General features: G+C 41.7%; 58 protein-coding genes and 1 pseudogene (2 of these 59 cut by a window edge). 37 read left to right on the top strand and 22 right to left on the bottom strand.

Annotated features, from left to right (window positions below; all coding sequences use genetic code 11):
* Both FD27_RS03730 and FD27_RS03725 read left to right on the top strand, forming a co-directional pair.
* On the top strand, positions 1-562 hold the 3' portion of the coding sequence (locus FD27_RS03730; protein ID WP_057749725.1) for a LysR family transcriptional regulator. It extends 332 nt beyond the left edge of the window; only the last 562 of its 894 coding nucleotides appear in the window; its start codon lies beyond the left edge, outside the window; the stop codon is at positions 560-562.
* A 52-nt stretch (positions 563-614) separates the two neighbouring features.
* The gene (locus tag FD27_RS03725; RefSeq protein ID WP_057749723.1) at positions 615-1091 is read left to right on the top strand and encodes a pyridoxamine 5'-phosphate oxidase family protein; all 477 of its coding nucleotides are present in this window, start codon (positions 615-617) and stop codon (positions 1089-1091) included.
* Between the two features lie 145 nt (positions 1092-1236).
* Here FD27_RS03725 and FD27_RS03720 read toward each other — a convergent pair whose 3' ends face one another.
* Positions 1237-2163: an AEC family transporter gene (locus FD27_RS03720; protein WP_057749719.1), complete on the bottom strand. Its 927-nt coding sequence runs from the start codon at positions 2161-2163 to the stop codon at positions 1237-1239.
* A gap of 101 nt (positions 2164-2264) precedes the next feature.
* Between FD27_RS03720 and FD27_RS03715 the strand changes: the two genes are divergently transcribed.
* A complete protein-coding gene (locus tag FD27_RS03715; RefSeq protein WP_235803007.1) occupies positions 2265-2963 on the top strand; it encodes a dihydrofolate reductase family protein in 699 nt (232 codons plus the stop codon).
* A 117-nt stretch (positions 2964-3080) separates the two neighbouring features.
* Here the strand turns inward: FD27_RS03715 and FD27_RS03710 are convergent, their stop codons facing one another.
* Positions 3081-4217 carry a 5-methyltetrahydropteroyltriglutamate--homocysteine S-methyltransferase gene (locus tag FD27_RS03710; RefSeq protein WP_057749716.1) on the bottom strand — a complete coding sequence of 379 codons (1137 nt, stop codon included), beginning with the start codon at positions 4215-4217 and terminating at the stop codon, positions 3081-3083.
* A 730-nt stretch (positions 4218-4947) separates the two neighbouring features.
* On the opposite strand from FD27_RS03710, the gene fabZ (FD27_RS03705) reads away from it, so the two are divergent.
* The 14 genes from fabZ (FD27_RS03705) (at position 4948) to FD27_RS03640 (ending at position 15518) form a co-directional block, all read left to right on the top strand.
* Positions 4948-5394, top strand: coding sequence for a 3-hydroxyacyl-ACP dehydratase FabZ (fabZ, locus tag FD27_RS03705; protein WP_057749712.1), 447 nt, complete (start codon positions 4948-4950; stop codon positions 5392-5394).
* A 74-nt stretch (positions 5395-5468) separates the two neighbouring features.
* Positions 5469-5909, top strand: a complete 441-nt coding sequence (locus FD27_RS03700) for a MarR family winged helix-turn-helix transcriptional regulator (protein ID WP_057749709.1) — start codon at positions 5469-5471, stop codon at positions 5907-5909.
* A 21-nt stretch (positions 5910-5930) separates the two neighbouring features.
* On the top strand, positions 5931-6899 hold the full coding sequence (locus tag FD27_RS03695) for a beta-ketoacyl-ACP synthase III (RefSeq protein WP_057749706.1): 969 nt from the start codon (positions 5931-5933) through the stop codon (positions 6897-6899).
* Positions 6900-6924: 25 nt separating this feature from the next.
* Complete coding sequence (gene acpP / locus FD27_RS03690; protein ID WP_057749703.1) at positions 6925-7173, top strand: acyl carrier protein; 249 nt, start codon at positions 6925-6927, stop codon at positions 7171-7173.
* Between the two features lie 2 nt (positions 7174-7175).
* Positions 7176-8108: an ACP S-malonyltransferase gene (locus FD27_RS03685; RefSeq protein WP_057749701.1), complete on the top strand. Its 933-nt coding sequence runs from the start codon at positions 7176-7178 to the stop codon at positions 8106-8108.
* Positions 8099-8830, top strand: a complete 732-nt coding sequence (gene fabG, locus FD27_RS03680) for a 3-oxoacyl-ACP reductase FabG (protein ID WP_057749699.1) — start codon at positions 8099-8101, stop codon at positions 8828-8830. Before FD27_RS03685 ends, fabG begins: the two co-directional genes overlap by 10 nt.
* Before the next feature lie 12 nt (positions 8831-8842).
* Complete coding sequence (gene fabF, locus FD27_RS03675; protein ID WP_057749696.1) at positions 8843-10081, top strand: beta-ketoacyl-ACP synthase II; 1239 nt, start codon at positions 8843-8845, stop codon at positions 10079-10081.
* On the top strand, positions 10082-10513 hold the full coding sequence (locus tag FD27_RS03670) for an acetyl-CoA carboxylase biotin carboxyl carrier protein (RefSeq protein WP_181578083.1): 432 nt from the start codon (positions 10082-10084) through the stop codon (positions 10511-10513).
* Between the two features lie 2 nt (positions 10514-10515).
* Positions 10516-10950: a 3-hydroxyacyl-ACP dehydratase FabZ gene (fabZ, locus tag FD27_RS03665; RefSeq protein WP_057749693.1), complete on the top strand. Its 435-nt coding sequence runs from the start codon at positions 10516-10518 to the stop codon at positions 10948-10950.
* 12 nt (positions 10951-10962) lie between these two features.
* On the top strand, positions 10963-12351 hold the full coding sequence (gene accC, locus FD27_RS03660) for an acetyl-CoA carboxylase biotin carboxylase subunit (RefSeq protein ID WP_057749690.1): 1389 nt from the start codon (positions 10963-10965) through the stop codon (positions 12349-12351).
* Positions 12332-13168, top strand: a complete 837-nt coding sequence (gene accD, locus FD27_RS03655; RefSeq protein WP_057749687.1) for an acetyl-CoA carboxylase, carboxyltransferase subunit beta — start codon at positions 12332-12334, stop codon at positions 13166-13168. Before accC ends, accD begins: the two co-directional genes overlap by 20 nt.
* Positions 13169-13172: 4 nt before the next feature.
* Positions 13173-13943, top strand: coding sequence for an acetyl-CoA carboxylase carboxyltransferase subunit alpha (gene accA / locus FD27_RS03650; RefSeq protein ID WP_151495809.1), 771 nt, complete (start codon positions 13173-13175; stop codon positions 13941-13943).
* Positions 13921-14724: an enoyl-ACP reductase FabI gene (gene fabI / locus FD27_RS03645; protein ID WP_057749681.1), complete on the top strand. Its 804-nt coding sequence runs from the start codon at positions 13921-13923 to the stop codon at positions 14722-14724. Before accA ends, fabI begins: the two co-directional genes overlap by 23 nt.
* Positions 14724-15518: a biotin--[acetyl-CoA-carboxylase] ligase gene (locus FD27_RS03640; RefSeq protein ID WP_057749678.1), complete on the top strand. Its 795-nt coding sequence runs from the start codon at positions 14724-14726 to the stop codon at positions 15516-15518. The genes fabI and FD27_RS03640 overlap by 1 nt, the downstream gene beginning before the upstream one ends.
* Before the next feature lie 35 nt (positions 15519-15553).
* Here FD27_RS03640 and FD27_RS03635 read toward each other — a convergent pair whose 3' ends face one another.
* From FD27_RS03635 to FD27_RS03610, 6 genes are all read right to left on the bottom strand, one after another.
* Entirely contained in the window at positions 15554-16984 is a 1431-nt protein-coding gene (locus FD27_RS03635) for a C69 family dipeptidase (protein WP_057749675.1), read from the bottom strand.
* A 119-nt stretch (positions 16985-17103) separates the two neighbouring features.
* A complete protein-coding gene (locus tag FD27_RS03630) occupies positions 17104-18465 on the bottom strand; it encodes an APC family permease (RefSeq protein WP_057749672.1) in 1362 nt (453 codons plus the stop codon).
* 22 nt (positions 18466-18487) lie between these two features.
* Positions 18488-19816, bottom strand: coding sequence for an APC family permease (locus FD27_RS03625; protein ID WP_057749669.1), 1329 nt, complete (start codon positions 19814-19816; stop codon positions 18488-18490).
* A gap of 157 nt (positions 19817-19973) precedes the next feature.
* Entirely contained in the window at positions 19974-21779 is a 1806-nt protein-coding gene (thrS, locus tag FD27_RS03620; protein WP_057749667.1) for a threonine--tRNA ligase, read from the bottom strand.
* Positions 21780-22122: 343 nt separating this feature from the next.
* The gene (locus tag FD27_RS03615; protein ID WP_057749664.1) at positions 22123-22686 is read right to left on the bottom strand and encodes a hypothetical protein; all 564 of its coding nucleotides are present in this window, start codon (positions 22684-22686) and stop codon (positions 22123-22125) included.
* Between the two features lie 375 nt (positions 22687-23061).
* Positions 23062-24669, bottom strand: coding sequence for an Nramp family divalent metal transporter (locus FD27_RS03610; RefSeq protein WP_191979138.1), 1608 nt, complete (start codon positions 24667-24669; stop codon positions 23062-23064).
* A 276-nt stretch (positions 24670-24945) separates the two neighbouring features.
* On the opposite strand from FD27_RS03610, the gene FD27_RS03605 reads away from it, so the two are divergent.
* The 6 genes from FD27_RS03605 (at position 24946) to FD27_RS03580 (ending at position 30832) form a co-directional block, all read left to right on the top strand.
* The gene (locus FD27_RS03605) at positions 24946-25959 is read left to right on the top strand and encodes a zinc-dependent alcohol dehydrogenase family protein (protein WP_057749658.1); all 1014 of its coding nucleotides are present in this window, start codon (positions 24946-24948) and stop codon (positions 25957-25959) included.
* A 129-nt stretch (positions 25960-26088) separates the two neighbouring features.
* A complete protein-coding gene (locus FD27_RS03600) occupies positions 26089-26604 on the top strand; it encodes a TetR/AcrR family transcriptional regulator (RefSeq protein ID WP_057749655.1) in 516 nt (171 codons plus the stop codon).
* A gap of 2 nt (positions 26605-26606) precedes the next feature.
* Positions 26607-27665: an ABC transporter permease gene (locus FD27_RS03595; protein ID WP_057749651.1), complete on the top strand. Its 1059-nt coding sequence runs from the start codon at positions 26607-26609 to the stop codon at positions 27663-27665.
* A 13-nt stretch (positions 27666-27678) separates the two neighbouring features.
* On the top strand, positions 27679-28353 hold the full coding sequence (locus FD27_RS03590) for an ABC transporter ATP-binding protein (RefSeq protein WP_057749648.1): 675 nt from the start codon (positions 27679-27681) through the stop codon (positions 28351-28353).
* A 109-nt stretch (positions 28354-28462) separates the two neighbouring features.
* On the top strand, positions 28463-30442 hold the full coding sequence (locus FD27_RS03585) for an ABC transporter ATP-binding protein/permease (RefSeq protein ID WP_057749645.1): 1980 nt from the start codon (positions 28463-28465) through the stop codon (positions 30440-30442).
* A gap of 156 nt (positions 30443-30598) precedes the next feature.
* Positions 30599-30832 (top strand): hypothetical protein, encoded by a 234-nt coding sequence (locus tag FD27_RS03580; protein ID WP_057749642.1) that lies wholly within the window; start codon positions 30599-30601, stop codon positions 30830-30832.
* Between the two features lie 156 nt (positions 30833-30988).
* Here the strand turns inward: FD27_RS03580 and FD27_RS03575 are convergent, their stop codons facing one another.
* Together FD27_RS03575 and FD27_RS03570 are read right to left on the bottom strand one after the other, a co-directional pair.
* A complete protein-coding gene (locus FD27_RS03575; protein ID WP_057750200.1) occupies positions 30989-31285 on the bottom strand; it encodes an ArsR/SmtB family transcription factor in 297 nt (98 codons plus the stop codon).
* 144 nt (positions 31286-31429) lie between these two features.
* Positions 31430-33421 (bottom strand): LysM peptidoglycan-binding domain-containing protein, encoded by a 1992-nt coding sequence (locus tag FD27_RS03570; protein WP_413230741.1) that lies wholly within the window; start codon positions 33419-33421, stop codon positions 31430-31432.
* Positions 33422-33797: 376 nt separating this feature from the next.
* Between FD27_RS03570 and FD27_RS03565 the strand changes: the two genes are divergently transcribed.
* The gene (locus tag FD27_RS03565) at positions 33798-34733 is read left to right on the top strand and encodes a LacI family DNA-binding transcriptional regulator (protein ID WP_057749637.1); all 936 of its coding nucleotides are present in this window, start codon (positions 33798-33800) and stop codon (positions 34731-34733) included.
* 87 nt (positions 34734-34820) lie between these two features.
* Here FD27_RS03565 and FD27_RS03560 read toward each other — a convergent pair whose 3' ends face one another.
* Positions 34821-35012, bottom strand: a complete 192-nt coding sequence (locus tag FD27_RS03560) for an LBP_cg2779 family protein (protein WP_057749634.1) — start codon at positions 35010-35012, stop codon at positions 34821-34823.
* Between the two features lie 221 nt (positions 35013-35233).
* Between FD27_RS03560 and FD27_RS03555 the strand changes: the two genes are divergently transcribed.
* The 3 genes from FD27_RS03555 (at position 35234) to hisS (ending at position 38530) form a co-directional block, all read left to right on the top strand.
* Positions 35234-35854 (top strand): LVIS_2131 family protein, encoded by a 621-nt coding sequence (locus FD27_RS03555; RefSeq protein WP_057749631.1) that lies wholly within the window; start codon positions 35234-35236, stop codon positions 35852-35854.
* Between the two features lie 74 nt (positions 35855-35928).
* Complete coding sequence (locus FD27_RS03550) at positions 35929-37104, top strand: MDR family MFS transporter (protein WP_057749628.1); 1176 nt, start codon at positions 35929-35931, stop codon at positions 37102-37104.
* Positions 37105-37252: 148 nt separating this feature from the next.
* Entirely contained in the window at positions 37253-38530 is a 1278-nt protein-coding gene (gene hisS / locus FD27_RS03545; RefSeq protein ID WP_057749625.1) for a histidine--tRNA ligase, read from the top strand.
* A gap of 64 nt (positions 38531-38594) precedes the next feature.
* Here the strand turns inward: hisS and FD27_RS03540 are convergent, their stop codons facing one another.
* Positions 38595-39236, bottom strand: a complete 642-nt coding sequence (locus FD27_RS03540) for an NAD(P)H-hydrate epimerase (RefSeq protein ID WP_057749622.1) — start codon at positions 39234-39236, stop codon at positions 38595-38597.
* A 187-nt stretch (positions 39237-39423) separates the two neighbouring features.
* Here FD27_RS03540 and FD27_RS03535 point away from each other — a divergent pair, with 187 nt between their 5' ends.
* Complete coding sequence (locus FD27_RS03535) at positions 39424-39744, top strand: DUF7671 family protein (RefSeq protein ID WP_057749620.1); 321 nt, start codon at positions 39424-39426, stop codon at positions 39742-39744.
* 48 nt (positions 39745-39792) lie between these two features.
* Here the strand turns inward: FD27_RS03535 and FD27_RS03530 are convergent, their stop codons facing one another.
* Positions 39793-40191 carry a DUF488 domain-containing protein gene (locus tag FD27_RS03530; RefSeq protein WP_057749617.1) on the bottom strand — a complete coding sequence of 133 codons (399 nt, stop codon included), beginning with the start codon at positions 40189-40191 and terminating at the stop codon, positions 39793-39795.
* A 61-nt stretch (positions 40192-40252) separates the two neighbouring features.
* Here FD27_RS03530 and FD27_RS03525 point away from each other — a divergent pair, with 61 nt between their 5' ends.
* From FD27_RS03525 to FD27_RS03500, 6 genes are all read left to right on the top strand, one after another.
* Positions 40253-40897 (top strand): DNA-3-methyladenine glycosylase, encoded by a 645-nt coding sequence (locus FD27_RS03525; protein WP_057749614.1) that lies wholly within the window; start codon positions 40253-40255, stop codon positions 40895-40897.
* Entirely contained in the window at positions 40897-42054 is a 1158-nt protein-coding gene (locus tag FD27_RS03520; protein ID WP_057749611.1) for an ATP-binding protein, read from the top strand. The genes FD27_RS03525 and FD27_RS03520 overlap by 1 nt, the downstream gene beginning before the upstream one ends.
* Positions 42055-42056: 2 nt before the next feature.
* A complete protein-coding gene (locus FD27_RS03515) occupies positions 42057-43331 on the top strand; it encodes a vWA domain-containing protein (protein ID WP_057749608.1) in 1275 nt (424 codons plus the stop codon).
* Position 43332: 1 nt separating this feature from the next.
* Positions 43333-43626, top strand: a complete 294-nt coding sequence (locus tag FD27_RS03510; protein WP_057749605.1) for a hypothetical protein — start codon at positions 43333-43335, stop codon at positions 43624-43626.
* A gap of 53 nt (positions 43627-43679) precedes the next feature.
* Positions 43680-45584, top strand: coding sequence for a M13 family metallopeptidase (locus FD27_RS03505; protein ID WP_057749603.1), 1905 nt, complete (start codon positions 43680-43682; stop codon positions 45582-45584).
* Positions 45585-45783: 199 nt separating this feature from the next.
* Positions 45784-46428: a helix-turn-helix domain-containing protein gene (locus FD27_RS03500; RefSeq protein WP_057749598.1), complete on the top strand. Its 645-nt coding sequence runs from the start codon at positions 45784-45786 to the stop codon at positions 46426-46428.
* 110 nt (positions 46429-46538) lie between these two features.
* Here FD27_RS03500 and FD27_RS03495 read toward each other — a convergent pair whose 3' ends face one another.
* Positions 46539-48041, bottom strand: coding sequence for a glycosyltransferase (locus FD27_RS03495; protein WP_057749595.1), 1503 nt, complete (start codon positions 48039-48041; stop codon positions 46539-46541).
* A gap of 232 nt (positions 48042-48273) precedes the next feature.
* Here FD27_RS03495 and FD27_RS03490 point away from each other — a divergent pair.
* Positions 48274-48782, top strand: a pseudogene (locus tag FD27_RS03490) (O-acetyl-ADP-ribose deacetylase).
* A 205-nt stretch (positions 48783-48987) separates the two neighbouring features.
* On the opposite strand, the gene FD27_RS03485 reads toward FD27_RS03490, so the two are convergent.
* The 6 genes from FD27_RS03485 to greA all read right to left on the bottom strand — a co-directional run bounded on the left by FD27_RS03485 (position 48988) and on the right by greA (position 55352).
* A complete protein-coding gene (locus tag FD27_RS03485; RefSeq protein WP_057749592.1) occupies positions 48988-50928 on the bottom strand; it encodes an ABC transporter permease in 1941 nt (646 codons plus the stop codon).
* A gap of 1 nt (position 50929) precedes the next feature.
* Positions 50930-51685, bottom strand: a complete 756-nt coding sequence (locus FD27_RS03480; protein WP_057749589.1) for an ABC transporter ATP-binding protein — start codon at positions 51683-51685, stop codon at positions 50930-50932.
* Positions 51686-52043: 358 nt separating this feature from the next.
* Positions 52044-53042 (bottom strand): sensor histidine kinase, encoded by a 999-nt coding sequence (locus FD27_RS03475; protein ID WP_057749586.1) that lies wholly within the window; start codon positions 53040-53042, stop codon positions 52044-52046.
* Positions 53032-53715 (bottom strand): response regulator transcription factor, encoded by a 684-nt coding sequence (locus tag FD27_RS03470; RefSeq protein ID WP_057749583.1) that lies wholly within the window; start codon positions 53713-53715, stop codon positions 53032-53034. Before FD27_RS03470 ends, FD27_RS03475 begins: the two co-directional genes overlap by 11 nt.
* 146 nt (positions 53716-53861) lie before the next feature.
* Positions 53862-54617 carry a nicotinamide riboside transporter PnuC gene (gene pnuC / locus FD27_RS03465; protein ID WP_057749580.1) on the bottom strand — a complete coding sequence of 252 codons (756 nt, stop codon included), beginning with the start codon at positions 54615-54617 and terminating at the stop codon, positions 53862-53864.
* A gap of 216 nt (positions 54618-54833) precedes the next feature.
* A complete protein-coding gene (gene greA, locus FD27_RS03460; protein ID WP_057749577.1) occupies positions 54834-55352 on the bottom strand; it encodes a transcription elongation factor GreA in 519 nt (172 codons plus the stop codon).
* Between the two features lie 101 nt (positions 55353-55453).
* Between greA and FD27_RS03455 the strand changes: the two genes are divergently transcribed.
* Complete coding sequence (locus tag FD27_RS03455) at positions 55454-56617, top strand: hypothetical protein (protein ID WP_057749574.1); 1164 nt, start codon at positions 55454-55456, stop codon at positions 56615-56617.
* Between the two features lie 22 nt (positions 56618-56639).
* The gene (locus FD27_RS03450) at positions 56640-56966 is read left to right on the top strand and encodes a hypothetical protein (RefSeq protein ID WP_057749572.1); all 327 of its coding nucleotides are present in this window, start codon (positions 56640-56642) and stop codon (positions 56964-56966) included.
* Positions 56967-57047: 81 nt separating this feature from the next.
* Here FD27_RS03450 and FD27_RS03445 read toward each other — a convergent pair whose 3' ends face one another.
* Positions 57048-57275, bottom strand: a complete 228-nt coding sequence (locus FD27_RS03445) for a hypothetical protein (RefSeq protein WP_057749569.1) — start codon at positions 57273-57275, stop codon at positions 57048-57050.
* A gap of 16 nt (positions 57276-57291) precedes the next feature.
* Positions 57292-57671 carry the 3' portion of a YbhB/YbcL family Raf kinase inhibitor-like protein gene (locus FD27_RS03440; RefSeq protein ID WP_057749566.1) on the bottom strand. It continues 127 nt past the right edge of the window, so only the last 380 of its 507 coding nucleotides appear in the window; the start codon falls outside the window, past its right edge; the stop codon is at positions 57292-57294.

The following is a 57671-nucleotide window of genomic DNA, read 5'->3' as shown; positions in this document are numbered from 1 at the left end:
AATCATGCAGGAATATCCAGAAGTAAAGGTGAATCTCGTAAGTGGTGATAGTGAATTGATTCGCCAACGGGTTAATAATGGTGTACTTGAATTTGGCATTTTAATGGGTCATGAGAATATGATTAATTACGCGACTTTAGAACTGCCTCATCCCAACCGGTGGGGTGTATTAATGCGATCTGATTCGCCACTTGCTCAGCAAACCGAAATTCGTCCTAGTGATTTAATTGGACACCCATTGATGGCTTCAGCACAAACTCGTCGCCAGGATACTTTTCGCCACTGGGCGGGGGAGCTATTAGGCCAATTTAAATTCGTGGGTAATTACAATTTGTTATATAATGCCGCTTTATTAGCACAAACTGGTGCTTGCCTAGTTTTGACATACCAAGACCTGATTAATACTAGTGCAAGTCAAAATTTAGCATTTCGGCCACTATCATCACAGGTGGTTGATAATAATACTTTGATCTGGTCCAAGGACAAACCATTATCGAACCTTTCCCAGTTATTTTTGCGGTTATTACAATCAGAAATTAAGAAGGAAAAGCTTGTAAATTAATGGGATTATGTTATATTTGTTGCAAATGCAACAAATATAAGAGGCGATTAGGATGAGTAAACAGGATACTGTTACTGATATTCCAACAATTAATCATGTATTGGACCAGTGTGAAACCATTCATTTAGGTTTACGTGATGGTGAACGAGTGTATGTAGTGCCGGTGCACTTTGCCTATGAGGAACATCAAGGCCATTACACCTTTTACTTCCATGGGGGACCTCACGGCCGGCGATATGAATTAGTCAAGAAAACTCATTACGCTGCTTTTGAATTAAATAGTGGGCAACAATTACGAGATGGTGGTAGTATTGCCTGTAACTGGTCTGCCAATTATGCCAGTGTGTTAGGCGAGGGACACGTTGACCTACTAGAAAGTAACCAAGACAAGTTGGCAGCCTTGAAATTAATGATGAAACAGTATACTGGCCGGACAGATTTTGAATTTCCTGAAGAACACTTACAATATGTGCAAGTTTATAAATTAACAGCAACGGAATTATCGTGTCGGGTGCACCGGAAGAAGTAAGTACCCCAGCCATATAAGCTCTACATAGCCTTGCATATGAAACTGGCAAATTAATTATTGGCTTATTCTAACGTTATTTCATAATAGTAGATAAAATAATCCTCCTATGCTAGACAATGAATCCAGCATAGGGGGATATTTACTATTACCAATTAGCAATTGCAAACACTAATGGGATTGTGATTAGACTAAGGATCGTTGAAATACTCATCAGGGTAACCGCTGGTTTCGGGTCCCCCTTGGCTTGGAGTGTAAAGAGAACAACTAACCCAGCGACTGGGCAAGCGGCTAAAATAACGGTGACGTTTATGGCTGTATTCGTAACACCGAGCAACTTAAGGGCAACGAGGTTCACAAGTGGGTATAGAACATTTCTTAGCAGTAGGGCCGTACTTGCTGGTATCCCGAGTTTTATATCCTTTAGTTGAATTCCAACGAGGTTAGAACCAATAATCATCATTGAAATAGGTGTGAACGCGGCACTCCCATATATTAGAAATTGACCGATGATAGGCGGAAAGTGGATTGAGCAACAGAATGTTACGAGACCGACAATAATGGCAATGATATTTGGGTTCAGAATGATCTTCCGAATTTTCTGGGCCCAACTTTCATTAGTACGGCGGTGGAAAAGACTAACACCGTGTGTCCATGACATTACATTAAAGCCAATTAACGACGCAACCGCATAGAACACACCAGCATCACCAAATAAGGCCTGGGCTAATGGAACGCCCATAAAGCCGTTATTCGAATAAATACTTCCGTAACTCACAATGTGCCGCATGTTGGGGTCCTTTACACTGCTGAAAATGACCTTAGTAAGAATAATGGTGACGAGGTAAGAAACAAAGATGGCCACCAGGGTCAGCAGAAAAGTATGCATCCGGGTACTCGAGAATGGTTGCTGAAAAGCTTTTAAAATAACCATTGGCGATAAGAAATAGAGGGCAATATTAGTAATATCGTTAATGGACTGAAGATGGAGAAAGCCAAATTTACGAATAATTGCTCCCAATAACATTAATAGAAAAATAATAACCACTTGAGTAATTAGTTGGCTAATGGACATGTAACTACTCCTTTGCACAAGATCAATACTTCTACAATAGCATTGATTACAAACGGAGTATAATCAAATTTGATAAACAAAGATAGTTGGAAAGGGTGGCAATGATGGACCGTGCACAAGTAATTATCCATATGTACCAGTCGATTGATGGCAAAATTGATGGGGAATGGGATGGCCTTCCCGGCGACCATGCTTCTGGTGTTTACTATGACGATCAATTATTCAAAATTAGTAATACTAACGCTAATGGTAGCAATACAATCGTGATGTACGCTGCTAAGGGGCATCCAGACCTGAGCCAGTTTTCTGGTGACGGAATTGAGTATACTGACTGGGTACCGCAGATTCATTCGATGACATGGGATGTTAGCTTTGATCGAAAAGGTCGTGCCGGTTGGGAAAAGAACTACTTTGACTACGCCGGTTACAAGAGCCGGGCAATTGAAGTGGTCACTAAACAGGCCAGTAAACCGTACTTAGCATTTCTGCGGTCCATGGAGATTCCTTATTTGGTATGTGGCCAACAAGAGATTAATTTTGAACAAGCCTTAGTCAAATTAAGAAGATACTTTGGAATTAAAAAGATGGTGTTAGGTGGCGGAGCTTTGATTAATGGGGCCTTCTTAAAAGCTGGCTTAGTGGATCAAATTTCGTTAGTCGTTGCTCCGTACATTTCTGGCAATACTGCCATGAAGGGTACCTTTGATACGCTTGGCCAATTTGTGAATCAACGGTTCCACCTCGAACGGACTGTACCGCTAGACGATGGTGGTGTGCAGTTGATTTTTGCAAAAGATTAAGCAATGAAATATCATACGTGAATACTAATAAAGACGTGACGGTAGGCAATATCGTCACGTCTTTTACTATATTAAAAGGATTTCACAGGAGGGAGTGTTTCATGTGGAACAAAGTTATTAACCCCAAACTTCTTCAGCAATTTCTTTGATGAATTTCAACTTATTCCACTGTTGTTCTTCAGTTAAGATGTTACCTTCTTCGGTTGAAGCAAAACCACATTGGGGACTTAGGCAGAGCTTATTGAGGGGATGGTATTTAGCAGCTTCCTTGAGACGGTCAATGATAATTTGCTTATCTTCCAATTCACCAGACTTGGAAGTGACTAGACCGACCACAACATACTTATCATCAGGAACCTTATCTAATGGTTCAAAGCCACCAGCACGGTCAGAATCGTATTCGAGGTAGAAGGCATTCACATTTTCACGGGCTAATAATGTGTCAGCAACTGGGCCGTAGCCACCAGCAGCTGCCCAAGTGGAATGATAATTACCACGGCAGACGTGGGTATTAACTACCAGGTCATCCGGTAAGTCGGCGATAGCTTCATTATTGACCTTCAGAAAACGTCGCTGGAGGGCTTCTAGTTGTGAAGTGTCTGCATTGGGATCCTTCTTCTTAAGATTGGCAAAATTATTAACGGAGATTCCCCAGGTACAGTCATCTAACTGGAGTGTTCGACAACCAGCAGCATATAAATCTTCAATTACTTGATGGTAGGCTTGTGCCACATCATGGTCTAAATCAGCCTGATTTGGATAGAATTGTTTAGCATTTGCTTGGTTTTCAGGACGAAGGAATTCTTCGAGAAATTGTGCTGGAGCAGGAATAGTTTGCTTCACTTGGGTACCATCACTGACATGGTCGCGGACGAACTTGAAGTAATTAACAAATGGGTGGTTCTCACCACTGACCTTGCCAGTTAATTGAACAGAGTCGTTACGGGTTTCTTCATCATGGAAGAAGTAACCATGCTTCAATTGAACATGTTTAGTTCCTTGCAATCCCCAGAAGAAATCAAGATGCCAATAGCTCCGACGGAATTCACCATCAGTAACGGCATGTAGGCCGAGTTGTTCTTCCTTATGAATTAAGTCAACAATACATTTATCTTCAACCTTAGTGAGGTCAGCTTGACTAATTTCACCCTTAGCAAATTTAGCTCGTGCATCCTTCAGCTCTTGTGGCCGCAGGAAGGAACCAACAATATCGTAGCGGAATGGAGAAACAGTGCGTTGTGTAAATTGAGTCATAAAACATCGATCCTTTCTTTCTGTGCGATAAGTTCAGGAGATGAAAGCAAATAAAAAATCCCTAGGAAAAGTTTTTCACTTTTCCTAGGGACGTCATTTCAAATATTGAAAATTAACGTGTTACCACCCTAATTCGATTAAGTCTCACAACTTAATCCTTAATAGGTACACCCGCGAACGAGTAAACCCAGGCGTTTTATCGGTCGCCACTCGTGAACCACTTACAGTCAAGAGCTCGCAGTTCATAATTGCTCCAAGACCATCTTCATTAGCATCTTTCACATCGCTTCCCATCTAACGCGACTCTCTGGGCTGACATCAACTAATTACTCATCTTTTCTCAGCAAATATTAATTTGTTGTTGCTAGTATATTAAAATCTTCTCATAAAAATGTCAAGAAGAAATTAAAAATTTTTAGCGGGGCTACCGAATTAGATAAATGATAAGTGATTGATTGTTAAATTTATGACCGGGAATGCTCAATTTTTGTTTGATAATGAAAATAAATTCAAATAATTGTTTTGGGGTAAATTTTGAAAAGATAAATGCATCTGAATGACTGGTACTAAAGCATTCTTAGACATTCTTTAGCCTATATAGACGAGTAATGTGTTCTTGCTAATATCCTAAAAATCATCCAATTTAGTTTGACTTTCAAAATAAATCTCAATATAATTTGATCATCGAATATTTTGATATTCGAAATAAATTTAAAGGAGGGTGACTGGTTTGGCTATAATGACTGCTCAGGAAATTATGGACTTAATACCTAATCGATATCCAATTTGTTATATCGATTATGTGGATCAATTGGATCCGGGTAAGGAGATCGTGGCAACTAAAAATGTCACAATTAATGAGTCATTCTTCCGTGGGCATTTCCCGGGTAACCCAGTAATGCCTGGGGTACTAATTATTGAAACATTAGCCCAAGCTGCTTCAATTTTAATTTTGAAGTCTCCTGAATTTTATAAGAAAACGGCTTACTTAGGAGCAATCCATAAGGGAAAGTTTCGGCAGGTCGTTCGCCCAGGCGATGTTCTCAAGCTTCACATCACAATGACAAAAAAGCGGCGACGCATGGGAATTGTTGATGCTGTAGCAACTGTTGATGGCAAAAAGGCATGCAGTGCGGAATTAGTATTTATCGTTGCTGATCGGGATGCAAAAATTTAATGGTGAGTTTCGACTATAATGTATTTTGATGAGTAAAAATTTCGATAATTAAATTAATAAGGAGTCAATGCATTATGGCTGACGAATACCAACAAATTAATAAATCGTTAATTCGAATCTACAGGGGAATCTTGTGGATCGAAGAAAAGAAGCTTCGAGAAAGTACTTTTAGTGATCTGACAATTAAAGAAATGCATGCAATTGACGCTATTTCAATGTATGATCACCAAACTGCTACCCAGGTTGCTAAAAAATTACACCTTTCCCCCGGTACAATGACGGCGACAGCCAATCGTCTCATTGCTAAAGGGTATGCTGAACGTTTCCATGATCAAGAAGATCGACGGGTAATTCGTTTAGGACTGACGCATAAGGGTCGGGTTCTCTACCGTGCTCATCGGGCCTTCCACAATATGATGGTTAAAAGCTTTTTGAAGAATATGGATGAAAATGAACAAAAGGTAATCCATAAAGCTCTTCGTAACTTGGAAGACTTTTTGGATGATCATTCTTAATAGACAGAGGAAAGAACAGTAATGGGAAAGTGGAAAATTGTATCAACTGCTAGCTACGTGCCTCCCTTAGTGATTACGAATGAACAATTAAGTAACCTAATGGATACAAATGATGAATGGATTAGAACGCGAACAGGTATTTCGACACGACATATTAGTCAAGGCCAGAATACATCTGATTTAGCAGTTCAAGTTGCCAAAAAGCTGTTAGCACAAGCGCATTGGACACCTGAATCGGTGGACTTAATTATTGTTGCTACAATGTCGCCAGATTCTTATACACCCTCAACAGCTGCAATTGTTCAAGGAAAACTTAAAGCTGCCCACGCTGTTGCGTTTGATGTTTCAGCTGCTTGTTCAGGTTTTGTATATGCCTTGTCAATCGCTGATGGCTTAATGAATAATCCTGCCATTAACCATGTCTTAGTAATTGGGAGCGAAGTGCTCTCTAAAATCGTTAACTGGCAGGATCGATCAACGGCCGTATTGTTTGGTGATGGTGCTGGTGGTGTAGCAGTGGCAAAAAGCACTGAAGCTCACCTGCTTGGGAGTCACCTATCAACGTTTGGTGACCTCAGTAACCAATTAGTAGCAGGGCAAACAACGGCTGGCCATGATTTTCCTAAACAGGTGACTGGCCTCACGTCTTTTCAAATGAATGGCCGTGAAGTTTACCGCTTTGCTACTCATGAAGTTCCAAATTCAATTCAAACAGCGTTAGCAGAAGCACGGATAAAGCCAACGCAAATTGACCACTTTTTGCTCCACCAAGCCAATGCAAGGATTATTAGTCAGGTAGCAAAAAGACTCGGTCAACCAATGGAAAAGTTTCCATTGAATATTGATCATTATGGGAACACTTCTGCAGCTAGTGAACCGTTACTCCTCGATGAATGTGTTCGTCAAGGAGTTGTGAAACGTGGTTCACTAATTGTATTAGCTGGTTTTGGCGGTGGCCTCACTGCTGGAACAATGATAATTAGATATTAATAAATATAGAAAGAGGAAAAATATTATGACTAAAGAAGAAATTTTTGACACTGTTAAAGCTGTAACTGCCGATGAACTAGATGTTTCACCTGACAAAATTAAAATGGACACGCAAATTCAAAGCGATTTAGATGCAGATAGTCTGGATGTCTTTGAAATTATGAATGAACTAGAAGATAAGTTTGACATCGAATTAGATGACGAAGATGCGCAAATTAAGACAATTAGTGATGTTGTTGACTTTGTTGATAAGCAAATGGCTGCTAAGAACTAACAATGAAATTCGGTATTCTTTTTAGCGGTCAAGGTTCACAAAAGCCCGGGATGGGAATTGATTTTCTAACGGACAAGGATTTTGCTAATACGATTCAGATGGCCAGTGAAGCAACTGGCTTAAATATTATCAAGATCCTTAAAAGTGAACATGACGAATTATCCGCCACTGCTAATGTACAACCGGCATTAGTGGCTGTTAGTTGTGGCATTTACCAAATGCTACAACGCGACTTACCTAAGCTGCCTGTTGGTGGCATGGTCGGACTTTCATTAGGTGAATATGCCGCAGTGATTAGTGCTCAAGCGGTCTCATTTAAGGCCGGCTTAAGTCTATTAGCTGATCGTGGTCGTTATATGCAAGCAGATGCAGATGCGGTTGCTAGTACAATGGCGGCTTTAATTGATCCAGACTTAGATGTGGTTAAGCAGGTTTTAAGTTCTCATTCAACGGTCACAATGGCTAACTATAATTCTCCTCGCCAAGTTGTTATTGGGGGGCCGGAAAAAGAAACCCAAACCGTTGCGCAAATTCTTAAAGAAAAGAATGCTGCAAAACGTGTTGTGGCGTTAAAAGTTAGCGGTGCTTTCCACACGGCCTTGTTTGATAATGCACAGCAAAAGATGCATCAACGGTTAAAGAAAGTTTCATTTACTGATCCCCAAGTACCAGTAATTAGTAATACGACAATTCAACCGTTTACTGCAGCTAACTTGGCACCTATTTTGGAACGTCAATTAGCTCAGCCAACTCACTTTGGTGAAGATTTGCTGTACTTAATTAATCATGAAGAAGTGGACGCTACGCTTGAAATTGGGCCTGGGAAAACGTTGAGTCGGTTTGCTCGGCAAGTTAACGGTAACTTGCAACGGGAACATATTTCATCAATGCGCGATTATCAAGCCTTTGTAAAGGAGCATCAACAATGGACTTAAAAGATAAAGTCGTCTTAGTTACCGGTAGTACGCGTGGTATTGGTCAAGCGACCGCCGTGGCTTTCCTGCAAGCAGGAAGTAAGGTTATCTTTCATGGACGTCATGCCTTAAGCTCAAAGGAACACCAGCAATTAGACGCATTACATGCGGATTATACTTTCTTAACTGCTGATTTATCTCAACCGGATGAAGTTCAGCAATTAGCAGATGATGCTTGGCAGGCTTATGGTCACGTCGATGTAGTCGTGAATAATGCGGGGATGAATGATGACAAGCTGTTGATCGCGATGAAACAAGCCGACTTTGACAGTGTCATCAACGTCAACCTTCGCGGACCATTCCTACTCACCAAAGCGTTATTAAAGAAAATGTACAAACAGCGGAGTGGCTGCTTCGTAAATATTGCTAGTGTCGTCGGTCTCCATGGCAACGCTGGTCAGGCTAATTATGCGGCAAGTAAGGCGGGCATAATTGGGTTGACTAAGACAGTTGCTCGTGAAGGAGCATTGCGGGGGATTAGATGCAATGCTGTGGCCCCTGGCATGATCGAAAGTGATATGACAGCCACATTATCAGAACGTAATCAAAAGAGAATACTTGATCAGATTCCGCTTAATCGATTGGGTAAAACCAATGAGGTTGCCCAAGCGGTCCTTTTTTTGGCCCAAAATGACTATATGACGGGACAAACAATTGTTGTTGATGGCGGAATGACCATTTAGAAGGTGAATAAAATGACTAGGGTTGTAATTACTGGAATGGGTGCGATTGCACCGAATGGTAATGGTTTAGATAAGTTTGTTAATAATACTTTAGCTGGCAAAGTCGGCATTAAGCCAATTTCCAAGTTTGATGCTAGTGAAACTGGAATTACCGTTGCCGGTGAAATTGATGATTTTGATCCTAAAGCAGTAGTTGGTAAAAAAGCCGCTCGGCGAATGGACTTGTATTCCCAGTACGCTATTCAAACGGCAGATGAAGCCATGAAAATGGCTGGGATTGATGAGGAGAACACTCACCCAGAAGACTTAGGTGTTATTTTTGGCTCTGGGATTGGTGGTTTAACGACCATTCAAGAACAAGTTATTAAAATGCATGACAAGGGCCCTCGCCGCGTGTCACCAATGTTTGTACCGATGGCTATTTCCAATATGGCCGCTGGTAATATTGCAATCCGGTTTAATGCCCAGAATATTTGTACTTCAATTACGACCGCTTGTGCCACTGGAACAAACTCAATTGGTGAAGCTTACCGTCAAATTAAAGAAGGCCGTGCTCAAGCAATGATTGCTGGGGGCTCTGAAGCATCAGTTAATGAGATCGGCATTGCCGGTTTTGCAGCCTTGAATGCTTTATCTACGACTCCAGATCCGTTGAAAGCTTCTTTACCTTTTGACAAGGACCGTAATGGTTTTGTTCTCGGTGAAGGTGCTGGGGCACTGGTTCTGGAAAGCCTCGAACATGCTCGTAAGCGCGGGGCCCGTATTATTGGTGAAGTTGTTGGGTATGGTGCTACTGGTGATGCTTATCACATTACTGCTCCTGACCCAACTGGCAAGGGTGCTGCGCGGGCAATGCAAGCAGCAATTGATGAAGCTGGGATTCAAGCTGATGATGTTGACTATATTAATGCTCATGGGACCGCTACTCACGCTAACGATAGCGGTGAATCCTTAGCAATTAACAAAGTCTTTGGTAAGGATAGTTCAGTCTTAGTTAGCTCGACAAAAGGGATGACAGGACATTTACTTGGTGCTGCAGGAGCAATTGAGGCAGTAATTACGGTGGCAGCATTAGCCAAGGGTAAATTACCGCAAAATGTTGGTTGTTTTAACCAAGATCCTGAATGCAATGTTCATCTGGTTAACGCTACAAATCAGGATGCGCCGACTGCTGATTACGCATTGAGTAATTCCTTCGGCTTCGGTGGCCACAACGCTGTGTTAGCTTTTCGAAAGTGGGTGAATGATTAATTGGATTTAAAAAATCTCAAGGATATTATGGCTGATTTTGAAAATTCATCAGTTCGTGAATTAAAAATTGAAGATGGTGATTTTCACCTTTACCTTAGTAAGAATAACCAGCCAACCACTAATGCTCAATTACCAACAACTAAACCTGCTATTCAACAAGACAATGGTAGTCAACAACAAGTAGTTAGTGATGCGCAAATTAAAGCACCGCTAGTTGGGACAGTTTATTTACAATCCAAGCCGCAACAACCACCATATGTCAAAGTTGGTAGTCACGTACACAAGGGTGACGTTGTTTGTGTGATTGAAGCAATGAAAATGATGACAGAAGTTAAGAGTGATGTTGATGGCGTCATTTCCGCTGTCAAAGTCGACAATGGAGAATTAGTTGAGTATCAACAACCACTATTCACTGTTAAGGAAGGAGATTAACCATGGCTAAAGTGGATTTGGATGCGACCGCAATCCAAAAGATTATTCCGCACCGTTACCCGATGTTGTTAATTGACCGGGTAGAAGAGCTCGTACCAGGCGAAATGGCAGTGGCACGACGGAACGTTACCATCCATGAAGAAGTATTTAATGGTCATTTCCCGAATAACCCAGTTTTACCAGGGGCATTAATTGTTGAGTCTTTAGCCCAAACTGGGGCAGTAGCCTTATTATCAGCTCCACAGTTTAAAGGAAAAACTGCTTATTTTGGTGGAATTAAAACTGCTGAATTTCGTAAAGTGGTCCGTCCTGGTGACACTTTACGATTAGAAGTACATTTGACCAAGATTCGTCATAACATCGGTGAAGGAAAAGCTGAAGCGACGGTTAATGGTCAACGGACTTGCTCTGCAGAGTTAACGTTTTTTATTGGTTAGGTGAGTGATAGGATGTTTTCCAAAGTACTAGTTGCTAATCGTGGGGAAATTGCTGTCCGGATTATTCGATCCCTTCATGAATTGGGGATTAAGTCAGTGGCAATTTACTCAGCAGCTGATCGCGAAAGTTTGCATGTCCAGTTAGCAGATGAAGCTGTCTGTGTTGGTGGTCCCCGCCCACAAGAATCATACTTAAATATGAAAAATATCCTTGCCGCTGCTGTTGGGACCGGCGCTCAGGCTATCCATCCGGGTTTTGGTTTTCTTTCAGAAAATAGTCAATTTGCTGAAATGTGCCAGGCCTGTGGGATTACGTTTATTGGTCCGCACTCGCAAACGATTGATTTAATGGGGAACAAGGAACATGCTCGTCAACAAATGAAGAAGCTTGGTGTTCCCGTTATTCCAGGTAGTGATGGTTACATTGATAACGTGGCGGATGCTAAACGAGTGGCTGCTAAAATCGGCTATCCAGTATTAATCAAAGCCGCTGCCGGTGGCGGTGGTAAAGGAATTCGGCGAATTAATAATGAAGATGAAATGACTGATTCTTTTAATGAAGCCCAAAGTGAAGCACGGCTAGCATTTAATGATGACCAGATGTATTTAGAAAAAATCATGGAAAACGTTAAGCACATTGAAGTGCAAATCTTTCGTGATGCCGCGGGTCATGCAGTTTACTTCCCAGAACGGGACTGCTCATTACAGATTAATAAACAAAAGGTTCTTGAAGAGAGTCCCTGCCAACTGATTACTAATGCGGAGCGTAAACAATTGGGTGAAATTGCCTTGCGCGCTGTAAATGGGATCCACTACCTAAACACGGGGACAATTGAGTTCCTAATGGACCAAAATCATCATTTTTATTTCATGGAAATGAATACGCGGATCCAGGTGGAACATACGGTCACTGAAATGGTAACAGGCATAGATTTAGTAAAAGCGCAATTAAAAGTGGCCGCTGGTGAAGATCTCCCCTTCAATCAGTCGGATATCCATATTAATGGTGCAGCGATTGAATGTCGGATTAATGCTGAAGATGCCGATCATAACTTCATGCCTTCAACAGGTAAAATTAAATACCTGTACTTGCCAGTAGGTAATTTAGGAATGCGGATTGATACCGCCCTTTATCAGGGAGCAACGGTGACACCTTTTTATGATGCCATGATTGCCAAAGTGATTGCCCTTGGTCATGACCGTGTTGAAGCAATTGAGAAGATCAAACGGTTGCTGAATGAAATGGTCATCGAAGGCGTTAAAACAAACCAGGCATTCCAATTAGCCATTTTGCAAGATCCAACCTTTATCACAGGCAATTTCACTACTAGTTATTTAGAAAAGACCTTTTTAAATAAGTGGAAGGAGGAACATACTCAGGATGAACTTGTACGATCATGATAATACGCTTACCGCTCATCACGTTAAAGCGGACCGTTATGCTGATGCCAAGGTTCCTGACGACCTCTGGACTAAGTGTCCTAAATGTGGTGAAACTATTTTAACGAAAGACTTGGACCAATACAGTACTTGTCCACATTGCCATTATGGCTTTCGTATTAGTGCCCGCCAACGATTGAAATGGTTGGTGGATCAATTTACTGAATTTGACACAGAACTCCAGACGAATGATCCACTTAATTTCCCGGGTTATAATGAGAAAATTGCGCATGCCCAAGAACGTGCTCAATTGAATGATTCTGTATTAACAGGGAAGGCCACGATTGGCGATGCCCAATTTGGTCTTGGCATCATGGACCCGACTTTTATCATGGGTTCTCTAGGGATGGTGACGGGAGAAAAGATTACCCGTTTATTTGAACGAGCTACTAAAGATAAACTACCAGTAGTTCTGTTTACCGCTTCTGGTGGTGCTCGGATGCAGGAAGGAATTATTTCCTTAATGCAAATGGCTAAAATTAGTAGTGCGGTTCAACACCACGCTCAGGCCGGCTTATTGTATGTTGTTGTCCTTACCGATCCTACTACGGGCGGGGTAACAGCTAGTTTTGCCATGCAGGGGGATATTACCTTAGCAGAACCGCATGCACTAGTTGGTTTTGCAGGCCGCCGGGTGATTGAACAAACCATGCACCAAAAGATTCCGGCTGATTTACAAGACGCGGAAACATTACTTAAACATGGCTTTGTGGATCGGATCATTCAACGGCAACAAGAAAAGCAGACTCTCCAGTGGTTATTGAAGTATGGGGGATGATCGTTTGACGAATAAAGCAATTCAAATTGTGACGGCTGCCCGTGATGACAATAAAATTACCGGCAAAGAAATTATCAGCTCCTTGCTAAATGATTATATGGAGTTGCATGGGGGCGGTATTGGTAGTGACGATCCCGCTATTATTGGTGGAATTGGCCTTTTTCATCAGCAACCAGTGACTGTGATTGCCACCGATAAGGGGACTGATATTGAGGACCGGGTTGCAAAACACTTTGGCTGCCCGACACCGGCTGGATATCGTAAATCACTGCACCTAATGAAACAGGCTGCTAAGTTTCATCGCCCGATATTCTGCTTTGTGAATACGCCAGGCGCTTATCCTGGACAATCGGCAGAGGAGAATGGTCAGGGTGCGGCAATTGCCCAGAATATTTTAGAAATGAGCCAATTGCCGACCCCTATCATTACCATCATCTTTGGTGAAGGTGGTAGTGGTGGGGCCTTAGCATTAGCCGGTGGGGACCAGGTTTGGATGTTAGAAAATAGTACGTATTCTATTTTGTCACCAGAAGGCTTTGCCACCATTCTTTGGAAAGATAATACCCGAGCAGATGAAGCTGCTCAAATAATGCAATTAACGCCTCGTGATTTACTCAAAAAACACGTCATTGAGGGAATCATTAAAGAGCCGTCTGATCACCAGCAGGTTGTTAAAAACATTGATCAGGTTTTACAACGTCAACTTGGTGATTTGCAGAAATTGTCAACGGATCAGTTATTGCAAAAGCGGCATGAACGTTACCGCAAATTCTAATGGAGGTTGGAAGAGATTGTCAGGAATTTTAGCAAATAAAAAGATCATTGTAATGGGTGTGGCCAATAAACGTTCTATTGCTTGGGGATGTGCACGGGTAATGGCACAACAAGGAGCAACTGTTATTTATACATATCAAAATGAACGGATGAAACGGAGCCTTAGTCGTCTCGTGAACGATGATTCAAGGATGTTTGAATGTGATGTTGCTCAAGATGACAGTATTCAAACGGCCTTTACAAGTATTAAGAGCCAATTTGGCCCAGTGGACGGGATTGTTCACGCAATTGCCTATGCTAAAAAGGAAGAATTAGGGGGCTCCATTTTAGGAGTTAGTCGGGACGGCTACGCACTAGCGCAAAACGTGTCTGCTTATTCTTTAATTGCGGTTGCTAAGTACGCTCATCAACTGGAATTGCTTAAAGATCCGGCCAGCATCGTGACCCTGACATACTTTGGTTCCGAACGGGCAATCCCTAACTATAACGTGATGGGAGTTGCTAAAGCTGCATTGGAATCTAGCGTGCGGTATTTAGCCCGTGATATGGGACCAGCTGGCGTGCGTGTTAACGCCATTTCAGCTGGTGCCTTAAAGACGCTGGCCGTTACTGGTATTAAGGGACATGGTGATTTATTGAAGATGTCTCAGGACCGGACAGTCGATGGAGTCAGTGTTGATTTAGATGAAATCGGTGGGACGTGTGCGTTCTTGATGAGTGACCTCTCGACAGGGGTTGTCGGTGACGTGATTTATGTTGATAAGGGTGTGCATTTAATTTAATGGCTAAAGATAATAAAAATGGCTTATCAGCAGAAATGATAAGCCATTTTTGTCCTCATTTTTCCGGGTCGGTAATTATTAAACCGGTTCTTCCCTCGACCCAAACTTTTGCAAAACAATACCTGGCCGACCACTCACTAGTAAATGAGTTGGTGGTTATTGCCAATCAGCAAAGTGCTGGTTATGGGAAACAGGGCCGCCATTTTTATTCACCAGCTGATTCAGGTTTGTATATGAGTATAGTTCTCCCTCATAAGTCATTAGGGGAGCTCCAAAAAAATGGCCTGTTTACGACTGGAATTGGGGTGGCCTTAGTTAATACGTTGCAGGATTTTTATCCCACATTATCTTTTCAGTTAAAATGGGTAAATGATGTTTACCTGCACAATAAAAAAATTGCCGGAATCCTGTGTGAGGCTTCATACCAGTTCCGTGAGCAGTCATACTGTTATATTGTTGGAATCGGTTTGAATATTAATACTGCAGTGTTCCCTAATGAATTAAAGCCTAAAGCTGGGGCGATTACTTCTGCAATGGTGGACCGGAATCGGTTGGTGGCACGGTTAATAACTAATATTCTTGACGTAAATGCTCATTATCAGGATGGTCGTTTTCTAAACCAATATCAACAGCAATCATTTCTTAAAGATCGTCATGTCAGGTTAAAAACCAATACCGGTAATTTAGAAGGTTTGGTGTGTGGAATTGATAAGCATGCCAGGTTAATCATTCAAACACCAGCTGGCGATTTTCATCACCTTTCTGGTGGTGAAGTAATTAAAGTCTACTATTAAAAAATTCCCGTCAAAAAAGACGGGAATTTTTTAATCTAAAGGTTTGGATACATCTTAAATGTTAAAGCTGAAAGTTCTGTTCCTTCAGTGATTAATTTAAACAATAGTTTCTTAGCTTTCTTGTTGTAATGGCGAGCGATTTTATGATTTTGACCAGTCAAATAAGTCGTTAGTTTAGTGCCTGTTAGGTTTTTAGCGTGATCATCGACTTGCGCAATTCTGCGTTGGGCCCATTCATTCAGGTCATCCTGATAGTCCAAATCAGCTTGCATGAAATCAGTATAGTGGGATTCTACGACCATTGCTAATGCTTCATTTAACCAGTAAGCACTCTTCAAATTCATCTTTTTCGGAAAATGACGGTAAGAGTAATCGGTATCATCAGCGTTAGCAAAAAATGGTACGTAGGCACAAAAAGACGGGACACCAAACTCAACCCACTGAATAGCCGCGTGTTTAGCATCAACATTATTACGCATCTGCAAGATGTGCGATTGTGCCGTTCGTGAAAGCGAGATTGCCCGATAAACATGCCGGTCATGGTCATTGCCATCACCAAGCGGGTCGTACTTAGTTTCATTGTAATGAGATTTTAGGAGGTACTGAATATCCTCAAGACTAATCTTTCGTTCTGGTTTACGGATAAATGGCATATCAGGGGATTCAGGAGTTTGATTGGCGCTAGCAATTGGGTTCAAATAACGTTGAGCAAACCAGACCCGGGGTGTGTTGTAATGGTGATCTTTTTGCGTATTGGTACCGAAGATATGGCGGAAATTCCATTGATCCTTGTCAGGATTGAGGCAGTGAAGATTAACAAATTCTTGAATATTAGGTGACCACATATAGTTATCATGGTCATCAAAGTCAATTTGCTCGATAGCGATCTGATTAGCGGCAACGGCATAGCAATCATCTGGAATCCGTACAGCAACCCATTGGTGACCAGTGGCGATTTCCATGTACCAAACTTCATTGTGGTCGCTAAATTGCACACCATTACCTTCTGCGGCACCATATTTAGCAACCAACTGACCTAATCTTGTAACTCCTTCTCGAGCTGAGTGAATGTAGGGTAGTACTAAAGTGGTCATCGAATCTTCTGCTAAGCCATTTTTAACGAAGGGGTCATAGGCTAAAACGCGGTCGTTAGCGTAGACACTTTCAGTAGCGCTCTCGCCAACATTTACTTCATTAAACCCGTCTTCTTCGTTAGGGCCAGCTGATTGGTCAACACTTGGAGTAGCCGTGTAACGCATTCCATTAGCTGGTAACGGCACTGTTAGCTTGTTGTAAGCAGAAACGTATGTTTCGTGGCGGTCATGAACGGCTGGTTGGACTAAAAATTGCTTCGGTTCAATCGCTTTTACCCGGTCTTCATTTCGTGAAATAAATGTCGACCCATCCAGTGAAGCGTCCTTGCCGACCATAATTGATGTACAAGCAGAATTTCTAAAACGTCCCATAAATTCAAATCCTTTCTTAGTGCGCTACTTTTATTCTACACCTTGTTTTTAAGCTATTAACATACCAAAAAGAAGAGTTCAATCACTCGTAAACACGAATGGTTAAACCCTTCTTTTGGTTATTCCTCTTTAGTAAAGTTGAATTCATCAGCATGCCGTAATGAGTAGAAGAAGTAAACTAACAAACCAAGAATTATCCACGCCAGGTAAGTCAACCAAGCAGTCAGTGAAATACTAACCAGTAGTACTAAACAAATTAAGATTGACATCATTGGAATAATCTTACCACCTGGAACTTTGAAGGGGCGCTTTAATTCTGGGTAACGGTAACGGAGAATTATAACGATTAATGAAATTAAGGCAAATACCATTAAGGAACCAATATTGGCAATAAGTGCCAAGTAGTGAAGGTCAAACTCACCAGCAAGAATAGCTGAGAAAATACCAACTAACCAAATGGCACGATTAGGACTTTTTGTATGCACATTAACTTTTGCGAGGCCTTGCGGTAAGAAAGCACTTCGACTCATTGACTTGAGGATATTTGACCCTGCGTAAATGAAGGCAAATACGACTGCCATTATTCCAAGGACGGCTCCTAAAGAAACGATTTCCGCAACAAAACGGTGGCCTTTAACGATCAGAACATAGGACATTGCTTCAGAAACGTTTAGTTTAGTGTAGGAAACAACACCAGTCATCACTAAACTAACTAACACATACAGGGCAGTTGAAATGACGAGGCACAAAATTATTGCCCGGGGAATATTTTTGTCAACATTTTTAGCATCTTCTGCTGACGTTGCTAGGGCATCAAAACCGAGAAATGAAAAGAAAACCGCTGATGCTCCGGTAAAAATTCCCTTATAACCATACGGAAGGAAGGGATGCCAATTTGTCGAGCGGATGTGGGGAAGACTGACGACAATAAACAGGACAATGATGAAAATTTTTACCCCTACCAAGAAGTTATTGATTAACTTGCTTTCACTGGTTCCCCGCGTCAAAATAATCGTCATTAATAAGATCATAAGGACAGCAGGCAGGTTGATCAAACCACCAGCAGCAGGAGTCATTAAAAAACGATGGGGTAAGTTAACACCGAGCACTTCTAAAAAAGATTGAACGTAACCGGTCCAACCATTAGCGACGGTAGCGGTGGTAGTTACGTAGACGCCAATTAATGTCCAGCCCGCGAGAAAAGCAACAAATTTCCCAATAGATACCCAAGCGTAAAAGAAGGCACTTCCCGAATTAGGTAGACTAGTAGTTAATTCTGAATAGCATAGACCGATCAAGCCACTGGCTAAGGCAGCAATTAAAAATGAAAAGATAATCGCTGGCCCGGAGTCTTTAGCGGCAACAATCCCGGTAAGGACGAGGATCCCAGTCCCAATAATGGCACCGATACCGAGAATAGCTAGGTCAAAGAGTCCCAGCGTTTTTTCGTGTTCTTGGACATTGTTAAGTTGATTTTTCATAACGTTAAAAATCCTTTCGCAGTTAGCCCTCATGAATACGATGATGGCTCTTTTGGTATAGGTAAATTGGAATACCAACGATTGTGACTAAAACTCCAATTATTGTAACAAATGGTTGGGTAATGATAGTAGTAATAATAATAAAAACGCCACCAGCAAGGGCAACGAGGGGAATAATTGGGTACCCAGGTACTTTATAGGGACGCTCTAAGTCTGGTTGGCGATTGCGCAGAATAATAACCGCACCAAAACAGAAGAGGTAGAAAAACCAGATCACAACTACCAACATATTGGTAACGAGGTCGTAGGAACCAGACAAAATCATCATAATTGCAATCATTAATTGAATGATGGCACCCACCCAAGGGACACCACCACGATTAAGCGCTCTGAAGGCTCTACTGAATGGGAGATAACCCATGTGGCCCATTACAAAGGGGACGCGAATTCCAGTCATTAGGAAGCCGTTCAGTGCCCCATACACGGATACCATAATTCCAATGGTAATAATCTTCCCACCAATGTTACCAAAAACGATTTTAGCCACCATTGCGGAAATATTGAGGTTATTAGCAACAACGTTCATAGGGGCAACATAGAGGAACGCTAAGCTGATTAACAAGTAAACGACCATTACCAGGCCCAGGCCAAGAGCAATGGCTTTTGGAAGATGGCGTTTAGGATTCTTCATTTCACCGGCTAATGTTCCTACATGAATCCAGCCGTCATAAGCGAACATCGTTGCTAATAGACCTGCACCAAGGGCTGTCCAGAAGTTGGTATGGGAATTCGTGTTAAGTGGCAGTAGCCGGAATTGCGGGTCACCAGGATGAAAGAATGCCAAGACGATAATAGCAATAATCGGCATTAATTTGATTACTAATGCTAATGAAGAAACGAGGCCACCAACTTTTGCGCTGACTAAGTTAAGACCTAGTACAGTCAGAGTGGTAATAATTCCAACTAGGGGGATCCACGAATCTGTTAAACCAAATAAGTCCACGAATTGAGTAGCAAAGGCGATGGCTGCAGCTGCCCACTGTGCAGGGAAATAGATCAATGATTGCGCCCATCCGGCAAGAAAAGCCCAAAAGTGGCCGTATGTTTTTTCAATGTATAGGGTCATTCCACCGGTTTGCGGATAAGCTGCTGCTAGTTCAGCAGTTGTTAGCCCAGCACAAATGGTAATAAGACCAGCAAGAAGCCAAGTGAAAGTGGCTAATCCAACGGAGCCGGTAGCTTTAGTGACCGCGGGGACCTTAAAGAAAATCCCTGAACCGATTACGGTTCCAGCAACCGTTGATAATGCTGCGAAGAACCCTAATGAATGAGCCTGATGATTTTCTGCCACTCTTTTCACTTCCTTCTGAATAAATATTTAAAGTAACTCCCTTATTATACGGATAATTGCCCTAAATGAACAGTTTAGAAAACAAGGAATTTAACTGATAGAATAGCAAAAGCCCACTGCTAACAATTGCTAGCAGTGGGCTTCATTAGTTTATTTATTAGTCTTTACGGGAGTAAGTTGCAATGTCATGAAGAATTTCGTCCATGAAGTCATCTTGGCTCATTTCGTTTTGTGCTTGTTCACCATACTTACGAACAGAGACACCATTACTCTTCATTTCATCGTCACCAACGACCAGGGTGTATGGAACTTTTTGGGTTTGTGCTTCACGAATCTTGTAACCCATCTTTTCGTTCCGGTGGTCAACAACAACCCGAATATTAGCAGCCTTCATCTTCTTAGCAAGTTCATCGGCGTATTTACCGTGAGCATCTTCGTTAACGGGGATAATGTGAACTTGTTCAGGTGCCAACCAGGTTGGGAATGCACCCTTGTAAATTTCAGTCAAGTAAGCAACGAACCGTTCCATGGTACCAACAACACCACGGTGGATCATGACAGGCATGTGTTCCTTACCATCCTTACCAACGTAAGTTAAGCCGAAGCGGTCAGGAAGCATGAAGTCCAACTGAATAGTAGACATCGTTTCATCGTTACCGAGGGCAGTCTTAGTTTGAATATCAAGCTTTGGACCATAGAAGGCAGCTTCACCTTCAGCTTCGTAGTAATCAAGGTTCAAGTCATCCATCGCAGCCTTTAACAGGGTTTGAGACTTTTCCCACATCTCATCGTTAGCGTAGTACTTCTTAGTGTTCTTAGGGTCACGAAGAGAAAGACGGAAGCTGTAGTCAGTAATGTCAAAGTCCTTGTAAACAGACATGATCAACTTCAAAATCTTAGCAAATTCAGTCCGAATTTGATCAAGGGCAACGAAGGTGTGGCCATCGTTTAAGGTCATTTCACGAACACGTTGCAAACCAGAAAGGGCACCAGACTTTTCATAACGGTGCATCATTCCTAATTCAGCAATCCGTAATGGTAGGTCACGGTAAGAACGAATGTGGTGCTTGTAAATTTGAATGTGACTAGGGCAGTTCATTGGCCGCAATTCAAGCATTTCACCATCACCCATGTCCATTGGTGGGAACATGTCGTCACGGTAGTGTTCCCAGTGACCTGAAGTCTTGTAGGCATCCAGGTTCATCAGAACAGGGGTGTAAACGTGCTTGTAGTCATCGGCTACTTCACGGTCAATGATGTAACGTTCGATGGTCCGCCGAATTGTAGCACCCTTAGGCATCCAGTATGGTAAACCAGCACCGACCTTTGGATCAACGAAGAAGAGGTCCAGTTGGTTACCGATAACTCGGTGGTCACGTTCCTTGGCTTCTTGACGCTTCTTCAAGTCTTCAGCTAAGTCGTCCTTCTTGTAGAAGACGGTTCCGTAGATCCGTTGCAGCATTGGGTTAGAGGACATTCCCTTCCAATAAGCACCAGCCACAGATAACAGCTTTAGATTCTTGATAACGTCACCGTAAACTAAGATATCGTCCTTAGCAACGGCCTTAACGTCACCGAGTTGGTACATTGCGACCTTGCCAGCCTTGGCATTTTCATTAATTAATTCAGTTGAGAACTTATCATTCTTAACTTCTGCTAAGGCGTCATCAACCGCAACTTCAACGAATTCAACCTTGGCATCATTCTTGGCCATACCCTTAATAACGTCTTCTAAGGCTGGTAATTCATCAGCGGAAACTTGTTGGTCATCCTTATCAGAATCAACGTGGAAGCCATCTTCATCAGCGGCAGCTTCACCCAAGCGGATGCCCTTGAATTCTTGCTTCAGAGCAGCCTTTAACATTAATGCGGATAATTTCCGTAAAGCTTGTAAACCTTCTTCAGAATCGCGGTCAATCTTCTTGACTGATCCATCTGGTGACATAACAGCAACTTGAGCCATAAACAATCTCTCCCTTTTTTGTAGTTAAACAAAAAACGTCCCTAACGCCTTTTATCAAAGCGTTAGGGACGTCAATTATTTCATAATCAGCGTGGTTCCACCCATGTTCAGGACGTACTAGTGCCGTCCTCTCTGTGGTGTGGTAACGGACACGACCCGCGCCACCTTATTTCGGTGGGTAAATATAAAGGTGGTACATCTACGGCCATCACTCAACAATGCTTCCAGCCTAGGCATTGACTCCCTGGTAGAGGACTTCCGTAGTGCATATCCTTTAATTGACTATGATTATAGCACTGGATTACGTGATGACAAGGGTAAATTTAAAATTTGCTAAGAAAAATTATTTGCCAGGGTTGGCAGTAGCAGCTGGATGATTAGCAGGAGCATTGCCTCCATTGTTGTTGCTACCGCCAGTGGTAGCTGGTTGACTGTTGCCAGTGTTGTGCTGGTCGCCGCCCTGGTTAGTGGATTGTTCTTGGCTACCACCATTATTTGTTGTTCCTTGGTTGCTGTTGGTTGTATGTTGGCTGCCACCATTGTTTGTCGTTCCTTGGCTGCCGCCACCAGTAGAGAAGGAGAAGGAATAGTCATCGTCATCATCATTTGACTTGGATGAACTATGGCTCTTCTTATGGTGCTTTTTGTGTGATGATTTACTGCTTGTCGAAACTTGATCGTTGTTATCAGTATTAACAGGGTTTTGTTGTTTAATCGCAAAAACAATGACAGTAACTGCCAGAATTGTTAACAGAACGATTAATAGGATTTTAAACAATCGATTGTTCATCCCACTCATCCGGGGACGACGAGGCTTTTTGCCACCGCCAAATGATGGCCGCCGTGAGTTATTATTTGAATCGTAAAGTTGAACCCGACTTGGACGTTGGTTGTTTGAATTATTCAACCTATTCACCTCTTACTTAGCGAATGAAATTTATTTACAGGTGTATATTATAACATTTTATGGTTAATGAATAGTCTATTATTGGTCATACAGAAAAGCCCATGATAGGGAATCGTGGGCTTTTGCTGTAACTTAAATCATTTAGGGAGGAAGGAGAAAGATACATTTTGTGAGGAGGAAGTTATCTTTCTATGGTTAATAATATACAGGTAATAAGTGAAGAAAATATGAATAAAAAATTGAAAGAAATTAAAACTAAATTATTGGTTTATGGATGCAGAAAGAGGCTTCTAGTGAGTGGTATTATTACCAGGCACTAGAAGCCTCTTGTATTTATTGATAATGATAGATGACTAAGACTAAGCCATTAAAGGATTAGTTTTGGCCTTCCTTCTTCATCTTTTCTTCTTCTTGTTCGAAGCCCTTACCTTCAGCAGCAAAGCGTTTATCACCACGGTACATTTCAATCCAAGTCCATGCTAAGAGAACCAGGATAACGACAATGGTGATGTAGGCGATAACATCTGAAGTAGTCTTGGACCAAACATCAAAACCTTCAAAGGTTGATGGCAAGTTGTACAGGTTCAAGAAGGTTAATAAGATAACTGAGAACCAACCGCAGAATTTAACCCATGCGCGGTTCTTGAATTCACCCATTTCCACTTCACTGTTGGTCATTAATAGCAATGGCAACATTGAGAACGGTAAGGCGAATGCTAAGAAGACCTGTGAGTTTTCCATTAACATGTTTAAAGCAGAGTGTTGTTGGATGGTTGTTTCACCAGAAGTCATAGCAACACAAGCTAGTACAGGGATAACAGAAATAATACGGGTAACCAGCCGCCGTGCCCAAAGAGGCATCTTCATGTGGACGAATCCTTCCATGATGACTTGACCGGTTAAAGTCCCAGTAATGGTTGAGTTTTGACCAGAAGCTAATAGGGCAATAGCAAATAATGTTGACAAGATACCAGATTTAGCAACGGCAATCAGAATAGGGTTAGACAACATTGAAGTATTGTTCAATGCGTCGTACAAACCGAAGAATGAACTATCCTTAACGGCACCGTACTTGAAGACAGCAACACCCATGATTAACAGCAAGGCGTTAACAACAAAGGCTAAGGACAACTGAATGTTAGAGTCCCAAGTAGTAAAGCGGACGGTTTGCCGAATACTGTCTAAATCATTGTGGTCGATTTCACGGGTTTGTGAAATTGCTGAGTGTAAGTATAGGTTGTGAGGCATAACGGTCGCACCAATAATCCCCAGGGATCCACTTAATGGAGTAATACCACCAATGTTAGGACTTTGAGCAATCGCCTTTGTAGATGGCAGTAAGCCAACAAAGGCAGCACTCCAGTTAGGATGTGACAATGCAACTTGGTATGTAAAGACAAACAGAATAACTAGAATCAAGCAAGCAACAATCGCTTCGATTTTCCGGAAACCAATCTTCGTTAATAATAGCAATACTAAAACATCTAGAACAGTAATGAAGACTGATGGGATCAAAGGAATATGGAACAGCAAGTTCAAGGCAATTGCGGCCCCAATAACTTCGGCGATATCGGTCGCCATGATGGCTAATTCAGTCATAATCCAAAGAATAACACCTAATGCTTTACCGGTCCGTGCCCGTGTTGCCTGAGCAAGGTCCATTTGACTCACAATTCCGAGTTTAGCTGCCATGTATTGAATAAGCATCGCAATCAAACTTGAAATCAAGATAGTAGTCATTAAGGTGTATTGGAAACTCTGTCCACCGGTAATTGAAGTTGCCCAGTTACCAGGATCCATGTATCCGACAGCGACTAATGCACCAGGTCCTGAATAAGCAAATAAAGTTCTCCAGAATCCTTTACCATGCGGAACTTTAACAGTACCGTTAATTTCTTCCAACGACTTGCCGTTAGCATATTCAATTAAATGATGCTTACGGTGTTGATTTTTTGTGTTATCCACGCCAAATCCACCTTTCATCTTAATTTTGTTACCTTTGCATGACAACAAAGGTTAACTTAATTGGATTACTTTGTTAGGCTAACATAAAAAATAAACTAGTTCAATGGTAAATTGCCCGATTGACGGCATTTCTCGATGCTAGAATGGCAATTATTTTACAAATTAAAACGTTTACAAAATTAATTTGAATAATTTTGATAAAAAGTTTTGGTAAATAATGATAAACGTTTGACATTTAGTAAATGACTTCGTTATACTGTGAGCAATTAAACAAATAAGTGAGGTTCATTATCCATGAAAGCTCTTGTATTAACAGGTATTAAGAAACTTGAAGTTAAGAATGTTGATGTTCCAGAAATCAAGCCGAATGAAGTGCTTGTCCACACCGCTTTTGCTGGTATTTGTGGGACTGATCACGCATTGTACGCTGGGCTGCCTGGTTCTGCCGATGCTGTTCCACCAATTGTTCTTGGTCATGAAAACTCAGGTGTTGTGGCTAAAGTTGGTTCTGAAGTTACAAACGTAAAAGTTGGTGATCGTGTTTCAGTTGACCCAAACATCTACTGTGGTGAATGTAAGTACTGTCGGACTTCTCGTCCAGAATTATGTGAACACTTAGATGCTGTTGGTGTTACTCGTGATGGTGGCTTTGAAGAATACTTTACTGCTCCTGCTAAGGTCGTTTATCCAATTCCTGATAGCTTATCACTTAAGGCTGCTGCGGTTACGGAACCACTGTCATGTGCTGTTCATGGGGTTGATCTTTTGGAACTACACCCATACCAAAAGGCATTAGTCATCGGTGACGGGTTCATGGGCCAGTTATTTGTCCAAACCTTATTATCCGAAGGGGTTGAAGAAGTTACGCTAAGTGGTTTATCTGACGACAAACTGAAGCTAAATCACGATCGCTTTGGTGCCAAAACTATCAACACTGCTAAGGGTGAAAAAATTCCAAATGATGCTTACGACATTGTTATTGAAGCAGTTGGTCGTCCAGAAACCCAGGAACAAGCAGTTGAAGCAGCTGCGCGCGGCGGTCAAGTATTAATGTTTGGTGTTGGTAACCCTGATAGCAAGTTCTCAATCAACAGTTACGAAGTCTTCCAAAAGCAACTGACCATTCAAGGAGCATTTATTAATCCTTATTGCTTCGAAGATGCGATTGCATTAATGGGCTCTGGTAAAGTTGACGTTTTACCACTGTTGTCTCACGAATTTGACTACCAAGATGTTGATGACTTTGTTAACGGACGGATCAAGGGTGTTTCAAAAGCCGTTGTGAAGGTTGCCGGCGAAAACGCTTAAGTTAACTGACTTTTAAGAGGCTGAGTTATGGCAGCCTCTTTTTTTGTTGTCTAGTTGACACGGTGTCACTTTAGCGGTATTCTATTTACACAGATTAAGGTGACACAGTGTCACTAAGGAGGAATAAAAATGCCATTGAAGACCTTTGATCATCTTCCAATAGAAAAAAAGACTCATATTCAACAAGCCTTGTTAACTGAATTTAGCAATCATAGTTTAGCGGATGCCCAAGTTGCTCGGATTGTGAAACAAGCACATATAGCACGAGGAGCATTTTACAAGTACTTCACCGACCTGACCGATGCCTACCGCTACATTTATCGCCAAGCCATGATGACCATTCACCAGCCCGTGACGGAGCAAGCTGGCTTACTAACCGCTGATGAATACCTAAATCAAGTTAAAACATTTATAACGTCAATTAATAATGGTCGTTATCGGGACCTGGTCCGGCTACATTTTCAAGCAAACGAAGGCCTCCTCACGCGGACAGCGGGACCACTGCCCCACAATGCTGATGAATGGGCGGTGATGACGCTGGTCCACGAGACAATCAGAGAGTGCCTGCTTAACCCAATGGATCAGGAACGCTCATTAAATTATTTAGCCCATGTGCTAAATCAATTACTACGAAAGGAGCAGTAATAATGTTTCTAGCATTAAAAGAAATCCAACACGAAAAATTACGGTATGGCCTGATTACCCTAATGTTCATCCTGATCAGCTACCTCATTATGATCTTAATGGGAATGATGTTAGGGTTAGCTCACGAAAATACCGCCGCCATTGATTCTTGGGGAACACAGACCGTTTTTCTAAGTAAAAATAGTAATGATAGTCTCAGTCAATCGCTCATCAGTCAGGAGAAACGGCCTAACTACCGTCCAGACCACATGGCAACAATTGGGGTTGCTCCAGCTGTTGCTAAGCAGGGAAAAGATAAGGAAAATGTTCAGTTTGTTGGTTTAAATCGTAATGAATTCATTTTCCGGGATAAACTGCAGTTGACTGCTGGTCGGAAGGCTCAAAACAATCGCGAAGTTGTTACTGACCAATCGCTTAAAAATAAGGGATTCAAAATCGGCGACCAGCTGCGACTGAACAGTCAGGGACCAAAACTTAAGATTGTCGGCTTTGTTAAAAATGCTCAGCTTAGCGTTGCCCCGGTGGTGTACGGCAGCTTGACAAGTTGGCGGCAACTCCGGAGTGTTCAGCCGAACATTGTCGGGTCAGCACTAATTTCTGACCAAGCAATGTCTACTGCTACAGCACCCAAATTGCAACACTATACCGTCAAGCAATTCGTTAATAAGTTGCCTGGATATAGTGCACAAAATACAACCTTTACATTTATGATTGGTTTTTTGATGATTATTTCCTTAGTAATCATTGCCGTTTTCCTATATATTTTGACGATTCAAAAACTGCCACACTTTGCGGTTTTGCGGGCTCAAGGAATTCCTGCTAAGAACCTGATCAGTTCAACGATCTACCAGTCACTATTACTTGTGGCTGTTGGGGCTGCTGGCGGTATCTTGTTGACATTACTAACCAAACAAGTATTACCAGAAGGCTTACCGATGGAGATTAACTGGCTAGCAATTGCCGGATTATCCCTAGCACTGCTAGTTTTAGGCATTATTGGTGCACTATTGCCAGTTCGCGTAATTGCTAAGATTGATCCAGTAGCCGCATTAAATCAATAAAGGAGGACTACCAATGGACGATGCAATGATCATTAAAGATGTTAATAAGTCGTATGGCCATGGTGTGGGCCGTGTTCATGTTCTAAAAGACGTCAGCTTTTCGGCTGCGTTGGGTGAATTAAACCTGGTACTCGGTCCTTCTGGATCTGGGAAAAGCACTTTTCTAACGATTGCTGGGGGCTTACAAACACCAGACACTGGCCAAGTAATTATTGATGGGCAAGATATCAATAAACTTAGTCATCAACAAAAGGAACACTTACGATTGGATAAGATTGGCTTTGTCTTGCAATCCTATAATCTTCTCCCGTATTTAACAGTTCAGGACCAATTCAAACTGGTTGACCGTGTTAAAAAGGCGGGGAACCTATCGGCAGGCCAATTAGATCAATTATTAGAGCAACTAGAAATTAAAAAGTTAGTAAACCAATATCCGTCCGAATTATCTGGTGGTCAAAACCAGCGGGTCGCTATTGCGCGAGCTTTGTATACCGATCCCCAAGTTGTATTGGCAGATGAGCCAACTGCCTCACTAGATAGTAACTTGGTGAAAGTTGTTGGTCAGCTATTCCAGGACCTAGCTAAGCAAAATAATAAAGCAGTCGTTGTTGTGACCCATGATCTGCGGTTAAAACAATTTGCTGACCGTATCTGGGACCTTAGTGATGGCAAACTAACCCAGGAATAATTTATTCCCCGGGAAATGATTTAATTTCTGTTAAGGAGACTCTCCTAATTATTAGCGAGGGGCTCCTTTTTGATATAATGAAAGTTATTAGGAAAAAAGGAGATCGCTAATGGCATTCCTCACATTAAAAAACATCAAAAAATCGTACTATGTTGATAAGGAAGCCTTCCCAGTACTGAAGGGAATTGACTTGTCGTTTGACCGCGGTGAGTTTGTTTCCATTTTGGGTGAATCTGGTGGTGGTAAATCAACGCTGATGAATATTATCGGGGGCCTTGATCGGCAGTTTGAAGGACAGGTAACCGTGGATGGTCAGGTGCTCGATCATTCTAAAGAACGACAATTAGACGATTACCGTCGTTCTACTGTCGGCTACATTTACCAGTCATATAACCTTATTTCTCATTTAACAGTTCTAGATAATGTTTTGGTGGCACTGGATATGACGACCCTTAGTCGCGAATCTCGTCGCCAACGGGCCTTGCAATTGCTTGATCAGGTTGGATTGAGCGATCAAGTTAATAAGCACCCTAATCATCTTTCTGGTGGCCAGAAACAGCGGGTCGCGATTGCACGGGCCCTGGCTTCAGATCCCCAGATGATTATTGCCGATGAGCCTACCGGGGCTTTAGACGCAGAAAATACCCAGGAAGTTTTATCTATTTTAGATGGCATTGCCCGCGATGGAAAGTTAGTCATTGCTGTTACGCACTCGCAAGAAGTTGCTAATCATGGGACACGAATTGTTCATTTAGCCGATGGCAAAATAGATGGGGATGTTAAACTAAAAGATCCTTATCCGTTGCCGCAAGATACAACAAATTTGCAAGCACGGCCGTTACCAGCTACTGCAGCTTACCGCACCTCTTTTAAACACTTAATGTATAACTTTTGGCGGAATTCTTTAATTATGTTAGGGACCGCGATTGGGATTTTTGCGGTGATTCTTTTTACTGGTTTAGGAAATGGGGTCAATGGGTATATCCAAGATCAAATTAATTCCATGGCCAATCCACGGGCAATTACGGTTTTTCGTAATCCGAGTGGTAAAAAGATGAGCCAAGAACAGCTCCAAGCCTCACTGCAAAATTTGTCCGCTGATCCAGAGTCGATGTTTATTAGCGATCATGATATTCAACGCTTGCGCAACTTATCTGATGTGGACCGGGTTGAGACGGGAGTAATGGTGCCAGGGTTCCGCTTATCATACCGAAATATGCAGCAAAGTGGCACGACAATGACCACTTGGAATCATTCCGTTACTACTAGTTCTATTAAACAGGGGCACCGGCCAGGTAATGGTGAAATTCTTTTAACTAAACAACAGGCCATTCAGCTGACTAGTGCTAAAAAATATAAATCAATTATCGGAAAAGTAGTTCATTTAAACTTTAACTGGATTGACAAGAATGGTAAGCCAGTCCAAATAAGCAGTGATGTTAAAGTCAGTGGGCTATCTGATGGTGCCAGTGCATCAACATCACTTAATCATGCGACAATGTTTAAATTACTTCGTGACAATGATGCTACTACAAGAGCGAATTATGTGGCCGTTTTCGCAAGTAATTTGAATAATGTTCAAACCGTTTCTAATAAGATTGATAACATGCGAGATAATAATAATCGTCGTATTTTAGGGACGGTTACGGTCGGGTCTGTATTGAAGACTCTCAATACTTACGTCCATCTTGCTTCGACGATCTTAGCGGCGATTGCTGGTATTTCATTACTAGTATCCGCCTTAATGATTATTGTTACTATGTACATGTCGGTATCTGAACGAACTAAGGAAATTGGTATTTTACGGGCGCTCGGGGAACGTAAGAAAGATATTCGGCGGTTATTTACATCTGAATCCATTTTAATTGGCTTTTTCTCAGCCATCCTGGCATTGGTTATTTCCTTTGTAGTCACTTTCAGTTTGAACCACGCCCTATATCATTTAATTAAGTATAATATTGTTCAAATTACAGCAGGAAATATTATTTTTGCATTTGTTATTGCGATCATTATTTCCTTTATTGCTGCCTTACTGCCGGCACGACGGGCTGCCAAGCTTAATCCGATTGACGCCTTAGCAGCAGATTAAATAATAATTAATCGGGCACAACTCTTCTTAGTTGTGTCCGATTTTATTTGTGCTAATAGGCAAACTCAATTGATTTGTTTAGTATTGTAGATTAACGATGCAAAATTGTTTTAGGTATACCAAAATTGAGTTATAATCATAATGGAGGTGTTGAAAGTGACAACTGTTTTTGTTAATGACAAGCAAGAAGACCAGACCATTCATTGTTCCGATGGCACTTCAGGGGTAATGATGGTCAAAGATAGTAGTGAAACACCAACATATGAATTTAAGTTCTATGCTCATACCCATCCAGGCTTTAGTCTTAATGCCGACGAATTCCATGATGGGGAAGAAGTCACATTGGATGATATTATGAGCAAGGATCAAGTTACGCTAAAGTTTGTTTAAATACATAATAATTAAAATTCAAAGGAAATACGCATACCTTGGAACCATAAATAGGCATCCAGTGTTCAACTATCTTAGACACTGGATGCCTATTTATATTTGTTGGCTACGTAAACATAAGGTCATTTATGATGTTGTGTTCACGAGCCCTAATTATTAACGGTGAACAATTTGTTCCGCATGGCTAATGACATCAGCAATTAATGTCATAACTTGCGAGTCTTCGAGGTGGTAGATAACTTCTTTCCCTTTACGTTTTTGTTGGACCAAGTTGAATTTCCGTAATAATTGTAACTGGTGTGAAACCCCCGATTGTTCCCATTGCATTCGGTTACTGATTTCACTAACTGTCATTGATTGTTGGATCAGTAGGTATAATAACTGCAGGCGTTTGGGATTACCTAATAGCTTAAACAGTTGACTGATTTTGTCCATATCTAGCTGATCGACCATTGGTGTTGTCACGAATGATCAAGCCCCCTCCCTAATCCTATGTTAATTATAGGACAAGAGAATGAAAATGATTGATAATTTATAAAATACGAAAAGACCGCTGATGGGTAAATCCCATCAACGGCCTATTTATTAGTAACTTGATTAGAGAACGATGCGTTGACCAACCATAATTTCATTAGGGTTACTAATGCCATTCTTTACAGCTAATGAACGCCAACTAAGTCCGTAGCGAGCAGCAATAGCAGATAATGTGTCCCCACTTTGGACGGTATATGCATTCCCGTAACTAGCATGATTAGTAGTGCGGTATGAATGGGTAGCTACACCATTCACATTTAATCGTTGACCAACCATAATCATGTTTGGATTAGAAATGTTGTTCAAGCGTGCCAGAGTTTCATAACTCATCCCATACCGTGCAGCAATGGTAGACAGTGTGTCCCCACTTTGGACAACGTATTGGCCACCATTGGAGCTGCTGGTAACTTGTCGACTAGCGTTATGAACTGTGACATGAGTAGTAGGACCAGCACTCAACCGGAGAACTTGACCAACCATGATCACGTTTGGATTAGAAATGTTGTTCAAGCGTGCTAAGGTTTCCCAACTCATTCCGTAACGAGCAGCAATAGCAGACAATGTATCACCGCTTTGAACAGTATAAGAACCAGCAGCCGAACTCGTGGAACTAGTAGTGTGGCTCGTTGCATTTGTGGTTGTGGAACTTGAACTACCACTTAAACGTAATGTTTGACCCACGTGAATTAAGTTCGGGTTAGCAATGTTATTCAGATGAGCTAATGTTTCATATGAAGTCCCGAACCGACTAGCGATGCCAGATAATGTGTCCCCACTTTGGACAGTGTAGGTACCACTAGCTTGAGTGTTGTTAGTTACAGGAGCACTTGGACGACTAGTACTTGCATTGGAACTAGCTTGACGAACAAGCAAGTGCTGACCGACGTAAATCCGGTTAACATTTTGAATGTCGTTCAAGTGAGCCAGCGTATTAACGTTTGTGCTGAAGCGGTTAGCGATACCGGACAAAGTATCCCCACTTTGGACGGTGTAGTAACCCGTTCCAGAGATGTTACCATTGTTCCCGTAAGATGATGACTGGCTGTAAGAGCTGTCGTTATTACCACCCTTGTTGGTAATAGTTTTACCAGAGAAGGCAACGGAGTCCAATTGGTTTAAACCGTAAGTCTGAACTAGCCGAATCAAAGCGTTAGCATAATTTGGATCGGTAGCGTAGCCATCAGCCCGTAACTTACGAGCGACAGAAGCGTAGTTAGTGTCACCCAGTAAGTTGTGGTAACGACTATTAACATAGAGAAAGTTACCGTGGTCTTCTACAGATTCGGAATTATTAGCATAAGCCCGGAATGCATCGTTGATGTAAACAGACCGCCCACCGTATACTTCACGAGTCCGCATCGTAACCGAACGACCATTGTACGAACCCTTGATACCAAATAAGTTATGGGCTTGTGTGGATAATGAGGACCTGCCCCAACCAGATTCAAGAATAGCTTGAGCAACGGTGATTGAAGGTAAAACCCCGTATTTGTTCCAACCGTTGATAGCACCAGGAGCAACACTTTCGATGAATTGCTGTGAATGAGCGTTGTTACTGAAGTGTAAAGAATTAAGGTTAACTTGTGGAGCAGCTGTCTTTTGGGCAGCAAATGCCGCGGTCGTAGTAGCAGTGGCCTTAGCAGTTGGCTTAACGACTAAGGTGTTTTGCTTGCTATCAGAAGTGACCTCAAGTTGGTGAGTAGCAGAACTAGCAGCAGACGTTGCAGAAGAAGCAACGTTAGCACTAGCGATCACCTGACTAGCTGCAGAAACCGCACTGGTAGAATCACTAGCAACGGCACTACTATTAACATTGGAATTGGCAGAAGAACTAGCAGTCGAAGAAGCAGCATTTGAAGACTGATTCTTATTGTTGTTTGCGCCAGATTGAGTCGTTTCTTCAGCGGGAGTTGTTGGGGTTTGTTCATCAGCATGAGCAACTACCCCAGTTGCACCGATTAATGAAACTGCAGTCAAACCAGCGAACATCCATTTCCGACCGCTCTTATACATCTTGTAATGAGTTTTTGAATCGGTGAATGATTGACGCATTATGTGAACTCCTTTGTAATGACTACTTATTAACCAACTTGCTAATCAATTAATAATTAAATGTTGAAGATTTAGCGAAAAAAGTTAAGAAGTGGTTAAGATTTTGAACTATGTAAAAAATATCATTTATCCCGTTAAAGGGCAAGCAATTTTAACATCTACTTTTTTGCAATAACAACCCTTTTAAAGCCAGTACACATACCGTTAGATCATAAAATGATCGTTAAACGTTTGTATTATCAATTGACAAGTAAAATCACGCAATGCCTTTTTCCTCAAAAGGTAACGGATAGTGGGATAAAACTTTCTTATTTGGAATGGATTATATTGAGATATAATGATAATTAATTATTTTGTCAAAGAAGTGGAGACATACTAAATGGTAGCAAAACTTAAGGACGTCGCGGACTTAGCTGGGGTATCAGTGACAACCGTCTCGCGCGTAATTAATAACTACGGTTCGCTCAGTGAAAAGACGATTAAAAAAGTTCACAATGCGATGGCCCAATTACACTATCAGCCGAACGCATTGGCACGAGCAATGCAGGGGAAACCATCACAATTTATTGGCTTGATTTTTCCCAACCTTACTAATCCTTTCTTTGCAGAATTGGTTAATGAGCTGGAGCACCAGTTATTCGCGAAGGGTTATAAGACCATCATTGCTTCTTCTGCTGAGAATCGTCAAATTGAGCATGAATATCTAAGCATGCTGTTTGCCAACCAGGTGGACGGAATTATATCGGGTTCGCATAACTTGGGAATTGAAGAATATCAACAACTTACGGCGCCTATCGTATCGTTTGACCGTTATCTATCTGATAATATTCCAATTGTGGCCGCTGACAGTTACCGCGGCGGCAAATTAGCGGCTCAGTTCATGCTGCACCAGCATGTGCAACGGTTGGCGGTGATTGTTGATGAAGATACCTCCGTGTCACCAACCTTGAATCGACTGCAAGGGGTCGTGGATTGCCTTAATCAGAGTGACGTTAACTTTACAACGGTCAGTCGTGAAGACATTTCGACGACCGATTTTCCGCGGCATTACGACGGTGTGATTGCCTCTAATGATGTCCAGGCGCTACAAATTGTGCATCAATATCAGGAAGCCCACCTGAAAATGAATCATGATTTCTTTGTCACTGGTTACGATGGGTCACAATTAATTCAGCAAATTGCCCCAGATTTACCAACAGTTGTTCAACCAATTCATGCCTTGGCTGACCAGCTTATTAAGACCCTATTAAAACGGATTAACGATCGATCGGCGAAGGTTGAGTCAGTGACCCTACCAATAAAATTTAAAAAATAATAGTCAGTCGGTGATTTCATCAGACTGACTATCTATCAAATATAGTAAAACGGGGATGGTATTTACCATCCCCGTTTATAGCTATAGCTACTTATTGCTGCTCTTCATGAAGCGTTCAATTAATTCCGCCTCATCATCATTTGGTTCACTGTTACCTGCCTTAATGTCGTGAATACGTTCAACAGAAAGGTGACTACCAAATGCAACTTGGTTATCGGTCATGTCGTTGTCACGTTCGAATTTAATCAATTCTTGGGCAATTTCACTCAAATTATCCATGGAATAAATGTCCCCCTTGGTGTAATTAACACCGGTTCTCTTTAAGTACATTGTAAATCAATCTATAATTTAATGCCAAAATTAGTTTAACATAAATTTGTTAGATATCAGAAAATATACTCTGGATAAAATAATCTAAGAATTAATAATGAGAGCGGACAAGCGCCCTTATTTGTGTGATAATCTAAGTAAGATATTTTGTGAAATGGAGACGGAAGAGTATGAGTTGGAATTGGCTTGGTTGGTTGTTATGGAGTTTAGCGATTGCCTTCTTGTGGTTTGTAATTCATTACATTCGGGTTCAGCAATTAATGCTAATCGCGAAAACCAAAAAGCGGTTTGATGGGAAACTATTTACCCGCTATGTTGTTTTAGTGGTGGTTGCCGTACTGTGGCTCGGTGGTTTAATTACTATGCACTTCATGCAGCCAGTTGATTACAATGACCACCAACAAGTCTGGGTCAGCACAAAGTACCAGACATTGACCCTCCACAATTCAGGATCTAAATACTATTATGTTCAAGTCCGGCGGGCTACCTCAGGGAAACGGCCAGTGGTTTCTTATACTTACTGGACTAATAATGATAAGTACACAGTCAGTTCTCGTTATAGTTCGGTTTTTGAGGGGAGCCGATTGGTACCAGTGGACGCCACAAGCTTGCCGTGGAACCACCACCGCCTGGCTGAAATTGACCGGTCATCGGGCAATGCATATGCGGCAATAATGACGGCCCATTACCGGAATACCATTAAAAATGGGTTAGGTTTGCATGCAAACCATGTGGCAGCAACCTATACAGCAATTAAAGTTCCATCAACTAATATGATTGTTGAACGTTAAGTACCATAACGGGGTGTTGCTATTGAAGCAGGCTCCGTTTTGTTATGTGTTGGGGACACTAGACGGGGAGGATTATGACAAACCAAAAAGTTGTTCATTTGAAATGGGTAGCATTAGCGAGCCTGTTAAATAACACCGGGGCGGCATTTATCTGGCCACTAACAACCATGTATGTGAATAAATACTTGCACCAGACGCTAACGACGGCGGGAATTGTAATGCTCTTTATTTCCATTGCAATGATGACGGGCAATTACCTTGGTGGATGGTTATTTGACCATTGGAGTCCGTATAAATCAGCTGTGTTAGGAGTTACGTGCTCTACTTTGGCGATTGCAAGTTTAATTATGTTTCATGGCTGGCCATGGTTTGCAATACTACTTGTGGTTAATAGCTTTGGTGATGGCATCAATATGACGATCATTAACTCCTATGGGACCGGGGTCGCTAACCATACTTCACGTTTTGTTTTCAACTATATTTACATGGCTTTTAATGTGGGGGTTGTGATTGGAACTTTACTGGTTGGTATTCTTTTACCGATAAGTGTTGTTTTAGTATTTTCTGTGGCGACAATCTTTTACCTGGCCTTGTCCTTAGTGGTGATCTGGACATTCAATGCTCCGTTAGCAAAACGGCAAAAGAATCAACCACGACATGCCAAAGTAAACTTGAAGGGGCAGCCATTATTGCAACTGGTTTACCTCATTTTGTTAAATGTGATTACGATCCACATTAGTTATTCTTTATGGGAAAGTGTTTTGGCAGTTCACATGACCAATATGGGGATCCCGTTTTATGACTACAGTATGTTGTGGACAATCAACGGCGTCATTATTATTATCGGTCAACCCCTTGTCAGCAAACTAAGTCCATACGTCAGGTTATCTAAGCAGATCTTAATCGGCATAGCGATTTTTGGTAGCTCTTTCTTTCTGCTGATTTTTATCCGAACATTACCGTTCTTTATTGTCGACTTTGTGATTCTGACAATTGGTGAAACATTAAGTTTTGCGGGTTTACCAGCCTGGATCACCCAACTAACGGGGGTAGAACGTGCCGGTCATTATCAAGGACTTTACAATATTGTGATCTCCGTGGGCCGGGCGATTGGACCGCTTTATGGTGGATATGTGATCGAAAATAGTTCGTATCAACTATTGTTCCTGTCAGCATTTCTAATGATTACCATTACGCTGATAATTGTGGGGTTAAAATTAATGCATATTCATCGCGCCGCCAGGACATGACGGCTACCCAAACACTAATAGCTATGGTAAAATCACACATGAATATCAATAGAATCTGTTGAAATAAAGAATGATGAACCAATCATTTGATTCGCCCTCTAAGGCGACTAGTCTTAGCGGGCCTTTTTGTGGTGAAAGGAGTACACACATGGAATATCAAAAGCCAAAAGGAACTGCGGATTTACTGCCAGGGACAACGAATGTCTGGGAAAAGGTTGAAGCAGTTGCACGGGACGTCTTTGCAGAATTCGGCTATCGGGGAATTCGGACGCCAATGTTTGAAGACTACAATGTTTTCTCCCGAAACGTTGGTGACACGTCAGATATCGTGGAAAAGGAAATGTATGATTTCCATGATAAGGGTGACCGCCACATAGCGTTACGGCCGGAAGGAACAGCCGGAGTTGTGCGGGCATACGTCGAAAACAAACTTTATGGTCCTGAATATCCAAAACCATACAAGGTTTACTATATGGGACCAATGTTCCGTTATGAGCGGCCACAATCTGGGCGACAACGTGAATTTCACCAAATTGGTGTGGAAGCTTTGAACAATGAGTCACCACAAATTGATGTTGAAGTTATCGCAATGGCCATGACCCTTTTTAAGCGTTTTGGTGTGCCAAACGTTAAGCTAGTTATCAATACCCTGGGTGACAAAAAGGTGCGGGAAGACTACCGCCAAGCATTGATCGACTTTTTGAAGCCTCATTATGATGAATTAAGTTCAGATTCACAGGAACGGATGTATCGGAACCCATTACGGGTCCTGGATAGTAAAGATGCTGGCGATAAGAAAATTGTTGCTCAAGCACCTTCAATTCTGGATTACCTGGATGATGAATCACAACAATACTTTGATTCTGTTCAAGCTCTTCTTAAGAAGCTCGGCATTGATTATGAAATCGACACTAACATGGTGCGGGGTCTGGATTACTACAACCACACTATTTTTGAAATCATGTCTGATTCACCGGTCTTTGGTGGCGGCTTTACCACGGTTTGTGCTGGTGGTCGTTATAATGGACTGATTAATCAATTAGGTGGCCCTGAAGAAGGGGGAATTGGTTTTGGTATGGGTGTTGAACGCTTGATGCTTTTACTGAAGCAGGAAAATCCAGACTTTGCCCCGAAGGACCAATTGGATGTCTTCTTTGCCAGTGCCAATGCTGACGGGGATGAATTAGCATTCAATATTTTGAATAAGATTCGTCAAGCTGGTATTGTGGCTGACAAGGATTACTCAGGCGTTAAGGTTGGTAAGCAAATCAAGGAGGCCTTCCGGCGTAATGCCAAATACTTCGCTGTCTTTGGAGAACGCGAAGTTGAAGAAGGCCAATTCCAACTGAAGAATGCAGCAACAAAGGACACCGTTGATGTTAAGATTGACGACTTTGTTGCTGATCCAGCAAAGTATTTGAAATAATATAATAAAAGGGCTTTAGGAAGCGTCTCATCGATGGACTTCCTAAAGCCTTTGTTATATCTACTTAGTCATCGACGGCATAAGTACCCATGTCATCAGCGATCGCAATGCGCCCAGCGTAATCCTTGCCATCATTCTTAGTTAAGCCGACCTTGTTGAAGGCAAAGGTAACTGTCAAATCAGCCTTGACGGCCACGCCCATTACCTCACCAGTATCAGTGTTAATTCCTGAAGGCATGTCAACCGCCACAACAACTGCTGAAGCTTGATTAATGGCCTTAATAGCATCAGCGTAAGCACCTTCAACTGGACGGTCAATTCCGATACCAAACATTGCATCGACAATTAATGTGGCCTTGTTGAGAATTGCCAAGTCAGTTGTTTCTGGAATTTGGTAATAATGACAAATCCGTTCTTGGACTTGGTGTTCGTCAGAAGTATGTGCTGGGTTACCAACATTGAGGATGGTGACATCTACACCAGCAATATGTAATAGACGGGCCACATCAAGGCCATCACCACCATTGTTTCCTGTTCCGGCGACCACGACGACATGGTCAAGGTTGATTGGAAAAGCATTTAGAATCTCGTCCCGAACAGCCAGCGCTGCCCGTTCCATCAATACAAGCGATGGAACTCCAATATGGTTAATGGTGTAAGAATCATAATGACGCATTTGCTCTGCTGTGATAGCTTGTGAAGACATTATAAGGACCTCCTAAAATCATTACTAACTCCAGCTTACCACTGATTGTGAAGATTGGTGATGACTTCGTGACAAATTAAACAAGGCCCGGTACAATTGAAATGATAACTTTATGATTGAGAATACCAGTAGTAGTTTCTGGCAAGAATTTCTAATCATGAAGAACTAGTTGAGAAAGGGTAATAAGATGAGTAAAAAGGGTAAGTATGAAGTCCAAAAGTTTACCTGTATTCCAGTAGAACCTGATGCTAGCGGTAAATATCAGCTCAAACCAGACCAGGATGGTGAAGCCAAGTTCCATACCTGGCGAACTGGGAAACATACCAAAGGAAAATACCAACGACCAGGTCAATTAATGATGACTGAAAACAACCTAATTGCGGTCATCATTGCGGCGGAACCAATGGCATTTAAGAATCGCCACAGTGAAACACCGCTGCAGCGCTTCTTGACAACCTTTGTTGATGACGATGTTCTCCAAGCGGGTCTTGCTAAATTGAGTAAGTAATCAAATCGGCCACTAGCGTTCGAGTATGAACGTCAGTGGCCGGTTAATTTATTTGGTAGGTTTTGGTGCGGAGACAACCTCGACGTTGAGGTCTTGTGCTAATTTATTAGCGAGGACAACTGCCTGATTGTGTTCCACATCTTTAGCGCCAAATAACAAAATAACGTCTTGTTGTTTGATTTGTTCCTTAACGATTGCCCGGAGTGAATTATAAGGTGCCGGGGTTTTATCCAGTTCCGCCAGGTACCGTTGTTGAAATTCTGGGTATTTAGCTAGGTCGTGGTTAAACCACTTCCGGAGGTCATTACTAGGTCCAACTTCTTTTAACCATTGATCCAGGTGAGCATTGACCTTGGAAATCCCCCGTGGCCATAAGCGATCAACCAAAATCCGATAGCCATTTAAATCAGCAGGCTTAGTGTAAATTCGTTCTAACTTAAGCTTCATAGATGATTCACCTTCTATTTAGTGATAACTTTAGGATAGTACTTTTTAAGGAGGAAATAAAATGGCGTTAACTGATTACCAAAAATTCTTTACTGGTCGACCAACACAAGAAATTGCCAAGTCTTTGCTAGGCAAACAGCTAGTTTTCCGTGGTGGTCAGCAGCCAACTGCGGGCGTTATTGTCGAAACAGAAGCGTACCTAGGTGAACATGATTCGGCTTCCCATGCCTTTAATGGACGGCGGACAAACTATTCTGAATCTCTATATGGTAATCCTGGTAATATTTATGTTTATCAAATTAGAGCACATTATTGCTTTGATGTGGTTGTCCAGGATGCGGAAGAACCGCAAGGGGTCCTTATCCGGGCTATTCAGCCGACTATGGGAGTGGACCAAATGCAGGAGAATCGGGGGATGAAAGGTTTCAACATCAGTAATGGGCCCGGCAAATTAATGGCAGCTTTAGGAATTCAATCACGCAATCTAGATGGTCAACCGCTGGAAACAAGCCCGTTGACGATTGAACTAACCAAAGATTATAAAATTCCCCGGGAAATAATTACCACTAGTCGGGTGGGTGTTAATCTGCATGGTAAGAATGGCAAGAGCCCATACCGCTTTTATGTCAAGGGTAACCCTTACGTTTCTGGGCTCCGTAAACGTGAGATGGACCTAACAACATTTGGATGGAAGGAAGAACCCTAATGGCATTAACTTATCAACAATTATTAACCGCGGTTCCATTAGTCATTCGTGCGGGGAATGTTCCTAACATTGTTGGCGAAGCTGGTGTGGGAAAGTCGGCACTAGTGGCCGATATAGCTCACCAAATGGGTGCCAAACTGTTTACAACGGTTGTCAGTCTGAGCGAAAAGGGTGATCTCGCTATTCCAGTTCCACCTTTAACGAGTGAGTCATTTGTTGAGACTAAACAATACGGGCGATTAGCGAATATCCAGTTTGGTTATTCAGAAACGTTGGTCCAAATCATTAAATATGCGGAAGCTCATCCCGATCAACCAATTATTTGGTTCCTCGATGAATTTAACCGGGGACCCCAAGCTGTTCAGTCGGAGTTAATGAACCTCGTTTTGCAACGACAAATTAACTCCTTACTATTGCCGACGCAAGTTCATATTGTAATTGCAGAGAATCCTGACAATACAATGACAGGATTTGAACATAGCGATTATGGGGTTGCTATTGGTGATGCAGCAATTAAAGATCGGACGGTACGGCTGGTGATGGCAACGTCATTGGACGACTGGTTGAAATGGGCTAAACAGAAGGTAAATGGTAATCGGAGCCGGATTAACCCGTTAGTTATTTCCTATTTAGAAGAATATCCGCAACGGTTGAGCAGTCAACCATCTTACGATAGTGATTTGGTACCAACACCGCGGGCATGGGAACGTGTATCACGGAATTTGGATCAGCTCGAGCAGCTTGAAAAGGACCAACAAAAAGCGCTTGCACCAGACTTGTTTAGCGGTGATCTGGGGGTTGAAGTAGGTGTTTCATTTGCTGAATACGTACAAGTCCATGGGCAGGAAGTTACGTTGACCGAATTGATGAAGGGACCACTAGCGACCTTTGATCAGCTGAGTGAAGAACACCAGGTAACCTTATTAAACCAATGGATCAAAGACGGTCCACAGACATTAACGACAGGTAAAACGGCAGCCTTATTTATTCACTATTTAAAACAAGTATCCGCAGACGGCCAGTATGCATTAACCAGAACCATTGGCGACCAGCCTAATTTACTAACTTCGCTATACCGGGCTGCCCAAAACGGTGTCCATGCGGTTACAGATTTATATCAACAATTAGCTGCAATTGCTACTCGTGAGGACCGCTAGTCATGGTGAAATTAACAAAACAATTATCGATGTTTCGGAAGCATCCTACAGACCAGGTGTTGGCCAAACAAATCATTGCCACCGCGATTGTTGTTGTTTTACAACAACGACGCCTTTTAGGGGAAGTTCTCTTACAACTACCACGCCAAATCAGTGATCAAGCATCTGACAATATTGGATTGCGCTGGCAAGGAAGCCAGTTACAATTAGTAATTTCCACAAAATATATGCAAACGGTCGATGCCGGCACATTAACCTTAATGCTTGAACACCAAGCTTTACATTTGCTTTGGCAACATCCTCTTCGTTACCAAAAGGCACTTCACCCAGGACTAGTGAAGGTAGCAACGGATGTCGCGGTTAACCAGTACTTGCCAGTGACGCCGGCAGGAACAACTGATCTTGGACAAATGGAACGACTATTACAGCGCAAATTACCGCAGCATCAGGATTCAGGGATCTATTTAAGGATTCTCGAAACACTAACTATTCAAGAACGTAAACGGTTAAAACATGCGGGATGGCAGCTGGATAAAAGTGACCCAATGGGAAAACAAGGTAGTGCCGACAACCATCAGGGCTGGCAGAGTGGTGTTCCCACTGCGAGTGAGCAAAATATTCGCCTCGCTCATCTAAAGGCCATTACTCAGCGGGCTTTTCAACGAACACCGCATCGTGATCGGGGGTTAATCCCTGGTGAGGTATTAGAACAATTACAGGGACCTAATCAAGCAGGAGAAATGGAATGGCGTAAGGTTTTACGGCGTCAGGTAGGTTTGATGGTGCATGGCCGTAAGGAGACCCATGCTCGTTTTAACCGTCGTCAACCAGTGCGGATGGAATTAGCCGGCCAAGTGAGCCGCCTTGTCAATGAACTATTGGTATTTGTCGATAATTCCGGATCTGTTAGTAACCAAGAGTTATCCCAGGTCCTGAATGAGATTCGTCAGTTAAAACAACGCTATGATGTCTCGTTAACAATGTACCCGTTTGACGCTAAGGTTCACGAAAATGACGGCCAAACAGGGACGAGGATGATTAAAATGCAACGTTCTGGTGGCGGTGGAACTGCCTTCCAACCAATTTTTGACTTTTTAGAAAGTAAACGAATCAACCCCGCCACTCACCAGATTATTATCATCACTGATGGCTATGGTGAACGAAAAATTAATCAGTACCAGTACAAACACATCGATTGGTTGCTGACTAGCTCACCAGTAGAATTATCTGTCGTTTATCCGCAAGGACGGATTTTAACAATGAAGGGTGATTACTAAAATGGCAAAATTATTAGAACCAGCAACAATGCACGAAATTCTGACCCATTCGGATTCATACCAGCGGGCCGTGAAATTACTTCACCAAGATTGGGAGGTGGATGGCCTGTCACTCTTCCATAACCGTTTACAGGGAGCAGATATTAAGTTTGCCCGTTTATTGCAGTCCAACCGCTTGGTCCTTGGTGAAATTGATTTGGACAACTATCGAGCAGTGAGTGAACTTATTAACCAGCACCCTCAATGGTTCAGTACTAGCGCCCGTCATGAATTACTCCGGCCATTTGAAGGTTGAAATAGTATAATTGAAAATAATGAATTAAAAGACGTAGTTAGGAGGAAAAAAGCGTGGCAGTGAATAACAAATTAATAAAGGACGACTTGTATGAGGCAGTCAATGGTGATTGGATTAAAACCGCTAAGATTCCTGATGACAAACCGGCAACCGGGGGCTTTAATGACCTAGTTGACCAGATCGATAAGCAATTAATGGATGACCTGGATAAATTTGCCGATGGCAAGGAAAAGAGCGATGATCCCCGCTTTAACGAAATGGTGAAGCTCTACCGGATTGCGAAGAAATTTGACTTACGTAAGAAGGTTGGCCCACGGCCGCTAAAGTTGATGCTCAAAGGGGTTGAAGCGCTACAGTCGTATGATGATTATAATGCCCAATGGCGAAACTGGATCTTGACGGGGATGCCATCACCAGTTGCCTTTGATATTGACGCTGACATGAAAAATGCAACGATCTATGCATTATTTGCGGCAGCTCCATCATTGATTTTGCCTGATAAAAGTTACTATGAATCGGCTAAAAAGCAGGAACATGATCAATTACTTAATTTGTGGACTTCCATGATGAAGGAATTGATGAAGAAGCTTGACTATCAGGATGACCAAGCTAACAAATACATTGAAAACGCCAAGAAATTTGATGCCCTCTTAGCACCACACGTTAAGAGTGCCGAAGAGGCGGCTGACTATAGTAAGATGTACAATCCACAAAGTGTGGCTGATTTAGCAGCTTCTACTGATCAATTGGACATTGCAGGAGTTATTAAACGGTTAGTTAAGGCTACCCCTGATAAGGTCATCGTTACAGAACCCCAATATTTCCAAGCCTTGAATGATATTTTGCAAGATCATTTTGAACTATTTAAGGCATGGTTATTAGTTGGCGTTATTCGTGATAATGCTAGTTACTTAGATGATGAGACCCGGGAGATTAACGGCCGTTATTCACGCGCTTTGTCGGGCAGTAAAAAGCCGGTTAGTCAACGAAAATTCTCCTATTACTTAGCTCGTGATGTTTTCAGCCAAGTGATGGGTGATTATTATGGTAAAAAGTACTTTGGGCCCCAAGCTAAACAAGATGTTCACCACATGGTTGAGCAAATGATTAAGGTTTACAAGGGCCGCCTTGCTAATAACACCTGGTTAGGGAAGGCTACCCGTGATAAGGCGATCCTGAAGTTAGATAAGTTAGGAATTCAGGTTGGTTATCCTGATAGTATTCCAGCTCTATACGACCACCTGAAAGTTCAAGAGGGCGAGTCATTAATTGCCAACATCAACCAGCTAAACGTTGTTGCCAACAAAGAAATGTTCGGTCGTTGGAACAAACCAGTTGATCGGATGCGGTGGGAAATGAGTGCTGCTACGGTTAATGCTTACTACCACCCATTTAAGAATATTATTGTGTTCCCGGCAGCTATTCTGCAGGCACCATTCTACTCGTTGAAGCAAAGTAGTAGTGAAAACTACGGTGGAATTGGGGCTGTCATTGCCCATGAAATTTCTCACGCTTTCGATAACAATGGGGCGCTCTTTGATGAGCTGGGGAATTTAAACAATTGGTGGACGGAAGAAGATTCGGCCCACTTCAAGCAACTAGCTCAGAAGATGATCAAGGAATTTGATGGCCTTGATTTTGCTGGCCAAAAGGTTAACGGTAAATTGACTGTTTCAGAAAATATTGCCGACGGTGGTGGCTTGAGTTGTGCTCTGGAAGCTGCTAAACAAGAGGACGACTTTAATGCCAAGGAATTCTTTATTAACTGGGCAACCATTTGGCGAATGAAGGCAACAAAGCAATATGAACAATTGCTTTTGTCGATTGATGTTCATGCCCCACAAAAATTACGGGCAAATGTTCAGGCCCAGAATCTGGCAGACTTCTACCAAGCTTTTGATATTCAACCCGGCGATGGAATGTATAAGGCACCAGAAGACCGCGTTAATATTTGGTAATGCTTGACTAAAAGTGTTGGGCCATCACACAAGTTAAACCAATAAGAGTCAACTAAAACTACTCATGTCTGATAATGATGGACATGGGTAGTTTTCTAATTAGCCATGAATCTGAGCGTGACTTTTCGCTGTTTTTTGGTATGTTATTAGCATGAATTATTTCCCGGGGAATCAATTTGTTAATGTGGAGGATTACAATATGGAATTTGCCCAGAAGATGAAGGAATATCGTAATAGTCACGGTTGGACCCAGCAAGAAGTAGCAGAAAAGCTGAATGTTTCACGTAAAACAATTTCTAGTTGGGAAAATAAGCGATCGTATCCGGATATCTTTATGCTTGTTCAAATTAGTGATCTGTACCACGTCACTTTAGATGATTTACTCAGGGAGGATCATGAAATGATTAATAACTATAAGAAAGAACACGCTACTGATGCCAAGAAAGATCGTGCATTTGTCAATTCTTATTGGATTAATATTATTGGTAGTATTTATTTCATGTTAAACAGCTGTGGTTTGGTTCGGTTAAGCATGCTGCCTGACGGTTGGCGTTGGCTGTTAGGTGCCTTAGTCGGCTTGGTGATCGTTAATGCTTTTTGTCTATTGAGTCAGACTAATTGGCAGCAGTTATCTAAGCCGACTAAGCTGGGGATGTTAGCAACGGGAGTAGTGCTAGCAGCGCTATTGACCCGTATTTTCAGTATTAACTTATTCCATAATGCCAGCTCTTCTTATACGTTTGGCTATGGATTTGGTCAAGGCTTTACTGTTGGTGTTGCTGCACTATCCATTACTGAATTGCTATGGTTATATGCACAGTTTAATCAACGGAGAAACGCCTGAAAATATATAAATATTTAAAGCCATTGATGATATTTCTTGTTTGATACCGTAATATCGTCAATGGCTTTTATTATTTAATTATAGGGGTCTTAATTGAATATTTAAGTTAATTACAGTGGTAAGTGCTCATCTTTCAAAAATTGTTGCCATTGCTTAACAACATTTTTCATGGAATATTTTGACGCAGCTTGTTGGGCATGTTTGGAATAAGACATTAGAAGATCCTTATTACTTAATAGTTTATCTAAAACGACATAAAGATAGTGGGTATCACCGTCTGGGATCAAGCGACCGCTGATCCCGTCCTCAATAATATCTGCAGGCCCATAATTAATATCATAGCTTACAGCAGGGCAGGCATGACTCTGGGCTTCTAGTAGTGCCATGGCAAAGCCTTCAAAAGAGCTGGTTAAGACTTCTATTTGGGCATGCTCATAAACGTCAGTTAAATCATGCTGATAACCGCAAAAATGGATATAATCACTGGCATTGTGGCGCTGAACAATCTTTTTTAATTCATTAGAGGTAGCGTAATTATTATATTCGTCATCATATCCATATATTTTTAAATCAACGGCGGGATGTTTCTTTTTGAGTAAAATCACGGTATTAATTAGGTGGTCAAGTCGTTTAACATGACTTAACCTAGCGATTGCAATTAATTGACCAGGCTGTCGTTTATTAAATGGAATCTCTTTATTTAACTGCTCTTCGGAAATGTAAGTAACAGGGATTGCATAGCTCGCTGTCGTTGCAAATCTTTTACTAGCATCACGCGCTTCACGTTTAGTTGCAGAAATTAACCCATTTAATTGATGATTTTGGAGCATTTCTTTAATTGGCTCATAAACACTGAATAATTTTCCGGCGGATTGACCATCTGTTGTAATTGCCGAATGAAACACTTGATAACGGGGAACATTGCTCTTCATTTCTGCAAAGCTTTGGAGGGCAACATCAGATCGATCACTAATCATCACAGCTTGTGGGTCAGTGCTTGCTAATTCATCTAGAAAGTAAGCTTGCAATGAAGCTTCACTGTCAAATTGTAATTCTTGCCCATGATCGAATAGCTGAATCAATGTCAAAACTGGTGCATTGTTTTCTCCTCCACGGAAATGGTAAAGTATTTTAACTTTTCCCTGGTAGTCATAGTATTGACGCATTACTACTCGGGCTCTGTCTTCAAAAAATTCGGAATAAGTTAAACAACCATTGTCATAGAAATCACGACGATCAGAAAAACCAAAACGATCAACATAGTCGACATAGTAAAGGCGACCATTGTTTAAGTTCACTTGAATTCTTTTTTTTCCATCACGATAAGCAATATTATCCTTAATGTCGAATCGGGATGGTTGCAAAACGCGCTTCACTAATTGTTGGTCATCTTCAGTGTGTTTGTAGGGTAAACGCTGGTAGTATTGAAAAAGGTTAATGACACGATTAGTAGTTCCTAATTTCTGTTCTACTTGTTGGTGAGCCCAATTGTATTGCATTGTTACTACTCGCGATTCTATTCCTAATTTATCGAAAATATGCATGCGCTTTACTTGTGCTAGTTCAATGGCGGACGTTAATAAGTCTTCACGATTAGTAATAAAATAATACATTCTTATTCTCCTTCATTAAATAAAGAGCATTATTTACAAATCAAAATAACTGTGAATTTTGTGCTCAGCATTTTATATGATAAATAGATTGAGTTTTTCTTTTTTGAATGTTGTATCATGATTATTTTAAATTGCTTTTAATGAGTAAATGATTTATCGTGATGTTGAAGTTATTTAATAGGTTTTATATTAAATAATATACTACTTATTTTAAACAATGAAGGGATATCAAATGAAACAATTCGATGCCATTCAAGGTGATATTACGAAAATTGATGTTGATGCGATTGTTAATGCTGCCAACACAACACTGATGGGTGGCGGTGGTGTCGATGGCGCCATTCATCGAGCAGCCGGTCCAGGACTTTATGCAGCGTGTTTGAAATTTCATGGCTGTCCAACTGGTGAGGCACGAATAACTAGTGGCTTTAATTTACCAGCTAACTACATTATCCATACACCGGGTCCTATTTGGCATGGTGGTCATAATGGTGAACCTGAGTTGTTAGCTAATTCTTATTTTAATAGTCTGCAATTAGCGGAAGACAATGGCTGCCATACGGTTGCCTTTCCCTCAATCAGCACGGGAGTCTATGCCTTTCATTGGAAAAAGCGGCTAAGATTGCAGTTAACACAATTCATAATTTTTTGATGGATAGTCAAGTAGTTGATGGGGTAATGATGGTATGTTTTGATCCAGAAACGCTAGCTGTTTATCAAAATCAATTACATCTACAATAAATAAAAAGAGGGTTAGAAAAAACGTTTTGCTTTTTCTAACCCTCTTCTCTGTCACTAGTAGTCTCGAACTTACCGAGTCTAATCGCGGGAATTAACCAGAGCCTTCGCGGCTAACTACGAACGACTTTGATGATTTCATCACCATTCATCGTTCTAGGTTAGTCCACCAGGCTCTTGATAAGGTTAATTTCCAGCTTCTTTCTGTTTATTCAATTGATTTGACCGGACTATCAACAATTTGTTGATATGTTCGGGTTGTTAAACCATATAGTATTAGGTATAACGCTAATAAACTAATGGCGACAATTGCTCCAACGGTAAGCATCAGTGGTAGGTTGTAGAAGTTTAACTGGATCATTATTTGACGAATTGCGGGGATGGCAAAGCCAAGATTGATTATGGCACCAATCACTGGCATCAGGAAAACCATCAATACTTGACTGTGAATACTTTTCACAGTTTCTTGTTCGCTTAGGCCAACTTGTTGCATTGTATGGAATCGTTCATGATCAGCGTATCCTTCAGAAATTTGTTTAAAGTAAATAACAATGGTGGTAGTGATTGCAAGCGCAATACTAATCAAGATCCCAATGAAAACCAGGCCACCGTACAAACCATTAATCAGTGATGTGATTGTAGCTTTTCCAGTGAAAGCCATGTTGTTCATTTTTAGTTGTGATTGTAAGTCTTGTTCAAACTTAATCCGGGCCTTTTGGGTTCCTTTAAGCTGGTAATTAAATGTGGTAACGGTTGCTAGGGGCGTGTGTTGTGGAAGCTTATTGACCACAATAAACAATGGTGTATAGATACTATGATCAGGGTTAAAGTACTGGTCAAAATGGGCCAACTTTTTAGCGTGGTAGGTCTGGTTATTAACGGTGATTTTACCATAATGGCCCTTGTTGTTAGCATATGCTAGTGCTTGGTTACCAGAAAGGTGAACATGCTGATTGGTAATCTTGTTGTACTCCTTAGTTGTCAATAAAATTACCGAACCGCTGGTCTTATTATCCATTTTTTGGATTGTCCCTTGATTGATAAAATGATTATTACGCCAATAACCATATTGCGGAACAGTCATTTGGTAATGGACATAGTCGTTCACTTTAGCATTATGATGGTGCGCTACTGTTGAAATCGTTGACTGTTGATCCTTGGTCAATGTCTGGGTACCAACCATGACAACGTCGTCGGGAGAGTAAGACTTCACTGTGCTGCCAATGCCGACGTAAAGGGTAATGGAGGTGAACAGGATCACTAAGATGGAACTGCAAAGCAGACAAATGGTCGCTAAGCTGGCACCGTTTTGCTCCATCCGTTGAAGCATTCCTGATACGGCAATAAAGTGCCGTGGTTGATAATAAAAATGCTTATTCCGCTGTAAGAGATGCAGTAAAATGATGCTCCCAATAATAAAGACGAGATAGGTCCCAACAACGAGGAGCATTACGGCCAACATGAAGTGGGAAATAGCAGAAATCCGCGGCTTGATTGTCAAAGTGATGTAATAAGCCCAGATTAACAGAATAAAGCCGATAATGCCGCCCAGAGTGTAGAGGACACCGTGTTGTTTGTGACTGGCAGCTTGAGGTTGCCAAAGCTGATTTGGTGTCATGCGGTGCAGTTTGATTAAATCAATAATCATAATGATCACAAATAAGCTGACGGTAATGATGATCGTTTTTAGGATGGCAGAAGAAACGAACCATGGTTGGGTGAGGTGACCGATATTAAGCAAATATCCCAGACCTAAAAAGGCTAATTTCTCAAAAATAATGCCGAAGATAAGACCAGTTACTAAACTGATTACCATGAGGTAGCACTTTTCAATAATGGTGAGTAACTGAAGGTTATGACTGGTCATCCCCAACATACTATATAAGCCCATTTCTTGACTACGTTGTTGCCATAAGAAGCGGTTAACGTAAATAAGAAAGGCTAAAGTTACTAACAAAATAAACTTGAAACCGAGATCTAACATGGCAGTGGTAACGGATCCGGTATTGAGCTTCTTTAAACTAGTGTTGGCAGAGATTGCAATGAAGATGTAGTTAATTGCAACTAACATAATGGTTGCCATTAAATATGGACCATAGGAGCGCATATTCCGTTTAAAACTAGAATTGATTAGCTGAAAGTAGAGCATATTATTCACCACCATTCGTTAGCGTCATCATCGTGTTGCTAATTTGTTCTTGATAGTCCTTAAATGATTCATCGCCACGGAAAAGCTCATGATAGATTTGACCATCTTTGATGAAAAGGGTTCGTTTAGCATGACTAGCAGCTGCGGCACTGTGCGTAACCATGATAATGGTTTGACCGTTCTGGTTTACCGTGTCAAAGAGGTGGAGAATCTCATTACTAGTATTAGAGTCCAGGGCACCAGTGGGTTCATCAGCCAGTAGTAAGTCGGGTTGGGTGATTAAGGCACGGGCAATTGCAATCCGTTGCTGCTGACCGCCAGAAATCTCACTTGGGTAACGGTCAATAATTTTATTAATCCCTAAAGCTTGTGCTAGGGGTTTCAGACGTTGATCCATTTCGTTGATCGGCGCGCGTGCCAGGACTAATGGCAGGTAAATGTTGTCACGATTAGAAAGACTATCTAGTAAGTTGAAATGTTGAAAAATAAAACCAAGGTGTTCGCGCCGGTACTTAGCAGCTTCATCGGCGGTCAGGTCATTAAGATCTTGCCCATTTAGTAGTGCTTCACCGGCGTTCGCTTTTTCTAGTGTTGCAATAATATTAAGGAGAGTACTCTTACCAGCACCAGATTCTCCCATAATTGCAATATATTCACCAGGGTTAACGTCGAAGCTAATGTCCTTTAATGCCTTTACCGGGTGACTTGAGTTTTCATTATATGTTCTTTGAATATGACTAAGATGGAGTAATTGCATTTTGTTCATCCCTTTCAGTTGGTTAACGTGCCGTTAGGCGATTGATCGTAGTATTGATATTATCTGAAATGTACGTGGTTACTAATACAATGTAGTCGAAACGTGAGCAGTAGCTGATTGGCCATTCACACTGATGAATCGGGTGTGACTATCCTAATCAGCCTTGCGGGGGCTCGACGAAAACAAGTTTTATGGTTCGCTCTCTCGCCAGGAGCCTGTCATGACTATAATCTCTTTATTAGGCCTTCATTAGGAGAAATTGCTAATCTCTTTGCTGGATTACAATTTTATTATAAAAAGGCTCTCCGGCAATTCCTACTTACAGAATTGCGGAGAACCTTACAAAATTGTAATGTTGTTAATTTGTTACTTCATCATTAGAAGGTGTTAAACGAACATTAGTAGTGGGGAACTGTAAACTTGCCGTTGTCCCTTTACCAATCTGTGAGCTTACCGTTAAATTAAAATTTAACTGCGTAGTAACCTTTTTAACGAGGTAGAGCCCCATTCCTGTTGATTTGGTGGTTTGATGACCGTTATGTCCGGAGAAACCATTTTCATAAATTCGTGGTAAGTCACTAGAGGAGATTCCTTCACCGTGGTCGATGATTAACAGACAGTTACGGCGCCACTTAATCGTAATTGTGGCTCCCTGAGGTGAATATTTAATAGCATTGGCGAGCAATTGATAGATACAGAAGCGCAGCCATTTGCGGTCAGTGAGTATTTTGACGTTATTAAGGTTAATTAATTGCGGCGCCAATTGGCGATGGATAAAAATTGGCGCATTCTGTTTCAGAATGTCACTAATAAGAGCTGAAATACTAATCCATTCAAAGTTGAAATCATGATTAGTCATTGCTAGCCGTTCGTCATTGAGCAGCATGTTGAGTTGATCATTAGCTTGGTGTACAGCGTGGATCACCACTTGACTAGGGACAGCATCACTTGTTTCGGCAGCTGCTTGTAAACTAGTTAATGAATTTTTGATTTCGTGCGAATATAACTCAACATGGTCCAATTGCATTTGCTGCTGATTATGTAAATGTCGAATAGCTTTTTGATGAGATCGCTTCTGCGAATGAACAACGTTTAGCAACTGAGCTTCAACTGGATTAGTAGCTGTAATTACTTTTTCATGTTGCAGAGCGTTAATTCGCTTTGCAGATTGATAACAATCAAGGGCTTCCCAAACAATCAGCAGTGGGAGGCTGAACCGAATGACGTCTATTAAGAAAGCTACCGATAAGTAGTAGAGCGTTGTTAACAGCCATATTAATGTAATAAATAAAAGGTACCCAATTAGCAGGGGCAGGGCAGCTTTAAATTGTGATCGCCAGAATTGATTATTTTTCATGATTAGTCACCAACCGATATCCTATTCCACGTTCGGTTCGTAAACTATCTTTTAGGTTGACAATGGCTAGTTTAGAACGGAGACGACTAATATTGACGTTTAGCGTATTTTCATTGAGAAATTTGCCACCCTGCCAAAGCCATTCTAGTAACTGTTCTTTGGCAACCGTATGGTTTAAGTGGTTAATAAGAATGGCCAACATGGCGCCTTCAGTTGGGGTTAATTGAACTATTCCAGCAGGCGTTGTTAATTCATAAGTCAGTTGATTAAGCTGATTATTATCCCATATCATCTTTTCATTACTTGGTGCTTGCTGATTACGACGGAGCAGGGCTTGGATTTTTGCCAATAATACCGCTGTAGAGAAAGGCTTCATAATGTAATCGTCCGCGCCAGCAGCAATAGCGTGCATGATATTGCTATCAATATCTGCAGCTGAAATTACAATAATAGGTGACTGACAGACTTTACGAACAGCATTAATCCAGTAGAAGCCGTCAAAAGTCGGCAAGGTAATATCAAATAAAATAATATCCGGTGATGCCTGAGCAATTTCTGTATCAACATGGTCCCAATCATGAACAGTAATGGTTGTATATTTCCACTTATTCAATTCTGTCGTTACCGTTTTGATGATGGTGGGATTATCTTCAACGATAAATATCTTCGCCATGTTAATTTCCTCCTGAACTGGTAATTAACTTGATAATACCCTAAGCAGTTTAGTAACACAAATTAATGTGTTTCATGTGAAACGGTGATAACAAAAAGGGGAACGGTGCTTATTAATAAGCACCGTTCCCCTTTTAGCTTAATGGATTAATTTTTACCTAATCCCAGTTTAGCAGTATATTTAGCTTCTTCCTTTTCCAAACGAGCACGTTCATGTTTGTTGTACCATGGTGAAATAGTGAAGGCTAAGACATCATTGATGATGTAGACCATACTGTTAACAGCCATTGCTAGAGAAGCATCTCCCTGGGCGAAGGTAACTCCCCATAGAACCATTTGGAAAATACCGGAAGCCAACCACCAGAAGTATTGGTTGTTGTAACGGAGAAAACAAATTACGCCCGCCGTCAAACTGATGGAGAAGCTAATAGCGTCGATCCAAGGACGAGGATCATTTGTTAAGGCTCCGATTAAGTAACCAGAAATGACATACACGACGATCGTGGACAGAATTGCTACAATCCATGTCTTTCCGGTAAATTTCCGAATCTTAGAAACCATGTTGATGTTCCAGTTAGCTGATAGGAGGACTGGAATATCCAGAGTAATGACGTACGCTAATTGTTCACCTATACTCAGGTAGTTCTTTGCAGAAAAGCCAACAATAATGAAACAGATGGCGGATAGGATCCCTAACCAACCATTAACGGACTTTGCGGCGTTAATAGCCAGGATACAAAGAACACCCAGCGTAGTCCCAATAAAGGTAATGACGGTAATCCAAGTGATCTTATCATTGACCAAGGTCATTACTTGGCAACCTAAACTAAAGAAGAATAGGTAGTAGTTTTGTTGAGGCCAACCTTTTAGCTGGTGAGCTAAAAAGTGAAAATAGTTTTTCATTACTCAAGATCTCCCATACTATATATTGTTGTGTAAACGCCAATAATGACTATTGCACACAATATATTGTGTGAATTACATTATGGCAACGCCTCTTAGTATAGCATTCTTGAAGGATGAAACAAGCGTTGAAAAGCTCAATTGATCAGTTGATACTGTGAATTAAGATGATTATATCAACACATTCGGAATACGCTAAAAATTTTTACATGATTGTTATTCATCATCACTGAAATTGGATAATTTAACTGCAATAATTTTAACTTGGTAATCGCCTTGCGGAGCATTAACAGTAACGATTTGGCCTACTTTCTGGTGCATGATGGCTTGACCCAATGGTGAGTCAAACGAAACTTTTTGCTTGGCAAGATCAGCTTCCTGCTTGCCGACGATGTGGTAGGTCATTTGATCGTCATCATCAGTAAACTGAACAGTGACGGTCGTTCCTAAATCAACAGTCTGATCATCTGATGGTTTAATAATTTCAGCATATTGCAACTGCTTATTAAGGAAACGTAACCGACTTTCTAGATGCCGTAATTCTCTCTTGGCAGTACTGTACTCGGTATTTTCGGATAAGTCTCCTAGGGCCCGAGCAGCCTTTAACTGGGCAATTTTGGCTGGGCGTTCTGCTTGCAGCTGGGCAATTTGGTGCTGAATCTCTTGATAACCAGTGGCGGTCATTTTCTGGAAGTACACATTGGCCATTGCTTCTTGAATTTTCTTACGTTGCATTGTTATTAACTCCTAATTAACAATTTGCAGATTATTGTTTCCTATTAATTATGATATGATAGAAGGGATAATTCAATTTGTTATGGGAGAGTTTTGGAATAATGAGTGAAGAAGAACATGTTAAACAGTTCCTTAATTCGTCCACGTTTAATCAGCTATCTGCTAATCAACAGAAGCACGCTCAAGCCATTTTGACAAGATTTAACAGCTTTATGAACGACGAGCAGCACCTAGCCGACACTGCGTGGACACCACAGGCAGTTCAGCAAGTGATGGTTGGTCAGTTCATCGCTGATCCAGACTTAACCAATTCGTTCGGGATTGCGGTTGCACCAGTCTTAAAAGCTTACCAACGTTTCTTAAAGGTAGATAACCTTTCAGCATTGGAGCAAGCCATTGATGACCAACGTGCCACCATGAACGAATGTCGGAAGAGTCACCAGACTTTACAAGAACTTAATGGTGAAAAGACTAAAGCTACAAAGGTGAAGACAAAGAAAACACCAGCCCACAAGGCCAAAACTAGTCAAAGAAATTCGTCGGCTAAGAAGCCGACCACTCAGCAGTCTGTTCCTCAAAGTACTTCGCACCCGTTGCCTGCTGCGGAACTATCTGCATTAGTTGATGAAGTTAAGCAGGCAGTATTACAAGCACCAGAATTCCAAGATCAAGCTTTGAATAGTGCTGACCAGCAATACCTAGTAACGCAATTCTTAACCTTGATTAACCAAGAATTCCACCAACGGCCAAATGAATGGCAATTTAATGACCTGCAAATGGTATTAGGAATGATGATGCCATTAGACCCTCACATTACCAAGACAGAAATTGAAAATATTGTTCCAACTGCTCAAGCATTATTTGAGTACCTAAAGCGGACTGGAAATATTGAGATGGAACAATATAAGGTTGGCCTTAAGGCAATTGCCAACATGCAAAACTCGCAAAACGTCTTGGCATCAATGAACCGCAAAGAACGGCAAACACAATTAATGATGTCGTACATCCGGAGTCAGGGTGTAGATATTGATGATGTGAAGAAGACCGACCAGTGGATGGATGAACACCGCACCGAAGTGGCCGACTTTATGAAGACCATCCTTAAACCATGGAGTGCTTACGAACGGCAACAGTTAAAGCACCAACAGCGGGGGCAACAACTGCAGCAGGGGGCTCGTGACCAACAATTGCGGCATAAGAAGCGGGTTCCTCAAGGAATTAAGTTTAGTAAGAAATTGCGGCGGCGCTTACGGCGTCATAAGTAATTCAGAAAGGAGGAATCTGTTAATGAGCATCTACATTCCCGAAAATATGGAAGAAGTTGCAATGAAAGTGGCACAGAATCAGGTTCATGGTCGTCAGGTCAGTCAAGATGAAGTGATCCATGATGCCGTGCGAGATATCCTCCAAGCATTATTGGACGATGCTTTAGAAGGTCATTATGATGATGTGAAGTGGACAGGAAACCAGCTCGAGGTCACCGATGCGATGGGGGCCAAGGTGGGGGTCGTTAGTTCGACCAAGGAAAACTTCGAAGAAGAATTCAAAGCAGATCCAGACCAGTTAAAAGCTCATCTCGCTGATGAAGTTGATCATATCGTTGGTGGTCGTTAAAATAAAATAATTTGAAATCAAAAACCGGTTTAGGGAACGTTACAAGCGTTGCGCTTCCTAAACCGGTTTTTCTTTATTTAATTACAATTTCCGTTGGACTTGGTATTGTTTAGCATTCTTGGTCGAAGCGTCTGGCTTAGCATCCTTAGCGTAAAAGATGGCGTATTCTTCATCGTCAGGGCCCTTGGCGATTACCAAATCATCAGCTTGTCGTTCCTTCTTGAAGATTTGGCCTTTTCGAACAGCTTCATTGTAATCATGAATGTTGGCAATTGAGTCACCAGGATTAAAGAAAATTCTTGTTTCCATAAATATCCTCTCTCTTCTATACCCGACTTGGAATTTCAATACTTGTTGAGTCTAAAACATGTCCCTTGGCGGCGTGACGAAAATCATTTAACCAATAGCCATTTTGTAATGGTAACTGGTCATCTAATGCATAAACCTTTAGTGTGTAGTCATGATCTTTGTCAGGTGGTTGAGGGCCAACATACCCCTGGCTAATTGCAGGATCACCGTTGACCAACCGACCGGCATTACTATTATTGCCCTGAACAAATTGTTCTTTTAATTGGCGGCTAGCATTAGCCGGCAGATCCGCTAACGAGGTGGGGATATTGGCTGCTAACCAGTGAATCCACGTAAAACCACAGACTGGTGTGGAGTCAAAATCAATAAAGACAAGTGCTAAAGTTTTGGTACCCG

The organism is Limosilactobacillus frumenti DSM 13145, from assembly GCF_001436045.1.
GTDB classification, from domain to species: Bacteria; Bacillota; Bacilli; order Lactobacillales; family Lactobacillaceae; genus Limosilactobacillus; species Limosilactobacillus frumenti.
Note: the sequence above shows the minus strand (reverse complement) of the source record. Positions and strands in the feature narration are given on the sequence as shown.

Bases quoted from the DNA above. Each gene is read 5' to 3' on its own strand.
- FD27_RS03725 (WP_057749723.1), top strand. From the start codon at position 615: ATGAGTAAACAGGATACTGTTACTGATATTCCAACAATTAATCATGTA.
- FD27_RS03720 (WP_057749719.1), bottom strand. From the start codon at position 2,163: ATGTCCATTAGCCAACTAATTACTCAAGTGGTTATTATTTTTCTATTA.
- FD27_RS03715 (WP_235803007.1), top strand. From the start codon at position 2,265: ATGATGGACCGTGCACAAGTAATTATCCATATGTACCAGTCGATTGAT.
- FD27_RS03710 (WP_057749716.1), bottom strand. From the start codon at position 4,217: ATGACTCAATTTACACAACGCACTGTTTCTCCATTCCGCTACGATATT.
- FD27_RS03700 (WP_057749709.1), top strand. From the start codon at position 5,469: ATGGCTGACGAATACCAACAAATTAATAAATCGTTAATTCGAATCTAC.
- FD27_RS03695 (WP_057749706.1), top strand. From the start codon at position 5,931: ATGGGAAAGTGGAAAATTGTATCAACTGCTAGCTACGTGCCTCCCTTA.
- acpP (WP_057749703.1), top strand. From the start codon at position 6,925: ATGACTAAAGAAGAAATTTTTGACACTGTTAAAGCTGTAACTGCCGAT.
- FD27_RS03685 (WP_057749701.1), top strand. From the start codon at position 7,176: ATGAAATTCGGTATTCTTTTTAGCGGTCAAGGTTCACAAAAGCCCGGG.
- fabG (WP_057749699.1), top strand. From the start codon at position 8,099: ATGGACTTAAAAGATAAAGTCGTCTTAGTTACCGGTAGTACGCGTGGT.
- fabF (WP_057749696.1), top strand. From the start codon at position 8,843: ATGACTAGGGTTGTAATTACTGGAATGGGTGCGATTGCACCGAATGGT.
- fabZ (WP_057749693.1), top strand. From the start codon at position 10,516: ATGGCTAAAGTGGATTTGGATGCGACCGCAATCCAAAAGATTATTCCG.
- accC (WP_057749690.1), top strand. From the start codon at position 10,963: ATGTTTTCCAAAGTACTAGTTGCTAATCGTGGGGAAATTGCTGTCCGG.
- accD (WP_057749687.1), top strand. From the start codon at position 12,332: ATGAACTTGTACGATCATGATAATACGCTTACCGCTCATCACGTTAAA.
- fabI (WP_057749681.1), top strand. From the start codon at position 13,921: ATGAACGTTACCGCAAATTCTAATGGAGGTTGGAAGAGATTGTCAGGA.
- FD27_RS03640 (WP_057749678.1), top strand. From the start codon at position 14,724: ATGGCTAAAGATAATAAAAATGGCTTATCAGCAGAAATGATAAGCCAT.
- FD27_RS03635 (WP_057749675.1), bottom strand. From the start codon at position 16,984: ATGGGACGTTTTAGAAATTCTGCTTGTACATCAATTATGGTCGGCAAG.
- FD27_RS03630 (WP_057749672.1), bottom strand. From the start codon at position 18,465: ATGAAAAATCAACTTAACAATGTCCAAGAACACGAAAAAACGCTGGGA.
- thrS (WP_057749667.1), bottom strand. From the start codon at position 21,779: ATGGCTCAAGTTGCTGTTATGTCACCAGATGGATCAGTCAAGAAGATT.
- FD27_RS03610 (WP_191979138.1), bottom strand. From the start codon at position 24,669: ATGAAAGGTGGATTTGGCGTGGATAACACAAAAAATCAACACCGTAAG.
- FD27_RS03605 (WP_057749658.1), top strand. From the start codon at position 24,946: ATGAAAGCTCTTGTATTAACAGGTATTAAGAAACTTGAAGTTAAGAAT.
- FD27_RS03600 (WP_057749655.1), top strand. From the start codon at position 26,089: ATGCCATTGAAGACCTTTGATCATCTTCCAATAGAAAAAAAGACTCAT.
- FD27_RS03595 (WP_057749651.1), top strand. From the start codon at position 26,607: ATGTTTCTAGCATTAAAAGAAATCCAACACGAAAAATTACGGTATGGC.
- FD27_RS03590 (WP_057749648.1), top strand. From the start codon at position 27,679: ATGGACGATGCAATGATCATTAAAGATGTTAATAAGTCGTATGGCCAT.
- FD27_RS03585 (WP_057749645.1), top strand. From the start codon at position 28,463: ATGGCATTCCTCACATTAAAAAACATCAAAAAATCGTACTATGTTGAT.
- FD27_RS03575 (WP_057750200.1), bottom strand. From the start codon at position 31,285: ATGGTCGATCAGCTAGATATGGACAAAATCAGTCAACTGTTTAAGCTA.
- FD27_RS03565 (WP_057749637.1), top strand. From the start codon at position 33,798: ATGGTAGCAAAACTTAAGGACGTCGCGGACTTAGCTGGGGTATCAGTG.
- FD27_RS03560 (WP_057749634.1), bottom strand. From the start codon at position 35,012: ATGGATAATTTGAGTGAAATTGCCCAAGAATTGATTAAATTCGAACGT.
- FD27_RS03555 (WP_057749631.1), top strand. From the start codon at position 35,234: ATGAGTTGGAATTGGCTTGGTTGGTTGTTATGGAGTTTAGCGATTGCC.
- FD27_RS03550 (WP_057749628.1), top strand. From the start codon at position 35,929: ATGACAAACCAAAAAGTTGTTCATTTGAAATGGGTAGCATTAGCGAGC.
- hisS (WP_057749625.1), top strand. From the start codon at position 37,253: ATGGAATATCAAAAGCCAAAAGGAACTGCGGATTTACTGCCAGGGACA.
- FD27_RS03540 (WP_057749622.1), bottom strand. From the start codon at position 39,236: ATGTCTTCACAAGCTATCACAGCAGAGCAAATGCGTCATTATGATTCT.
- FD27_RS03535 (WP_057749620.1), top strand. From the start codon at position 39,424: ATGAGTAAAAAGGGTAAGTATGAAGTCCAAAAGTTTACCTGTATTCCA.
- FD27_RS03530 (WP_057749617.1), bottom strand. From the start codon at position 40,191: ATGAAGCTTAAGTTAGAACGAATTTACACTAAGCCTGCTGATTTAAAT.
- FD27_RS03525 (WP_057749614.1), top strand. From the start codon at position 40,253: ATGGCGTTAACTGATTACCAAAAATTCTTTACTGGTCGACCAACACAA.
- FD27_RS03520 (WP_057749611.1), top strand. From the start codon at position 40,897: ATGGCATTAACTTATCAACAATTATTAACCGCGGTTCCATTAGTCATT.
- FD27_RS03515 (WP_057749608.1), top strand. From the start codon at position 42,057: ATGGTGAAATTAACAAAACAATTATCGATGTTTCGGAAGCATCCTACA.
- FD27_RS03510 (WP_057749605.1), top strand. From the start codon at position 43,333: ATGGCAAAATTATTAGAACCAGCAACAATGCACGAAATTCTGACCCAT.
- FD27_RS03500 (WP_057749598.1), top strand. From the start codon at position 45,784: ATGGAATTTGCCCAGAAGATGAAGGAATATCGTAATAGTCACGGTTGG.
- FD27_RS03495 (WP_057749595.1), bottom strand. From the start codon at position 48,041: ATGTATTATTTTATTACTAATCGTGAAGACTTATTAACGTCCGCCATT.
- FD27_RS03485 (WP_057749592.1), bottom strand. From the start codon at position 50,928: ATGCTCTACTTTCAGCTAATCAATTCTAGTTTTAAACGGAATATGCGC.
- FD27_RS03480 (WP_057749589.1), bottom strand. From the start codon at position 51,685: ATGCAATTACTCCATCTTAGTCATATTCAAAGAACATATAATGAAAAC.
- FD27_RS03475 (WP_057749586.1), bottom strand. From the start codon at position 53,042: ATGAAAAATAATCAATTCTGGCGATCACAATTTAAAGCTGCCCTGCCC.
- FD27_RS03470 (WP_057749583.1), bottom strand. From the start codon at position 53,715: ATGGCGAAGATATTTATCGTTGAAGATAATCCCACCATCATCAAAACG.
- pnuC (WP_057749580.1), bottom strand. From the start codon at position 54,617: ATGAAAAACTATTTTCACTTTTTAGCTCACCAGCTAAAAGGTTGGCCT.
- greA (WP_057749577.1), bottom strand. From the start codon at position 55,352: ATGCAACGTAAGAAAATTCAAGAAGCAATGGCCAATGTGTACTTCCAG.
- FD27_RS03455 (WP_057749574.1), top strand. From the start codon at position 55,454: ATGAGTGAAGAAGAACATGTTAAACAGTTCCTTAATTCGTCCACGTTT.
- FD27_RS03450 (WP_057749572.1), top strand. From the start codon at position 56,640: ATGAGCATCTACATTCCCGAAAATATGGAAGAAGTTGCAATGAAAGTG.
- FD27_RS03445 (WP_057749569.1), bottom strand. From the start codon at position 57,275: ATGGAAACAAGAATTTTCTTTAATCCTGGTGACTCAATTGCCAACATT.